Raw genomic sequence first — 54,848 nt, 5'->3', positions numbered from 1 at the left:
ATAACATTAGCCCTGGTTCGCCAACCAATGCTCGCGTAACGGCGGTGTATTCGTTTTAAGCGCTAAAGTTACTGTCATGTCTTGCACAAAAAAGCCCCGATAGTCGGGGCTTTTTTGTTAGCAAGCAGGCTTAGGCTTTTTTCAGCTTCTTCGCCAGTTTCTTCAGCTTCTTCTCTTGCTTAGCAATTTTTGCTTGTGTGGCTTTAACTGCTTTTTTCAGGGTTTTTTTCACGTTCGCCATGAGGTATTTCTCCAAGTGATGAGCGCTTTAGCGCATTGAATCAACGTTGACGATCATTCGTCTGGTGTTGATCTAAGTAGCCGCGAATAAAACGACGTATCTCACGAGCGGCACTCGTGTCGTGTTGCTCGCACAGGGCAATAAATTGCGCCCGCTCATCCTCATTAATACGGATGATAAGTTGAGCGTTCTTCTTCTTCGACGGCTTATCGGTCATCGCGTTAGTTCCCGCTCAGGTGTCGTTGTGTATTCACGCACAACCACTATAGTGGCTATCATTATGATAGTCAATGTATATACATTTTTTTGGTGTGCTTTTGCCTACTTAGGCGGCGCCTTTAAGTTGTGGCAGCGTTAACGTCATAGACAAGCCGTGGGGCTGAATGTTTTCGGCCGTTAGCGTGCCACCATGCATTTTGGTGGCTTGTTGAGCGATCGCTAAACCTAGGCCATAGCCATTACGCGCATGCTCTTTGAGCGTGCTGGTCTCGCTACGATAAAACGGCTCAAACATATGCGCCAAATCGGCGTTTGCCATGCCAGGCCCAGCATCGACTATCTGCAAGCGAATATGGTCATGCTGCTGGAGCAGCGTGACATGGACCCTGCTGCCTTCGGCGGTGAACTTGATGGCATTACGCACGATATTCTCGATGGCGCGGCCTAGCACAGTCTCATCGATAGTTGTCATGACCGGCGCGGAAGGCGAGAAGTCGATGGATTTTGTCGACTCGGCGAGCTCATAGCTGGCGTCATCAACAATACTTGCCACTAGCTCGCTGATATCTATGCTGCGCAGATTTAGTGTCGCCTGCGTGCTTTCGAGTCGCGAAAGTGTGAGCAATTCGCCAATCAGCGCATCAAGCCGCTCCGATTCGGTCTCAATGCGCGCGAGACTGTCTTGAATAGCGCTAGGTGTTTGATGCGCTATGCCAATGGCTATTTGCAGGCGTGCGAGAGGAGAGCGTAGCTCGTGTGAGACATCGTGTAGCAGGCGTTTTTGCGCCTCAATATGTTGCTGTAATTGCTGAGCCATTTGGTCAAAAGCAACGCCTAGATCGGCTAGCTCATCGCGGCGACCATTCATGGCAAATGCCACTCTAGTGTCGAGATCACCACGCGCGACTTGATTTAAGGCATGGCGCAAATGCCGTATTGGCTTGGCCAAATACCAAGCAATAGCAGCGCTAAAGGCAAGGCTGGCAAGTAGACCGGTGAGCCAGAGCCAGTAGGGTTGGCGTCCAGGTCCAGGTCGAGGCGGTGGCTCAAGGCCGGCCTGCATACGTAGCTCACGGCGCAATTTACGAAGTTGTCTATGTTGCGCAGGGTTTGTCGCACCATCAATAAACAGTTCTGGGTTTGCCGCTAAAATGGCTTGCGTAGCTTCTGCTCGCGCTCGATCACGTTCGTTATTAACCATTACGCCAACGATTAGGCTGGCACTTATTAAAGCTAGCCAAAACCCGAAAAGTAACTTCCAAAATAGTCGTCCCATTAACTCACTCGCAGTTGGTAGCCTTGGCCACGCACGGTCAAAATTAATGTTTGCTGCTCACCGAGCGCCACGAGCTTTTGTCGAATGCTACTGATGTGCACATCAATGCTGCGATCAAAACGCATGAGCTTGCGCCCAAGTGCTAGCTCAGAGAGCTGAGCCTTGCTGACAATACTTCCTGCTTGAGCCATCAGAGCCTCTAGAAGGCTGAACTCTGTACTGGTGAGCTCGAGCTCTTCGCTATGCCACTGCACGCGGCGTTGGCTTGGCCAGAGCATAATGCCGCTATAGCTGAGGGGTGCGTCGGGTCTAGAGGCGAGCTTGCTTGGATCGGCGCTCATGGCTTCTGTGCGCCGCAAAATAGCTCGAATGCGTGCAAGAATCTCGCGTGGCGAGCAGGGCTTGGGCACATAGTCATCGGCACCAAGCTCTAAGCCAATAATGCGATCGATGTCATCGCCTTTAGCGGTGAGCATGAGCACGGGAATGTGGCTGCTCTGACGTATCTGTCGCAAGGTTTCGATGCCGTTTTGGCCCGGCATCATGACGTCGAGAATGACCATTTGGAAGCGCTCACTCAGCGCCAGTGCGGCACCAGTTTGGCCATCATGCGCGGCTTCACTAGCAATGCCTTCCGCACTTAGGTAAGTGGCGAGAAGCTCGGTGAGCTCGCGATCATCATCGACCAGTAAAATAGGTTGCATAGCTACACTCAGCTAGTGATCGTGTTGACATGATACGGCTTGCACACTTTGTACGTGCCATCTTTACCTAGCTTTACAGTGCGCTTAACGCAAGTTAACGCATGCTATGGGCACACTGCAGTCACGGATCAACGGCTGATCTGCCAACCAAGAGGATTTAACCATGTTGAAGAAAACATTAACCGCCCTAGTTGCTGCGTCGGCATTATCAATGGCCATACCGGCTACAGCACAAGCTGGATGGTTTAGTTCTGGCTCTGAAAAGGCAGAGCAAGGCTGTAAGCATGAGAAAGGCGACAAAAAAGGCCCGCGTGATGAAATGCGTGGTATGCGTGAGTTGAAGCTTACAGATAAGCAAAAGGAGCAAGTGCGCGAGATTCACCGTGAACAGCGCGATACTTTTCACAAAAAAATGGACGCAATCCTGACACCAGATCAGCGCGCCATTGCAGCTAAGCATGAAGCCGAGCGTCAAGAAAAGCGAGATGATCGTCGCGAGCATCGTGATGACAAAAAGTAATAAGTAGAGCAATACAAAGCCGGATAACCTTTAAAGTTATCCGGCTTTTTTATATATGGTCTGTCTAGTGAGGGCGCCTTCAAAAGGCTTGGTGGCGGCGCTACTTTTGGCCAAAGCAGCGATGTAGTAAAGCCATGACAACATGACCACCAAGATATAGCTGAAGCGGTACAGCTCCTAGCTCATGAATGCTGCCTATTTGATGCGCAATCTCGATGTTATCGCCGCTTAACCAAATAGCTATTCCTGTTGTCGCCATAAAAGCAACAGTAAGCAACCCTAAGCCTTGCACTGCTTTGGCGAGTGCATGTGTTTGATCAGCACTAGGCATATGCCTTTGGCGAAGCACTGTTATGAACTCTAAGAGGCTCTGGGTGAGTGCTTGTCTTCGAAAACTCTGTGTCCATGGGAAAAAAGCACCAATACCATTTAAGCGGTAGCGCTGAAGTAGTCCAGCGAGCATGAATACGAGTAATCCTGCTATCAATAATCCAGACCATGTGTGCGTAGTTAGCAGAGTCTTTGCTAGGTCAGTCGCCTCGGTAAGTCGCCACGGTTTAGCCATCCATTCTGATGACAGTAACTGGTGGATAATTGCGATTGCGACTAAGCCATGAGTGGTTTTAGCCAGTAAGTTACTTGATGCTTGATTAGACATGAGGGTGTTCACTAGCAAGACTTCGATTCACTAGTATCGCTTTGTGATGATGAATCAAAGCTAACCGAAAGGTTAAATATTAGACATGTCGCAACCTAGCTCGGTTGGTAGGGCATCGTTAAAAGCTAGTTACAATCTTGGGATAAAAACGTGGGAAATACGGCTCATTCACTGTGTATGCACCATCTTTACCTGGCTTTACAGTGCGCTTAACTCAAGTTAACGCATGTTATGGACACACTGTAGTCGCGGATCAACACTTAGATGATCTGAGCATTTCACAGCGAGGATTTAACGATGATGAAGAAAACATTGACTGCATTGATTACTGCTTCAGCTTTATCGATGGCTATGCCAGCGACAGCACAAGCCGCGTGGTGGAATTCCAGTGGCAATAAAGCCGAGCATAAGCATGAGCATCAAAAGAAGGGTGCGTACGGAGAGAGGCGAGCTCTTCGCGAGCTGAGATTAACTAACTTACAGAAAAAACAAATTCATGAAATTCGTCATGAGCATCAGGTTAGCTTTCGCCTAAAATTGAATACGATATTGACGTTTGAGCAGCGTAAAGCTTTTGCCAGGCTAGTGGCCAAGCAACGAGCGCGGTGAGCGGCAAGCAGAGAGAAGCAAATAAGCTAAGTTCGAGACACATTAGTCTGGTTTTGTCAGAAATTTGTGCCGAATGATAGAGTTGCAATTCTAACATTGAGAAATAAAAAAGCCGCTAAGTAGTTAATACTTAACGGCTTTTGTATATATGGTGCGCCCAGAGAGATTCGAACTCCCGACCCCCAAGTTCGTAGCCTGGTGCTCTATCCAGCTGAGCTATGGGCGCATTGCAGAGGCCGCGCATTATGCGTATCGGCCTATTCATCGTCAAGTGTGTTTTGGTTGAAAAAACAACGTTCGCACAAAGACGGTGAAAATGGCGGAGAGTAAGGGATTCGAACCCTTGAGGGGCTTATGACCCCTACTCCCTTAGCAGGGGAGCACCTTCGGCCTCTCGGTCAACTCTCCGTCAAGGTGGGCGATGATACATAGGCACGGCCTGATTGGAAAGCCTAAAAGTACACTAAATGGGTGAAAACTGGCCAAAGCGTTAGCATCTGGCATTACGTCAACTTGAGGCATCCTCAGGCGTCCGTATAATGACTACTTTTATTGCTATGAGATTTATATGTTTGATTTATCGCAAAAATGGTTGGGGAACTCGCTAGAGGCTTGGGCTTACGCCTTAGCGTTGGCTGTCAGCATCAATGTGGTGATGGGCTTAGTTAAGTGGATCATTGTGACTCGTGGTGCAAAACTCGCCGCGCGCACCACCAGCAATTTCGATGATGCCTTGGTGTCGATAGCCTCGCGCACTAAACAAATTCTGATTTTTGGTGTCACGCTAATGATTGGTACTCGCTATTTAGAGCTATCCGATCAGATTGATAAGACGCTAATGGCAATTGCCACAGTGGCTGGCTTCATGCAATTTGGCCTCTGGCTAAGTGGCGCAATGAGCTTTTGGGTTGAGGCTTACCGCAAGAAAAATAGCGAAGGCGCAGCAGCTACAAGCCTAAGCGCAATTTACTTTATGGGCAGGATGGTTTTATGGGCCATTGTGCTCATGCTCATGCTCGGTAATTTGGGCGTAGATGTGACGGCGCTAGTTGCCGGCCTAGGTGTTGGCGGCATAGCGATTGCTTTGGCGGCTCAAAACATCTTGGGTGATTTATTTGCCAGCTTATCTATTGTTATCGATAAGCCGTTCGTGATTGGCGACACTATTTTAGTCGATACCTACTTCGGTACGGTTGAGCACGTTGGTTTGAAAACTACGCGCCTGCGCAGTGTGACGGGTGAGCAAATTATTTGCTCCAATAGTGACTTGTTACAAACACGCATTCGCAACTTTAGGCGTATGGAAGAACGTCGAATGCTGTTTGCCTTTGGCGTGACCTATCAAACACCGTCCGCTCAACTTGAGAAAATCCCATCGATGGTGCAGGAGATGATCGATGCCGTGCCGAATGCACGCTTCAATCGTGCGCATTTCCGTGGCTTTGGCGCTTCATCGCTAGACTTTGAGGTGGTGTATTGGATGACTGAGCCTGACTATGCCTTGGGGCTTGATGTTCAACAAAGCATCAACTTGGCGATCTTCAAGCGTTTTGAAGAGGAAGGCATTGAGTTTGCGTACCCAACACAAACCTTGTTTGTGCAGCCGCAAAGCAAAGAGCCATTGCATGTGAAAATGGCTGCCGCGAGTGGTGGTGCGGCTTAAGCTGATGTCTTGAGCCAGCGCTGGCTTGATGATTTCGCGTGCATAAAAAAACGGGCCAGATGGCCCGTTTTTTTATGGATCACATTAGTTAGAAGGTAATGGCCATATCAATGAGGTTGCTTGAGCCACTGGTGCCGCCTACTGTGCCTAAAGAGAGTAAAGGGGTACTGAGACCGAGGTTCACACGATATAGCGTATGTGGGCCTGCAGCGCTTCGTGCCAAGAGCAATACGTTTTCATTGTTGCGGCCACTGATATCAAACCCGACTGGCCCTGCAAGCGTTATACCTAAAGGCTGTGAATTGACGAGCTGGCCGACTACGGGTGTAGTGTCTGGTGCAGTGGGGTCGCTAACCGTTTGAGTAGCAATGGCGCTATTGGCGCTATCGACAACAAAAAGTTGCGTTGACGTGGCATTGCGGTAGTTATTTGAGTAAGCCGCAGCCACCACGGTAGGGTCCGGTGAGCCTGAAATAGCAGTGTTAGGTGTGCTTATGCCTGTTTCAATTTCAACAACCGCATTGCTGTCATTGTCGCCAATTAACCGAAGACGATTAACGCCATTTCCGCTAGTGGGGTTGAAGTCGGTGGTATAGCCAACGTTGGCGGTTAATGATGTGGCTGACGTATTGAGTTTAGTGGCAGTCGGCGAGGTGCTACCGTTCACGGGTACTGTTAACGCGTAATGATTACCTAAACTACCTAAACCATTGAGTGTTCGACTGGATTGGCGGAAGTCGATGCCGATTAAGGTTTCCATACCCCCTAGTGTCACTGTTCCCGGAGTGAATATTACGGCTGGGTCATTAGCGCGTAGCACACTGAGCTTATTGGCATTATCTAATACTACAACGGTAGGGTTAGCTGCCGTAATCAGTGAGAGGCTTGCATAGGTTTCACCTGTTGGCAGCTTAGGTAGACTGGTACGGCGGCTGGCTACATTCGATGCCCCTGTCGCGTCTAAAGAATAAACTGCAGGGCTGCCAGCGACCGATAAGACGGCGGTAAGTGCATTGCTGGAAGGGTCAATATCGAAGCCATTAACTGCTGTTACATCACCAATATCTAGGGTTTTGCTTGGTGTGGCGAGCGTACCGGCATTTGCTGAAGAGAAGCTATATAGGGCGTCGGTTGATGTATCGATGCCAAATAGTGTCGTTGTGCGACCGGCGCCAGCAGAAAAGTTATCGGTGTAAGCGACGCCAGCAATAGTGGCGCTAGAAATGCTAACCGGACCGTCTGTGAAAGTCTGGCCAGTCAGTACATCGACACGATAGTTGCTGTCGTCACTGCCGATGATACGTAAACGATCAACGGTTGGGTTGAAGTCTATGGTGTAGCTGACGTTTGCATTGAGCGAGCTAAAGGCGTCTGTTGTGTCAGCAGAGTCTGCGGTGAGTGTGCTGACACGTGTTATTACGCCTGTGGTTGGCGTAATAGTTACAATGCGACCTTCGGAGCCTAGGCGCGTTAGAGCATAGAGCGTGCCTTCAGCGTTGCGATAGTCGATGGCGAGAACTTGTTCATCGATATCCAAAGCATTGACGCTGTAGCCATCATTATCATCAGCTGGGTCATCTACAATAGTGTTGGTTAAGATACCAACAACTGAGCGGGCAAACTCCGTGTCCTCTAAATCGACGCCAATAATTCGGTTATTACTGGTAAGCAAGTACGCTGTCGCCGAGCTCACCTCAATGCGCGGGCCATCAGATGAGCCGCCACCGCAGGCGCCAAGTAGTCCACCAGTGGTGATGAGAGCAACCGCATAGGCAATGGGTTTGATAGAGAATCGAATCGACATAAGGCGTCCTAAACTTAGCGCAGTAATTGCGCGTGATGATGTAAGTGGTCAGCAATAAAGCTGCTAATAAAGTAGTACCCATGATCATAACCGCTCTGCCTACGCAGTGTTAGCGCTTGGCCGGCGCCGCGACAGGCTGACTCAAAGCGATCGGGACTTAGTTGATTGGGTAGGAATTGATCCTCCAAACCTTGATCAACGAGTAGGGCAGAGGTGCGTTGACCATCCTCGACTAAGGCCGTGGCATCGAATGCGCGCCAGCTACTGCGGTCATCACCCAGATAGCGGCTAAAGGCTTTCTCACCCCATGGGCATTCGCTGGGCGCTGCTATTGGCGCAAAGGCGGAGACCGACTGGAACCGCTCAGGGTGTTTCAAGCCGATGGTGAGCGCGCCGTGGCCGCCCATAGAATGACCCATGATGCCGACACGATCGGCGCTCGCGGAGAAGTTAGCTAGGATAAAGTCACGCAACTCCAGTACATAACTACCCATACGGTAATGCGTAGCCCATGGCTGAGTGGTGGCGTCGAGATAGAAGCCTGCGCCGACACCAAAATCCCAATGTTCACGATCACCGGGCAGCTCAATATCACGCGGACTGGTATCGCAAGTCACCAGCATCAAGCCCAGCTCTGCGGCAACGCGCTGAGCGCCAGCTTTGACCATGAAAGTCTCTTCTGTGCAGGTCAGGCCGGCGAGAAAAAATACCACCGGCACCGGACCATTGGCTGCTTGTGGTGGCTGATACACGGAAAAGCGCATCGGCAGGCCGATGCTGCTGGAGTCATGAGTGTAAAAGCCCTGTATGCCGCCGAAACAAGCGTGTTTGCTGCGAGTAATCATGCTCATTTGCTAAGCGCCGAGGGTTTAGCGGCCGATGGCCAGCGCATAAAAAGTGCCACGCCCAAGCCCCAGGCACCGTTAAGTAATAAGCCACCGATGACAGTTTTCATCTCCACTGGCAGGTCTTTGAGCGGAAACACAATTAGCATCGCGACTGCGGTTGGGCCAATGGCGCCGATCAGCATCGCTTTGAGCCAATAGATTGCGCCATGGTTTTGGCGAATCCAGTAGGCCACGGGTACGCCCCATAAGCCGCCCCAAAATGCCAGCGAGATGACCGCAGGCACACCTAAAGGCTGGCTTGGTGTGAGATTAAACGCTGGTACTGGCACCATGCCGAGGCTATAAAACAGGCTGAATAAGCCCTGATGAAACAGCAGCGTGGCGAAATAACCCGCGACAAAGGCTCTGAATGCAAACATGACTTTCCCCTTTATTGATCGTATGGCCGCTTACGTAATCTGTTCTAGAAAATCACCACCGAACGAATCGATTCGCCACGCTTCATCAGCTCAAAACCTTCGTTGATGTCTTCGAGTTTGAGCTTGTGGGTGATTAGCGAGTCGATGTTGATTTTGCCTTCCATATACCAGTCGACGATTTTCGGCACATCGGTGCGCCCACGCGCGCCACCGAAAGCCGAGCCTTCCCATTTGCGCCCAGTCACTAGCTGGAATGGCCGCGTGCTGATTTCCGCACCAGCTTCCGCCACGCCGATGATGATGCTGCGGCCCCAGCCTTTGTGCGTGCATTCGAGGGCATCACGCATGACCTTGGTATTGCCGATGCATTCGAAGCTGTAGTCAGCGCCGCCATCGGTCAGTTGCACAATGGTATCGACGACGTTTTCAACTTCTTTCGGGTTAATGAAGTGCGTCATGCCGAACTCGCGGGCCATCTTTTCGCGCTCAGGATTTAAGTCGACACCAATGATTTTGCCGGCCCCGACCATCTTCGCGCCTTGAATGACATTGAGGCCGATACCGCCTAAGCCGAACACCACGACATTGGCGCCAGCTTCCACTTTAGCGGTAAACAATACAGCGCCTATGCCGGTAGTGACACCACAGCCGATGTAGCAAACTTTGTCGAACGGCGCGTCTTCGCGGATTTTTGCCAGAGCAATTTCCGGCACCACGATGTAGTTAGAGAACGTCGACGTGCCCATGTAGTGGAATAAATCTTGGCCATTAAGCGAGAAGCGTGAGGTGGCGTCCGGCATTAAGCCGCGGCCTTGTGTGCTGCGAATGGCTTGGCAGAGATTGGTTTTTTGCGACAGGCAGAATTTGCATTCTCGGCATTCGGGTGTGTACAGAGGAATCACGTGATCGCCTTTGCGCAATGACTTCACGCCAGGGCCAACATCAACCACGATACCTGCGCCTTCGTGACCCAAGATGGAGGGGAAAATACCTTCAGGATCAGCGCCACTGAGCGTGTAGTAGTCGGTATGGCAGATACCTGTGGCTTTGATTTCGACTAGCACTTCACCAGCTTTCGGCCCAGCCAAATCCACGGTTTCGATAGTCAGCGGTTGGCCTGCTTTCCAGGCGACAGCAGCGCGAGTTTTCATAAGGCTGTGCTCATTGCAAAAGATGGCCTAGACCATAGCAAGTGTCGGTCTGAGCGTCACTCATGCAGACTACGATTGAGGCGAAAAAGTGATACAAAAAAAGCGAGAGCCCCTCTATGGCGACTCTCGCTAAATTATCTCACGCTGGGCATCGTCAATATGCTCAACGGTTCATAGCGGCTTATGGCAGGGCGGGTACGCCAGTAGGCAGTCCCAAATCTGGCAAGCCGGTGGGTAAGCCGGCACCATTGCCAGAAAGTAACGCTTGGATATTGCTTGCCAAAGTTTGTAAATCGGCTGCGCTTGGCAGTTTTGGTGGCAGGCTTAGGCTAGGTGGTGTGCCAGCAATCGGGTAGTCGAGTGCGATTAGGCTATTACCATTAACACGCTCAGTGCCGAGCAAGTACTCGCCAACTGGCACGTCGTAATAGAACGTGGCTGGTGCTGACTTTAGTGCCGTTGCGGCACTCGGAATGCCTGCCGGCAAGCTTGGAGCGCTTGGTAGTTGATCTAAGCCAGGTACGCGGTCAAGTCCGGGGATTTGCGAGGTTAGACTTGATAGCTGGGCCGTTTGCAATTGCGAGCCCACATTATCGATAGCGCGGCCCAACGTTTCTGTGCCGAGATTATGCCAACGAACGGCCATGATGTTGATTTTGCCAGTTTTCACGGTATTAACTGCATAGCCTGCGGTCATGCCCAGACGTGAGTCTAGTTGCAGTAAGTTAGTGAAGTCTTGGCCGTTTAGTGAACCATTAGTTTGGAATGGGAGTGGCAATGGCAGCGGATTGCTGTTGTTGCCAATGACAGGTTCAACACGACGGATATTCAGCGGGCCAATCGGCAGCACATTAAGCACAGGTGCTAATAGTTGACTCGCAGCGGAGTCAACCGCACCACCACGGGTCACTTGCACGCCGTAGGAGTTAACTTTTGGCGCCTGCGTCGACAAGTCAGCTAAGCCCACATCTAGCGGTAATGGCAATGGTAGTTTGCTGGTCAGGCCTGATAAACCTGGAATGCTAGCCAAGGGGCTTGCTGCAGTGGCTTCTCGTGGTTTTTGGTCATTGAGGGTGCCGAGGGCATCATAAGCGACTTGGAAAATATCCATCGCCGTGGCGCGTGTAGGGAACTGTCCGGCATTGAGTGGATAGGCAAAAGTGTAGCTAGCGTTGGTGGCCAACACTTTGTCTTGCACATTTTCAGTGGTAGTTGTGATTTTTAGATCGCGGCAGCGACCAAAAAGCACCGCATTACAGACGCCGGTCAGTTTCACTTCGATCGATAGCGGCGCTTGAATGACGATAGTGTCATTGACTGTATGTTGGTCTAGCGCAGTCGCAATCACAGCATCTACATTGGTGGTATTTGTGATAGTAAATGACTGGCCTTTCGATACACCACTAGTCACGAAGGGGACGATGACGGTGCCTTCAGTCGCTGTGTTGTTGGTGGTTTTTACATAGTTAGTCAGGCTGCGCACATTGTGCGGCAAAATCCATGGACCAAGGTCGGGTACAGCATAAGTCGCAACTAAATAAGCCACTGTGGTGCCAAGGCCATAGGCATTAAATAGGTCGTTGAGCGATGGTTGACTGCCGCTAGCAAGAGGGATGGGCAGGTTGCTTGCACCGGGTAAGCTATCGAGTCCAGGCAGTGCATCTAAGCCAGGAATTCCATTAGGTAGGCCGTTTGGCAAGCTCGGTGCTGCGCCAGCGCTGGTCAGCGAGCCGACTAAGAAGCTGATTAAGTCTTGTGCCATCGCGGCCATTTCTGGTGTTTGCTCGCCTGATGGACTCAGGTTGCCAAAGTTGCCAAGAAACTTGGACAGCTCTAGTGACAAGGGTGCGGGTAAGTCGCGGCCCATGGTGAGCGCAGTTAGGGCGGCAGCAGCTTGTGTTGGGTCTAGTAGTGATGGGCCTGCGAGCGGGTTATTGTCACCAAGGTTAGCGAATGCATCGGCACCGGGCAGGCTGGGATTATTCGGTGTTGGTGCAGCGTTCGCGAATGCGCCGAACGGTGATTGAGCGAAAACATTTTGCAATGAGCCTAGAGCGCTATCGAGCGGGTTCGTGAGCTGTGACGGTAGAGGAATAGGTAGCGATGACAAACTAAACGCAGCCCATGAGGCACTTGCTGTCAGAGCGAGGGCAACCACTAAATTTTTCTTTTTCATGATAAAGGTCTCAGCGATGGTCTGAGCGGCATCCTTGTCGACTGGGTTAAGTGCCCTTCTAGGCGTACTGAAACTTAACTCATGTAAAGTTTTAAAGGCTACTTTTGTCGGTTAATTGTTGCCCTAATGTAACGATTTTCGTCGGTAGATGAATGGCTGCCGAATTTATCTAGCTGTGCCGTGGCGCTTTTAGCTAGAGCTCATAAGTAGTGAGTTATTGGCCTGTGCTGCTAGAACTAAATGCTGCGCGACTTCGGTTACACGCTTTAGTCGGCGCAAATCTTCGCTATATGACAGCCAAAATTGTCGTGTGATGCTGAGCTCTTCATTCAAGACCGGTACCAAGCGCGGATCAGTGTCAGCAATAAAGCAGGGCAAAATAGCCAAGGCTCGGCCTTGCAAAACAGCATGGTATTGCGCCAACGCGCTGGTGCTGCGCAGTGTGCTCTGGGCCCCGGGCACGAGTTCATCGAGATATAAAAGTTGGGCGCTGAAGGCGAGCTCATTAACGTAGTTAATGAAACGATGTTGGGTTAAGTCTTCGATGCAAGTGATAGTCGGGTGCTGCGCGAGGTATTCGGGTGTGGCGTAGAGCTTGAGCCGGTAGTCGCATAACTTGCTAGAGATGTAAGGCCCGCGCGCTGGGCGCTCTAGCGTGATGGCTATATCGGCCTCGCGGCGCGAAAGATTGACGAAGTGCGGCACCGGTAAAATATCGATAGAAATATTGGGGTAGCGGTCTTGGAATTCGACCATGTGCGGAGCAACAAAGTAAGTGCCAAAGGCCTCGGTGCAACCAATACGAACATGGCCTGAGAGTGCGCTGCCAGTTCCAGAGACTTCGGCCATAGCTGCCGCCATAGCCGCTTCCATGGTGTCGGCATGGCGCACTAAATGCTGACCATCGACGGTGAGCGTGAAGCCATTACTGCGTGATTTATCGAATAGTAGTGCGCCGAGACTTTCTTCTAATGAGCGAATGCGCCGCGCTACCGTGGTGTAGTCCACGCTTAGTCGGCGAGAAGCAGCGCTGGCGGTACCGGCTCGGGCGACTTCGAGGAAAAATCTTAGGTCATCCCAGTTTAAATTTTTGTTGGCAGATTTTTGCATATCGATTAGGACTTATTCTGAGTTCATATTGCATTTTAACCTGTATATGCTGTTGCAACAGTAATTCCAGAATTATTTAAGGCAGATCGCTATGACCAGCACTATTCCTACCGTCAAATTGCTCATCAATGGTGAGTTTATCGAGTCGAAAACCACCGAGTGGCGCGATGTAGTTAACCCTGCTACTCAGGAAGTGCTGGCTCGCGTACCTCTTGCCACCGCTGATGAGCTAGCAGCTGCTGTGGCTGCTGGCAAAGCAGCATTCAAAACCTGGCGCAAAACCCCAATTGGTGCCCGTGCACGCATCTTCTTAAAGTATCAGCAGCTGATACGCGAAAATATGAGCGAAGTTGCTGCGTTACTGACGGCTGAGCAGGGCAAAACTCTGCCAGATGCCGAAGGCGATATTTTCCGTGGTTTAGAAGTGGTCGAGCACGCTGCCAATATTGGCTCGCTGCAAATGGGTGAGATCGCCAATAACGTCGCCAATGGCGTCGATACTTATACATTGCAGCAGCCTATTGGCGTTTGCGCTGGTATCACACCATTTAACTTCCCCGCCATGATTCCACTGTGGATGTTTCCGATGGCAATCGCTTGTGGCAACACTTTCGTGCTCAAGCCATCTGAGCAAGACCCCATGAGCACCATGCGTTTGGTAGAGCTGGCGGTCGAAGCGGGCATTCCTGCTGGTGTGTTGAACGTGGTGCACGGCGCTGTCGATATTGTTAATGGCCTATGCGATCACCCTGATATCAAAGCAATTTCCTTCGTTGGTTCAACACGCGTTGGCACCCATGTTTATCATCGCGCAACGGCTACCGGTAAACGCGCTCAGTGCATGATGGGTGCGAAAAACCACGTGGTGGTGCTACCTGATGCACCGAAAGAGCAAACTTTGAATGCGCTCGCCGGCGCAGGTTTCGGTGCCGCCGGTCAGCGTTGCATGGCGTCATCGGTGGTGGTGCTAGTGGGCGAAGCGAAGCACTGGGTGGATGAAATTGCTGAGCGTGCGAAAACCTTGAGTGTAAATGCCGGACATATTGCCGGTACTGAGATTGGCCCGGTGATTTCCTGTGCCGCTAAAGCACGCATTGAAAGCCTGATTGAGGCTGGCATCGCCGAAGGTGCGCGCTTAGTGCTCGATGGCCGTAATCCAGTAGTGAAAGGCTATGAGCAAGGCAACTTTGTCGCGCCCACACTGTTTGCTGGCGTGAAGCCGGGCATGCGCATTTATGACGAAGAGATTTTTGGCCCAGTGCTGTGTGTGGTTGAAGTCGACACGCTGGATGAGGCGATTGCGCTAGTGAATGCCAATCCCAACGGTAATGGCACGGGTATTTTTACTCGCTCTGGCGGTGCCGCACGGCATTTCCAAGAGGAGATTGATGTCGGCCAAGTTGGAATCAATGTGCCGATTCCTGTGCCGGTTCCGTTGTTCTCGTTCACAGGTTCACGTGGTTCGAAGCTCGGTGATTTAGGTCCTTATGGCAAACAGGTTGTGATGTTCTATACGCAAACCAAAACCATCACTTCGCGTTGGTTTGACGAAGATGCGGTGAGCACTGTCAACACCACCATTAGCATGCGTTAAGGGTGCTGGCGTGAACTTTGAACTGAGCGATGAACAGCTGGCTTTTGCGCAGCTAGCGCGTGATTTTGCTCGGCAAGACCTTGCGCCCTTCGCGGCGCAATGGGATGCCGAGTCTATTTTTCCTGTCGATGCGTTTCGCAAGGGTGGGCAGCTGGGTTTTTGCGGCCTGTATTCACCGGAAGCACAGGGTGGCTTAGGGCTGTCGCGCCTAGACTCGGCCTTAGTGTTTGAGGAGTTGGCGGCAGCAGACCCATCTACGGCGGCATTTTTCACCATTCATAATATGGCGACATGGATGCTCTGCACCTGGGGTAAGCCAGCGCTGCAAGCTGAGTGGGGCGAGCGCCTGACTTCGGGTGAGCAGCTCGCGTCATACTGCCTAACCGAGCCAGATGCGGGTTCTGATGCCGCCAATTTAAAAACCTCGGCACGCCGTGATGGCGATGACTACGTGCTAAACGGCAGCAAGATGTTTATTTCTGGCGCGGGTAGTACCGATATGTTGGTGGTTATGGTGCGTACGGGCGCAGCCGGCGCTAAAGGCATTTCGGCGATTGCTGTGCCGGCAAATTTACCTGGCATTCGCTATGGCAAAAAAGAAGAAAAAATGGGCTGGAATAGTCAGCCCACGCGCGCCATTTTCTTTGATGACGTGCGAGTACCTGTCGCTAATCGCTTAGGCGAAGAGGGCGAAGGCTTCCGCATCGCTATGAAAGGTTTGGATGGCGGGCGCATCAATATTGCCACCTGTTCGGTGGGGGCAGCGCAAGGCGCCCTTAACGCTGCGCAAGCCTATCTTGGTGAGCGTAAGCAGTTCGGCAAAGCACTGGCCGAGTTTCAGGCCTTGCAATTTCGCCTCGCCGACATGGCCACGGAATTAGTCGCGGCTCGGCAGATGATTCGCTTAGCGGCAAGCAAACTCGACGCTGGCCATAGAGACGCTAGCACCTATTGCGCAATGGCCAAACGCTTCGCCACTGACGCCGGTTTTAACGTGTGTAATGAGGCGCTACAGCTACATGGCGGCTACGGTTATCTGCGTGATTACCCGCTTGAACGTCTGCTTCGCGATGCTCGTGTGCATCAGATACTGGAAGGTACGAACGAGATCATGCGCGTGATTATTGCGCGCCGAATGCTCGAGGCCGACGCGCCTGAGTCGATACGCTAACGCGCCTGAGTTTGATCGTTGCGGCACCTAAATTTGCTCAATAAAGAGAGAATAAAAAATGACCATCAGCATCGCATTTATCGGCCTCGGCAATATGGGCGGCCCCATGGCAGTCAACCTGCACAAGGCCGGCTTTAAGGTTACTGCCACAGATTTATCCGCCGATGCCCGCGCTCGCGTGGCCGCAGAAGGCGTGAGCGTAAGCGATAGCGCCGCAGGTGCCGTGAGCGATGCCGATGTAGTGATTTCAATGCTGCCGGCTAGTCGTCACGTTGAAGGTTTGTACTTGGGCGAGGGCGGTTTATTAGCCACGCTGGCGGCTTCGGTGCGTGTTATCGACTGCAGCACCATCGCCCCCGAAACTGCGCGCAAAGTCGCGAAAGCTGCTGCCGAAAAAGGCATTAGCCTCATCGACGCGCCTGTTTCTGGCGGTACTGCCGGCGCTACTAATGCCACATTAACTTTTATGGTTGGCGGTGAAGATGCAGCCGTCGCAGCTGCCAAGCCCTTACTCGAGGCCATGGGCAAAAACATTTTTCATGCTGGCGGCAATGGTGCTGGTCAGGTCGCGAAAGTCTGCAATAACATGCTGCTTGCCATCCATATGATCGGCAGTGCTGAGGCGCTGAACTTAGGTGTGAGTTTAGGTCTCGATGCCAGTGTGCTCTCCGACATCATGAAGCAAAGCTCGGGCGACAACTGGTCATTGCAAAAGTACAACCCCATGCCTGGCGTGATGGAAGGTGTGCCCGCGAGTCGCGATTACAGTGGTGGTTTTGGCACTGATTTGATGCTGAAAGACTTAGGCCTCGCCGAAGAGGCAGCTCTTGGTGCGCAGACGCCCATTCCTCTGGGCGGATTAGCGCGTCAGCTCTATGCCCTGCACAGCGCTGGCGGCAATGGTGGTTTGGATTTCTCCAGCATTTTGCGCATGTTACAGAAAGCCTAACTAGTTGCTAAGCGCCATGCAGTGCAGTTCTTGTTCGTAACTGCACTGCATGGCATGCTTTCGCCTTCTTAATAGCTTAGTGATAGGCAGGAAGACAGCATGAGCGAGAGTTCGCTAAAGAGTTCTGACGAAAAATACTGTAGCGAATGTGCTGCCATCATTAACGCAAAAGCAGAAATATGCCCTAAATGTGGCGTACGCCAAATGCATCCCTCGGTCACGGTTAACCTCGGTGCTTTAGCGCCCAATGGTAAGAGTCGAATCGCAGCGGCTTTGCTGGCGTTTTTCTTAGGCGGCTTCGGCGTCCATAAGTTTTATCTTGGCCAAGTTGGTCTCGGCATTTTATATTTGATCTTCTTTTGGACAGTTATTCCATCAATCATTGCTTTTATTGAGTTTGTTTTACTATTAATAATGAGCGATGAAGAGTTTAATCGGCGACATGGCCAATTTTGAATTAATTCAATGGTATTAATAATGCAATCTGATGTAAGTATTATGGGGAATGACTCCATCAAAAAAGTTTTAATAACTGACGATACTCAGTTTGGCGGATTTTGGCGTCGATTTGCAGCGGTTATTATTGATTTCTTCGCCATGCTAATGCCGATCCTATTAGTGTCGACATTGCTTAGGGCGAGCATTTTTTTTGTTACGGACATCGACTTAGATGTACTTAACTTTATCGAGTCGATAGTAACTATATGCATGTGGTGGCTTTATTACTCACTTTTCCATTCATCAAGCTGGCAGGCCACACTGGGGAAGCGCGCTCTGCGCCTAAAAGTTGTCGATCTAGATGGCCATCGAATTAGTTTTGCCAGAGCCTCAGGTCGCTTTTTTGCGCAATATCTGTCTGCACTTACTTTTTGCATCGGCTATATGATGGCGGGCTGGACCAAACGTAAGCGCAGCCTGCATGACATGATTGCTAAAACATATGTGATTAAAGCAGAGGCTTAGCTTTTATGCCAAGAGAGTGTGAGTGCCAATAATTACGATGCGTCTATACGTCAGCTTTGTTGCTAGCAGCTAACAAATGAAAGGCGTTGAGCGCGAAATAGTCGGATTTCATCTCGATGATGAGCAGCATTGGGTTGCTCAGCTCAAGTGCGGTCATAATCAGCATGTTCGCCATGATCCTCCTTGGCAGAGTCGTCCTTGGGTTATTACCGTGAATGGTCGAGAGCAGGCACTTGGGCGTGTCTTGGCTTGTGTGAAGTGTGTTAGTGAGGAGTCGGCGGATACTCGTCCGTCGTGCTAAATGGGTTTGAGCGCTAGGGTTAAAGAGCAATAAGGCAACACAGCCTCAGCCGTTGCTTTGGTTTAAATGTTCATTATAGAAAAACTCGGCAGCTGCCTTTAGCACATTGATTTCTGAGCGCAGTAAGGCTATTTGCTGATTAAGTAACTCAATTTCACGCAACAAACTGGCATCAGGCGTGCATTTATGCGGTGCGCTATCATCTTTCATAGTATTAACCTTGGCGCTCTGATCAACTGTATTTATTACAGTGGCGTTACACGCCGACATCCATTTCACAACGAAGCGCAGTGTATCGGGTTGGCTAAACTTGACTTAAGTGTTTTTTTGTAAGCTATACGACTAATTGTTTCTGCTTAATTGTTAATTCATGTATCTAATCGATACTTAATGTAAGTAAGCGCTGAGTATTGGTAATTTATTTCAGTTCGTCGCGTGAAAATCAACCGCTTATTGCTGGTCGCTAGGATTTCACTTTGTAATATCTTGTAGTAGTACGGTTTTTACCTTACATGATGTCGACTGTATAGATGTAAACCTCCTCGTAAAGTGGCGCCATTCCAAACAGAGGGGGTTGTTATGCACTTACTTAAACCAATTGCTCGATTTTCGATGGTAGCTGGATTTGCCGCAGCACTTGCCGCTTGCGGCTCTGATAGCGGTCAATTTAATGAGGACGGCACTCCTCAAACTAAACCACCAGTGGCCAATTCGGTGGTTTGCGCCGACGTATTGCTTAGCGATGCCACAGGCGCGAAAAGTGTTTTGCTAGCCGAACCATTTGCAACGACAGTACCGCAGCTGATCAAAGCAATTTTAGATCCAAGCAAACAGTCGCAGGCAGATTTGCTGGCACCTATCAAAGTGCTGAAAGAAAAAGGCACTAGCCAACAATGCGAACTGGCATTATTTGTCAGCCATCTGACGGCAGCTGATGACTTAGGTAAGTTATCGCCGCTAGTGCTGACGCTAAATACTGTGCTTGTCGGCTTGAATCAAGGTCTGACTCCTGAGCAAGTAGCGAGTGGCCTGGAATCGATATTGGCATTAAGTGAGCCTAGCAATCCTGGCACACAAGGTCTGATTTCCGCAGTGACCAATCTAACAGGCGGTTTATTAGGTGGCACAATTTTAAGCCCAGTCAATGACCTGTTGAACTTCCTGCTAAACCCTAAATTAGGCGTCTTGGCGCCATTGACTGGTGTAGTTGATCAACTGACAGACAAAGAGTCTGGTGCTTTAGGTGCGTTAACCAGCTTGGTTGATCAGCTGGTAAACACTAAAGATGAGGCGTTAAACCCATTGATCGCATTGCTGAACGGCATTCTTGGCGGCAGCGAAAATGGCCAAACACCTGAAGAGATTGCTCAAGGCTTATTAGCACTTGCCAATGGCCAGTTGTTTACGAAAGTAATCGTAGCCATGGTGCCATTCTTTGGTGAAGAGTTAGCGAAAGTAGCACCAGTTGCAGCACCGCAAATGACACCTGCTGGCTCGCAAGCGCCAGCTGGTTCGACTCCGGCTGGCAGTGGCACTTCAACTGATTCGACTGGAGGCACTAGTACAGCAGCTGCACCAAGCATCCCCGTAATTGGTGATGTGATTGGTCAAATCCCAGTGTTAGGTCCTTTGCTGAATCAAATTCTAGGCGGCCTGCTTAGCGGATTATTTGGTGGCTTTACTAAAGCTTAAAGATGACCGAGTGATTTAGCAGTATTTAGGCCGCAGGGATGCGGCCTTTTTTTGCGCTATTGCATGTGCCGCCTGAAGCGGCTATTACATTCTTTCGTCATTTTGTAGATCTAAGGAGTGTCACGTGTTTAGCCATATCATGATCGGTGCCAACGATATTCAAGCTTCAAAAGTATTCTACGATGCCGTGCTCGGTGCCATGGGCCATAAGCCCGGCGTCATGGATCCTAAGGGCCGCTGTTTCTACTTCACTGATGCCGGCATCTTTGCCCTCACACCTCCCATTAATGGTGAACCTGCAAGCTGCGGCAATGGCAGCACGATTGGCTTTGCTGCTAAAGATCCAGCTACAGCCGATGCCTGGCACGCGGCTGGCCTCGCGAACGGCGGTACAACGCTTGAAGATCCTCCCGGCTATCGCGAAGGTCCATTAGGTAAATTGTATTTGGCCTATTTGCGCGACCCCAGTGGCAATAAAGTCTGCGCATTGCATCGCGCGGCTAGCGAGTAATCAGCATGGATATGCCTAGCCTAAAGACACGTGTCAGCGCTGAAGAGTGGCAGTTGCGCTGCGATTTAGCAGCTTGCTATCGCTTAGTGGCGCATTACGGCTGGAGCGATTTGGTGTTCACGCACATCACGGCACGTGTGCCGGGGCCTGAGCATCACTTCCTCATTAATCCTTATGGACTGATGTTTGACGAGATTACGGCGTCGTCATTGGTTAAGGTCGATGCTGAGTGCAATAAAGTCATCGATTCGCCATTTCCGGTGAATCCTGCTGGCTTTATTATTCATTCGGCTGTGCATGAGGCCCGCGAAGATGCCGGCTGCGTGCTGCATACGCACACGCGTGCGGGTGTCGCTGTGAGCGCCCAGCAGGGTGGAGTATTGCCGATTTCACAGCAATCGACATTTGTCTTGGCTGGCTTGGCGTATCACGAATATGAAGGTGTGGCATTTCGCCCCGATGAGAAGCCGCGCTTGCAGGCAGACCTTGGTTCGGCAAACTTTCTAATGCTACGTAACCATGGCTTACTAACCGTTGGGCCAACTATTGCTGATGCCTTTTTGAGCATGTATGTGTTTGAAAGTACTTGCCAGATTCAGCTATCAGCTCAGGCCGGTGGGCCGCTGATAGAGGTTAATCCGCAGATTGTGGCAGGTGTTGCTGAGTCTATGCGCGTGCAAACCAGCGGCCTAGGCGGTGCGTTTGTATGGCCTGCGCTACTGCGCAAACTTGACCGACTAGGCGCTGACTATTCTCGTTAGAGAGTGATGCTCGCTAGCTATTTGGTTTTGCAGCTAAAGAGCATAGTGACCTTGCACTTATATTCGCCATTGGCGTTTGCCGCGCAGTTTTTCTTGGCCATGGTGCCGCTGTCTTTTTCGAGGCGGCCTTTGTGGCCAGCACAACTCTGCGCTGCTTCGTTATAGGCGTTTGTTTCTGCAAGGTTCAGTGCTTGATCGTAGCCGAAGTACATTGATGTGGTGCCATGCGCCTCTAGGCTTAGGATGTTGTAGCTGACACCCGCAGTCTTTGTTTCCTTGGCCTGTTGCTTAGGCGCTTGCTTGCTCTGCGCTTTGGCGACACTGCGATCAACAGCCTTGGTATAAATGCTACTGTGGTTTATATCCTGCACTTCGTTATCGCGTCGGCGTTGTTGCCAGCTCCACTCTGACTTAGTAAGGGGGCGCGGCGTATAGCTGCTAGGTTGGCTTATCACGCCACCACGCTTCTGGCGATTGATCCTATTTTGCTGTTCGATGTAGTTCGTATTATTGCCATATTTAGCAAGGTCATTATTTATTCTAGATATGGTTTCACGATAGTGAGCATTGGAGCGCGCGGCACTTTCAGCGTTTTTCTTTGCTATATAAGCATTGCGTCGCTGGACGCCATTATTATGTTTCGCAATGCTTTCTTCCAAACGTTCCTTGGCTCGTTTAACGGCTCTATCTATATATTTGATGGCTTGCTTGAAGGGTTTTTCAATTTTTGGGTTTAGTTCTTCGTGCAGTTTTTCGATGCTCGGTGGCGTGCCATTGAAAGAGCTCAGCGATATCCTGCGTTCATAACTGATGACAGGCCCAGAGCTCAACGGGATGAGTGACTTACACTGCTGGCTTCCCCATGGTCTCTTGGTCGTGAGGTAAACTCGCAGAACTTGGCTACCGTCACCAACTAAAAAGTATTGCTGATAGGTGCGGCGCGCGACATGGTCAAAGCGAAAATACATAAAGCCATCTTGCGACTTGCCTGAGTAGTGAATACCGTAGCGGCGGTCAATTTCTTGAATAAGTGCGCTGTTGTCATCAGTGAAATTTACACTGTTATTAATCCAATTCTCGTTCAACGAGATACAAGTACTATTACTCATCTTGTCGATATCGATGGATTTGGAGTAACTCCAGTCATTGAACACTTCTGGAGTCTTATCGGCCATGCTTTTTGTGAGGTCGGCTTCAAATTTATCTAGCATTGATGCTGCGTATGCTTGACTGAGGGCAGCATCGGGTTCAGGTGCCGACATCCTTTGTACCATCGACAGGCAGCCAGTGAGGTAGAGGCTACTGATGAGCGAAAGAAAAACCTTTAGGTAGATGCGAAGTGATTTTTTGTTTTTATATTTCATACGTTTGAGTTTTCCTCAGTGCTTGTAGTTAAGTTTGTTGCTCTTAGGCGTTGCGTCGATACTGGCTCGGCGTCGTGCCTGTCCAGCGCTTAAAGGCGCGGGTGAAATTTGCTACATCTGAGTAGCCTAGCAGCTCAGCGATACGTTCGATGCTCTGCACATCTTGGCGCAGTAGCAAGACCGCACGCTGACGGCGCAAATCCTCCAAAATATCGCTAAAGCTAGTGCCGTCTTGTGCGAGCTGGCGCTTTAACGTGCGCTCCGACATGCACAAAATAGTCGCCACCGCCTCAACACTGCGAAAACCATCGTGTTCATCATGAATTAAATCGCGCACTTGCCGGACAAAACGATTGGTGTGACCAATCGCGACCAGCTCGCGCTCGCATTGCTCAATGGCTAATTGGCTGGAGCTGGTATCGGCCATGACTAGCGGCAAATCTAAATAGGCCTTGGCAAAGCGAATGACATTTTCGGGCTGCGCAAAATGTATTTTTGCCGGCAAGATGTGGCTGAATTCGGCAAAGCGCTTGTTTTCAGGGATGTCTATATCGGCGACGCCGTAAAGCGTCTCGCCGGTGAGCACTTGCGCCATTTGTCCTAGACCTACCATTAGCGCCGCTACAGCGGTATCGCGCAAAGGTTGCAGGTTTAGATCGCAGCTGAGGTATAGGCAGGCCTCGCCACCGTGGATTTCCAAGCGTAGGGCGAAACCCATCAAGCGTAGACTTATAAAGCGCTCAGCGAGCTCAATGGCTTGCGCCACGGTATCGGCAGTCATCGCGGCAAAACCAATAAAGCCGTGGCTAGAGAGCTTCATTTGCATGCCGATATAAAACGGTAGGCCGGGCTCTTCAGTGAGCTCAAGGGCACGCGTGTAGATGGTGTTCACGGTGTCGAGCGGCAGGCGCAGTGTGGGCGCGGTGAGCTGCTCACGATCTAGGCCAGAGGGCGCCAACAGCTCCTTTTCATCGACATGCCAGCGCTTGACTACGTCGAGTAGGAGCAAAACATAGGCAGCAGGTAGGCCGGGATGGGACTCAGAAAATGATGACATTGCGTAATGGCACATAATGACAAGAAGATGTCCCAAAATAACCTGCCACTATCGCAGGGACAAGGGCACAGTTAGCTCGTCAACAACGACTTACTGAGGTTTCACCATGACTGCTGCCCAAACCGCTATTTCCACCAAAGCTTCGGCAAATCGCCAACCAGCTGGTGCGCGCGTTGGCATTCCACCACGTCGTGTAATGATGAATTTTGATAATTCTGACGCCGGCTACTGGTATGCCGATAGCCCATTCCTGACCTATTTCTGGTCGGCATTCTCTGTGCTGCTTCCTGAAGGCGAGCAGTTTTTCGTGGAAGCCGTGCGCCATTATCGTGACCAAATTACTGACGATGACCTGAAAGCAGCGATCTCTGGCTTTATTGGCCAAGAGGCTCTGCACACACAGGGACACCAAGTGCTTAATGATTTTATTAACGCTAAACAGTTGCCTGCCGCTGAGCTTGAAAGCCAACTTAAAATACTGCTCGATAATGTCGGCAAGATTCATCCACGCTTGAACTTGGCCGCAACGATTTGCTTGGAGCATTTCACCGCTTTAATGGGCGAGCAGCTCTTGGCTGAGGCTGATCATCATGGTTCAGTGGCGGAAGATATTCGTCCATTATGGATGTGGCATGCGCTTGAAGAAACTGAGCATAAAGCCGTGGCTTGGGATGTTTATCAGCAAACTGGCGGTGGCTATATTGTGCGTACGGCCACTATGGCGCTGACCACCGCGATCTTAGGTGCAGTGATGGCGTATTCGACGGCCCGTCTCATGCATGCCGATGGCAAGCTGCTCAATGTGCGCGATAACGTAGCAGGTATGCGCGCGCTGTTTGGTCGCCGCGGTCGTATGACTCGCTTATTGCCGAAGTATTTGGACTTTTTCCGTCCTAGCTTCCACCCGAACGATCACGATACTAATGCGCTCGTGACTGAGTGGCGCGAGAAGCTATTCGGTGCCAATGGCGCAATGAATGGCTTGCTGAAAGGTGCAAATATTCACTAAGTTTAGTGGTGAGTTTGTGATGGCCTCGGCGTCAAAGCGCCGGGGCCATTTTTTTATGAGCCCTAAAACTCCGTGCTAATTGCGCGCCAAAGTAGCTGCAACGCCAATGCGCTAAGCAACCAGTTTAAGCCACGATGAAAGCTGGCATCGGCGCGGCCTGAGAGCCAGCGTTGGCCTAGCCAAGTGCCAATAAATCCACTGGCTATCATGGCGGCGAGTAAGCCTAGCCAAGGTAGAAACTGAAAGCCCAAAAAACCAAAGGCGGCGATTTTCACACCATGCTGCAAGCTCATACTCGCTGAGAATGTCGCCATATGTGGTTGCCGCGGCATTTGTTGAGTTTTCAGCAGGGCGGTAACCAAAGGTCCCGTAGCGCCAATGAACATGCTCAGAAAGCTCAGTGTTAGCCCGCCAAGCCAAAGGCCTGCGCGCTGAGTGCTGGCCGATAGCGTTGGCCATTTGCCCCAAACGGCATACAAAATAAATCCGCTCAGACTGGCATATAGCCAAGACTCCGGCAGCTCGCGCACTACGCTGCCAGCGAGAGCGCTGCCGAGTACAGCACCAACTGTAAAAGGCAGCACGGTTTGCCATTGAATAAAGCGCCAGAGCAATGCTGTTCGGCCAATATTTGAGCCCAGCTGCACCACGCCATGGAGCGGGATGAGTGCGGCAGAAGGCACGAGCACTGCCATCACGCCAAGCAATAATAAGCCGCCACCAATGCCTAAGCCTGCGGTGATTAGTGAGGTTAGTAATGAGGTCGCGATCAGTCCATAAGCGGTAAATAAGCTAATGCTATCGGGCAGCCAGCTCATGTTAGGCGGGTGTGAACGCTAGGCTGGAGTCGGCTTGAGCTAGTAGGGCGTGGAGCTGTTCCAAGCGCTCTTTTAAGGCTTGCACACTGTAATGTTGAACTGGGTTTTTGCCCCAGATCGGGCCGGGCCAAGCGGCATCTGTGCTGTGGCGCGCAACAATATGCCAGTGCAGTTGCGAGACGACATTGCCGAGATTGGCCACATTCATTTTGTCAGCATTGAATGCGCGTTTAAGTGCCTGACTTAGCCAAGATGACTCACGTAAAAGCTGTGCCTGATCTTCGCTACTGAGCTGATAAACTTCGGTGAGATTATTGCGGCGTGGCACCAAAATTAACCATGGATAATGCGCGTCATTCATTAGCAGGCAGCGACTCAGCGGAAAGTCACCGAGCACGATCGTGTCACTGGCTAATCGTAGGTCAAGGTCAAATATTGGCAGTGCAGTCATGGCTGGTCCTAAGTCGGTGGCAGTGGCTGGAGTGTAGGCTGCTTAGCTCCCCTGAGCTACATGCGCGAGCTGTGGCTGTGCTAGTCTTGAGAGATAATCAGCGCTTAGCTTAAGACTATCGCGTGTACTATTTTTAGCGAGCTTTCATGTCCGTTTCCCAGGCCCACACCGTTAGCCTTCAATACGTCGAGCGCTTGCTCTCGGGCGCAGCGCGTCAGGGCTTGAGCATGTCGGCTTTGTTTGCGCACAGTGGCCTCGATCCGGCACGCGTGGAAGAGCCAGATGCGCGCATTAGCAGCACCGAGCTTATCCGCCTGATGCAAGAAGTGATGCGGCGTACCGGTGACGAATTTATTGGTCTCGCTGCCGATGCACGCTCTAAGCCAGGCACTTTTTCGATGATGGCGCATGCAGTGATTAACTGCGCTAACTTGGAGCAGGCCATACGCCGCTCAAGTGCTTTTTATGGCTTGTTTGAAACGCCTACCGCTGCCGACTTAACCGTCACTTCCAATGAAGGTCAGCTAACACTGACCATGCGTCAGCATGATGCTATCGGCGATACGATTTTCGAGCTCATGGTCTTCGTCTCGGTACGCTTTTGGAGTTGGCTGGTCGGGCAGCGCTTGAGTCCATTAGTCATCGAATTTAGTTTTGATGCGCCGCCAAGTGCCACTGATTTCGCCGCCATGTTTCGCTGCCCAGTAATCTATGGTGCCGACCGCAATATGATTCGCTTTCCTGCGAGCTGGTTGAGTTTGCCCTTGGCACAAACACCGCTATCGTTGTCACGCTTTTTGAAAGATTCACTGGCGCTGATTATTGCTGGCCGTTCACGGCCAATGGGCCTAGCTGAGCAAGTCAGAAATCGCCTGAGTAATGACTATGGTCATCAGTTCCCCGATTTAACGGCACTCAGCCAACAGCTATCATTAACACCACAAACACTGCGTCGCCATCTGAAAGAGGAAGGCACGAGCTATCAACAAATTAAAGATCAATTGCGCGAAGAGGCGGCTCGGTTTTATTTAGCCAAACCTGCATTGAGTATTGATGAGGTCGCGCTGATGATGGGCTTTTCCGAAGCTAGCGCCTTTCATCGAGCCTTTAAAAAATGGACTGGGCAGACGCCAGCGAGCTGCCGCCGACACTTATTAGGATTAGCCGAATGACCGACACCACCGCTCGCTTACTGATTAACTGCCCCGATGCACCCGGCATCGTGAGTGCGGTATCGAGCTTTCTATTTTCTCATGGCGCCAATATCACCGACCTTGATCAGCACGCCACGGCGCCAATTGGCGGCACATACTTTATGCGCCTAGAGCTGCAAACAGTAGCAATGGATATTAGCCGTGAAGCTTTAGAGGCGGCGTTTGAGCAGGAAGTGGCCATTCGTTTTCAGATGAATTGGCAGCTGACTTACGCAGCTGATCGCAAGCGCGTGGCGATCTTGGTGTCTAAGCATGATCACGCCATGATGGAGCTATTGTGGCGTTGGTCGCGCGGTAGTTTGCCTTGTGACATTGTCGCGGTGATCAGCAATCACAGTGATTTACGCGAGGCGGTGGAGGGCTTTGGGGTGCCATTCCACTTAGTGCCGGTGACGGCGGAAACTAAGGCTTTGGCCGAGGCGACGCTGGAGGAAAAGTTGGTCGGTGTCGATCTCATCGTGCTGGCGCGTTATATGCAAATTCTCAGCGCCGATTTTACTGCGCGCTGGCCACATCGCATTATCAATATTCATCACTCATTTCTGCCAGCATTTGTCGGCGCAAATCCCTATCAGCAGGCCTATGACAAGGGCGTGAAACTGATCGGTGCCACCGCGCATTACGTCACTGCCGACTTAGATCAAGGCCCTATCATTGAGCAAGATGTAGAGCGTGTGTCACATCGTGATGAAGTCGGTTCTCTGCGTGAAATGGGACAAGACGTTGAGCGTCAAGTACTGGCGCGTGCTGTGCGTTGGCATTTGGAAGACCGTGTGCTGGTGCATGGTACTAAAACCATCGTGTTTTCCTAAAGCATGCTGATATAACGTAGAGAAACATCATGTCATCGTTGTCGAAGCGCCTAGGGTTATTGTTGGCCTTATATCTCGCACAAGGCGTGCCGTTTGGCGTGTATTCGCAAGCATTACCAGCCATTTTACGCAGCTATGACGCACCTTTATCACTTATTAGCCTGAGTGGTTTATTGGCAATTCCATGGGCGTTAAAAGTGTTTTGGTCGCCCTTGGTGGATCGCTATTATTGGCCCAGCATAGGGCATCGCCGCAGTTGGATTTTGCCGATGAACGCAGGTTTGGCTATGGTTATGGCCAGTCTGTGTTGGTTTAACCCAGAAAACTTACGCGAAGCATCTGGCGTGTATTGGCTGTTTGGCCTGCTGTTTCTGGTGAACTTATTTGCTGCCACGCAAGACATCGCCACTGACGGTTTGGCGGTACGTATTTTATCCAGCGAAGAGCGTGGCTTGGGCAATGGCATCCAAGTTTCGGCCTATCGTGTTGGCATTATTATTGGCGGCGGTTTGCTGTTGTTAGTGCTCGATACTTTAGGTTGGGCACAAGCATTTATTGGCCTCACCATCATGTCTTTGTTGCTGTTATTGCCTGCCATTTTTTATCGTGAGCCGGCCATTTCTGCTGAAGCCTTGCCGGTTGCTGGTGAGTCGTACACAAGCGCGTGGGTCAGTTTCTTTAAGCGCCCTGAGTTGGCGGGTTGGATTTGGGTTTTAGTGACTTATAAGGTGGCTGACTCGCTATCATCAGCAATGGTGAAGCCGATGATGGTCGATATGGGCATGACGCTGTCGCAGATCGGTTTGCAGGTCAGTATGATCAGCGCCGTGACCACGATAGCTGGCGCTATGCTCGGTGGTTATTGGCTGCAAACAATCGGTCGCCGCCAAGGCTTGGTGTGGTTTGGTGTTTTTCAATGCGTCGCTATTGCTTGTTACGCTATTCCTGCGATGGGTTATGGCGTTGCCGGCTTGAGCGCTACTAGTACTGCTGTCGCGGTCAATGCGCTTGAACATTTCGCCGGCGGCATGGCGATGGCAGCGTTGCTATCGGCAGTAATGGATCGAGCGCGCCAAGCTCATGCCGGCGTTGATTTCACGCTACAGGTAAGTTTGCTTGCGCTATTTGGTGGCTCGTTTTATTTGCCCGCAGGCTTACTTGCCGAGACCGTTGGTTATGCTGATCATTTCTTGATTGCCGCTGCGGTTGGCGTATTTATGTTGTATCCGGCGTGGCGTTTTACGCGTGAGCCAGATGAGTTTGTTGAGGCTAAATAGCTGGCAGATGAACATGAGGTTGTCTTGATGCATGAGAATGAAAAACCAGTGAGCGATGCACTAAGCACACTGGATGCGCGCGGCCTACGCTGCCCTGAGCCGGTGATGATGCTGCACAAACGCGTGCGTGAAATGCAGTCGGGCGAGCACTTGTTAGTGCTCGCTACCGACCCATCGACTACGCGAGATATTCCGAAGTTCTGCCAATTTCTTGGTCATGAGCTGTTGCAGGCAGACGAGCCTGAGCCCGGCCAATACCGCTACGAGCTACGCAAAGGCTAAGCTCTTAAAAAGCCTATGCCGCGCGTTAAGCGATTTGCCATCGTGCCTTGATGATTTTTAGCGTGCTGCCGAGCTGCCATGTGAGCAAAATACTCGCCACAGTTAGGCCCAGCACCAAGCCGAACCAATAGCCGTGTGGGCCCCACGAGTGGCCGCCAAAAAAGTCTGTGCTGCCGGCCAAATACCCCACTGGAATTGCGATAACCCAATAGGCAAAGAGCGTCAGTCGCATCGGGCTTTGCGTATCTTGTAGGCCGCGTAAGCAGCCAGCCGCGGCCACTTGTAGCGCATCAAAAATTTGATAGGCAACAGCAAATAACATGAGCTGCGTGGCTAATTCGCGCACCGCCATATCGTCGGTATAAACAGCGGTAATGGCGTTGCGGCCAAAGAGTAAAATCAATGCCATGCAGGCAGCAATACAGGTTGTGGCGATAAGACCAATGCGTCGAACATGCAATATCGCGGCAAAGTCGCGCGCGCCATAAAACTGGCCTACACGAATAGTCAGCGCAATTGCCACACTCAGCGGCACCATAAATAATAATGAGGTCACCGATAGCGCGACTTGGTGGCCGGCCACAGCGAGTGCACCTTGCGGGCTGACTAGCACCGCAACTAATGCAAATGAGCTGACCTCAAAGAAAATCGCCAAACCAATCGGCAGGCCTAGCGCCGCAATGATTTTAATTTCCGACCATCTTGGCGGCTCCCAAGCCTGCATCAAGCGTGAATGCTTGAAGCGGCGGCTAAGCAGCAAATAGCTGAGCATGATGCCTGACATCAGCCACAGTACGATTGATGTCGCCCAACCACAGCCGGGGCCGCCCATGGCCGGGATGTGCACGGGCATCCACGATAGCCAGCTCACCGCCTCGCTGCCGTGAATAAACAGCATATTGAAGGCGACATTGAGCGTGAGTCCACTCACGCTAATGACCATTACCGGAGTCGGTTGGCCTTGTGCTTCGCAGTAGCAGCGTAAGGCAAAAAATAAGCCCACTGCGGGCATGCCCCACGATACGCCAAGCAAGTATTGCTGAGTTAGCTCGCGCAGTTCTTGCGGTACGCCTAGCCATTCAAATATTGGGTAGGCATGGCGCATTGCAAAGAAGCCGATGACGCCGACGCCCAGCGCCAACCAAAGCGCCTGATGCGTAATGCCGGCAATGCGTTGGCGCTGATTGCCGCCGTGAGCTTCGGCAACCAACGGCGTGGTGGCGAGCAAGATGCCTGTGGTTAATAGAAACAAAGGCAGCCAAATGCCGGAGCCGACAGCGACGGCGGCGAGATCCATGGGCGAAACTTGGCTGGCCATTAGCGTGTCGATAAAACCGTAGGCGGCTTGAGCGAGCTGACTGACTAAAATCGGTGCAGTGAGTAGGCTGAGTGCTTTTAATTCCGCGCGCGTGGTTAGCGGTGCGCTAGGCACCTGAGCATCGGGCGCGCTCATTGCGAAAGGCCGCGGGCGAGATGCTTGGGTTTTAAGTGGCCAAGTTCAATTAAAGTTTGGTGAATGATGGCATTACCATCGCGGCCAAAATAGCGTTGGCGTAGCAAGCCGTAGATAAATACCAGTGCGGCATCCCACGTGTAGCGTCCGCCAAGCACGAGCATAAGTGCATCTTCAACTGGCATTAGGCCGGCATGGGCGACTTCACCATCTTGGTTTAGAGCGATGAAGTGAGCAGGTAAATAGGCATCGAAGACATGAATGCATTCGTCTTGCAGGCCCTCGCCGATACGCCGGCAAATATGCAGCTGAGTGACTGGCGATGGGATGTGGCGAAACAGTAAACCTGCTTCTTCCCATGCCTCACGCGCCAAGCCAACAGCTAAAGATTCACCAGAAGCCAAGCCGCCACCAACCAAGTTGTCGAGCTTGCCGGGGTCAACAAACTTGTGATGGCTGCGCTCGGCAACCCAAATTTGCATACCGTCTGGGCTGGTCAGCCAGCCATTTAAATGCACCGACTGTGTGGCCATGCCTAAGCTGCGAAATGCCGCGCGCTCGGTGGTGAGAAAGCTGTGGCCTTGATGCATCAGTGTCATTGGCTCATCGCGCCAGTTCTGCAGCAAGCCTTGCTCATGCAGCGCATGCGCCCAGCCTTGCACGACGATGCTACGGCCGACGCCATCGCTAGCGGCGCGCAAATGTAGCGATTCGGTTTTGCGCATGGCATGTGCGCCGGCTATCGCCACAAGAGCATCGGCGATGGCAGGCTTTACCCATCCCACGGCAACATCGTCAATATGCAGGCGCAATTCATCGAGCGGTGTAAAGCGCGGCATTTTCTGGAGAAAATTGAGGATGTCGGCGATGAGCGGATGCGACATGTAAGCAAGTCTCGAAAAATTTTGTCTAGTGTAGCGAATGCATCGGCGCTGTGCCGATAGGCAATGGCATACTCGAGCAGTTTTCTGTCAATGAGTATGGCCATGCAAGCAAAAGTCACAGTATTAGCAGATGACATGATGCCCGGAGTTGAGGCGTGTTTGTCGCAATGGCGTGATGCTCAAGGCCGCGCACCTGAGTTTGCTATCGCTCGCATGGCAGGGCGCAGCATGCAGGCATCTGCCTTGAGAGATGTCCAGCTCTTGCTTGTGCGCTCGATTACTCGTGTCGATGCCGAGCTGTTGGCTGAGGCCAATGCATTGCGCTTTGTCGGCAGCGCGACCATTGGCCAAGACCATTTAGACCTTGATGCGCTTAAGGCGGCAGGCGTGGCATGGTCTACAGCGCCTGGCTGCAATGCGCAGGCGGTGGCTGAATGGGTTTTAGCAACGGTGCTAAGGCAGGCAGCGCGTGAGCCAGAGATGACCTTGGCTGAGCTGCGCGGCAAGCGCGTTGGCGTGGTTGGCATGGGGCAAGTGGGTCGTCGTGTTGCGGCATTGTTGTCGGCACTTGGGCTTCAGGTCGTGGGCTGCGATCCACTATTAAGCCAGAGTGATAAAGCTGACTTAGCCGTGTCGGACTGGCAAAACTTAGCTTCATTACTACCAACAGTCGATATCGTATGCCTGCACACACCGCTCACGCGCGCTGGCTCAGCGCCGACTCACCATCTGTTTAATGCTGAGCGATTGGCATTATTAAAACCGGGGGCTTGGCTGATTAACGCAGGCCGTGGCGATGTCATTGAAGCCGATGCATTGGCGGCGTATCTGCAAAAAGGCATCGCCTTACTCGATGTACTGCCTAATGAGCCTGTGCCGGCTCTAGAGGTTATTGAAGCTTGCCAGCAAGTTAGCCCGCATATCGCCGGCCATAGCTTAGAGGGGAAGTGGCGTGGCACTTGGCAGATTACCGCCAAAGCTGCGGCCTTACTCGGCTATGAGCAGGTTGGTGAGCTGGCGGATATTATCCCTGCGCAAGCGCCGCCAGTGCTGCAATGGTCTGCCGCTAGCGCCGAGCATCTGGTTGCGCCTTATGCCGCCATAATGGCGCAGGTGGTTGATTGCGAAGGCGATGACCAGCGTTTACGCGCTGCTGTTGCGGCTTACCCCGGCCAAGCTAGCGCTTTTGATGACTTGCGCAAACACTATGCCACGCGCCGCGAAATCGCCGCTCATCGCATCTTTGGCGTGGCAAAAGCCTCATCCGCGCAGCAACTACTTACTGATCTTGGTTTCTGCTGTTAGCATGCGCAAAAAATGGCGTCAGTAGACGCGTGACTGCCCACTCCCTAAGCACCTATCGTCGGTGCCATGGATGCGCTGTTGGAGACCAAACAGCATGTTAAATACCTTTGTAATTGCCTACTTAGTGGTGTCCATCGCCATCGGCTTATTGGCCACTTTGCGGGTAAAAAACTCGCGCGATTTTATTTCAGCAGGCCGTAGCTTGCCACTCAGCGTGGTCACCGCCACCATGTTTGCTACTTGGTTTGGTTCTGAATCGATTCTCGGCGCGCCATCTACCTTTCTCGATGAAGGGTTGGGTGGCATTGTTGCCGACCCCTTTGGTGCCGCATTTTGTTTGATTTTTGCCGGTATGTTTTTTGCGCGTGCGCTGTATCGCCGCAACCTACTAACCATTGGTGACTTTTTTCGCGATCGATATGGTCGCGAGGCTGAGGTCATTACGTCGGTTGCCATTATGTTGTCTTACTTGGGCTGGGTATCAGCGCAGATGATTGCACTTGGCGTGATTTTTAGCAGCTTAAGTGGCGGTAGCATTAGTCATGACGAAGGTATTTTGATTGGCTCGGCTATTGTGATTTTTTACACCATGTTTGGTGGCATGTGGTCGGTGGCAGTGACGAGCTTTGTACAAATGATCATCATTATTATCGCGCTGTTAGTTATTACGTATGTGGTGGCTGGCAATGCCGGAGGCGTGATGGTTGTCGTCGATCATGCGCAAGCTGCCGGTAAGTTCGAGGATTTTTGGCCGGAAATGTCAGCGGCCTCCATGCTCGCGTGGATTGGTGCTTTCGTGACGTTAGCGCTGGGCTCTATTCCGCAGCAAGACGTGTTTCAGCGCATGAATACGGCAAAAAATGAAAATATCGCGGTTGCCGGCTCAATTTTGGGTGGTGTTGGTTATTTACTATTTTGCATGGTGCCGTTGTTTTTGACCTATGCCGCCGTTGTGATTGACCCAGCCATGGTCGAACGCGTGATGGGCGAGGATCCGCAACAGGTATTGCCGACGTTTATCCAGAATGACTTACCGCTGCTTATGCAGGTGTTGTTTTTTGGCGCATTGCTGTCGGCGATTATGTCTACAGCCTCAGGAACTTTACTTGCACCATCGACGGTATTTACTGAAAACTTACTGAAACCTTTGTTGCCAGCACAAACCGATAAGCAGTTTTTGTTCATGTTGCGCGCAGTGGTTTTAGGCTTTGGCACTTTTATTGGCTGGTATGCCATGCAGTCAGACGCGACTATTTTTGAAATGGTTGAGAACGCATACAAAGTCACTTTGGTGGCTGTGTTTGTTCCGCTCACGGCGGGTATTTATTGGTCTAAAGCCAATCGTGCCGGCGCGCTTACTTCAATGGCGTTTGGTGTTGTGGTGTGGTTGAGCTTTGAATTATGGGCGGCTGAAGGCATTTGGCCACCGCAGTTGGCGGGCTTGTTGGCGAGCATTATTGGCATGTGGTTTGGCGCGACATTTTTGTCGCGCCTGCTGCCATCGCCGGCTAATACGCGCTAAGCATTAGCAGATGAGGCGAGATGACCTCATCTGCTTTAAAGGCTCAAGCCTCGGACATTTCCGGTAAAGCAAATGCCGATTGCCAGCGATTGACGATGCCGCAAAATAACTCGGCAGTGACTTGCGCATCGTAGAGTGCGGAGTGCGCTTCATTCTGATCAAAGTCGATGCCGGCAGCGACGCAGGCGCGTGCGAGCACGGTCTGGCCATAAGCTAAGCCTGCCAATGAGACCGTGTCGAACACCGAAAACGGATGGAACGGATTCTGATTTTTTAGGTTGTGGCGCTCGCTAGCCGCGTTGATGTGGGCGAGATCAAATCCGGCATTGTGACCAACTAAAATGCAGCGTTTGCAGCCGGCATCTTTTTGCGCAGCTTTCACCGCCGCGAAAATATCGCGCAGGCCATCGGCCTCAGTCACCGCTAAGCGCAGCGGGTGATGCGGGTTAATGCCATTGAACTTGAGCGCAGCAGGGTCTAGCTCGAGGCCAGGCTCAGGTTTTAAATGCGCATGATGGCGCGCAACGGGTTGCCAGTTGCCATGCTCATCGGGCAACACGATGACGGCCGCGACTTCCAATAAGGCGTGCGTGCCGGCATCGAAGCCAGCGGTTTCAACATCGACCACGATAGGCAAGAAACCACGGAATCTATCCTTGGCGGCGATCATGCCTGTACCTGCCAATCCAGTTGCTCATTCGCTCGCACAGGCACTACTTGCTGGCCACCAAAGGGGTAGCTCGCAGGCACTGACCATGGCTTACGCACTAGCGTGATGGTGTCGCTATGGCGTGGCAGGTCGTAGAAATCGGCACCAAAATGACTGGCGAAACCTTCGAGCATCTCTAAGGCATTAGCTGCCTCAAAAACCTCAGCATAAAGCTCGATGGCGGCGTGAGCGGTGTAGGCACCGGCGCAGCCGCAGGCCGATTCTTTCGCTCCGATGGCGTGTGGCGCGCTATCAGTGCCTAAAAAGAATTTCGGATTGCCACTGGTTGCAGCCTGAATAAGCGCAGCTTGGTGGCGGCTGTGTTTGAGTATCGGTAAGCAGTAATAGTGCGGGCGAATGCCGCCGGCGAGCATGTGATTGCGGTTAAATAATAAGTGATGTGCAGTGATGGTGGCGCCGATATGCTCTGGCGCATTGCGGACAAATTCGACGGCGTCGGCGGTGGTGATGTGCTCGAGTACAATGCGCAGCGTTGGATGTTTGGCCACTAGCGGCGTGAGCACGGTATCGATAAATACTTTTTCGCGGGCAAAAATATCGATCTCGCTATGAGTGACTTCGCCGTGAATTAGCAGGGGCATGCCGCAGTCGGCCATCTCATTGAGCACCGCATCGACTTTGCTTAAATCGGTAACGCCCGACTGCGAGTTAGTGGTCGCACCGGCAGGGTAGAGCTTCACAGCATGAACAAAGCCACTAGCCTTGGCGCGGCGAATATCATCAACCGTAGTGCCTTCGGTGAGGTAGAGCACCATTAGTGGCTCAAAGCGGCTGCCAGTTGGGCGGGCAGCTAAAATGCGCTCGCGATAAGCGCCGGCTTGTTCGGGCGTCACTGCCGGCGGCAGCAAATTCGGCATGACAATGGCTCGGCCAAAATAACGTGACATGGCGGGCACGGTGTCAACGAGAGCATCGCCATCGCGTAAATGCACATGCCAGTCGTCGGGACGGGTGATAGTGAGTGTATTTTGGGGCATGAGAAGGCTCGTCAACGGCAGCAAAGACGCATAGGCTAACGGATGCTGAGGCATCGGCAAAGACGGAGCATGAGATGAGTGCAGAAAAACCCCCCGCCTGGGAGGCCGAATACGACACCGTACGCGACTTGCTTGGCCAGTCTTTCATGCGTTTGCGCTTTCCTGCGTCGTTTGAAAAAGAATTTCGGCAAAACATGAATACCCGCGCTTTGGAGACTGTGCGCGAAAACTATTGGCTGATGTTTTTACTGGCGCTCAGTGCTGTGCTGATTATTTACTTTCAATACACCGTGGGTGGCGTGTGGATTGGTGCTGTTGAGGACTTGCGCTTAGCTGTCCTGATGGGCTTGTGCATTATTTCGGTATTAGTGGTTTTTACCGCACTCGCCAAAATGCCATCGATGGATCGACATTTTTTTAGCTATACGGTGGTGTGTTGTCTGCTCATGCTGCTTTTCATGACCATATTTCCTGCTTATTTTCGTGATGAAGTACTTCGTCAACGCAGTACCTATCTCGTTATCTACCTGCTCATGATCGTCTATGGCGTGGCCAACTTACGTCTACATCAATCTGCATTTATAGGCTTTACCGGCATGGGCGCTGTTGTATTAGCGGTCAATGTATTGGGCATGCAGCGCTTCGACTGGGGCATGTTCATGCAGTTTTTCTTCCTCACCAACTTAGTCGGTGTCGGTAATAACTACGTGGTAGAAGTGCGAGAGCGCCGGTTATTTTTACAGTCGCGACTACTCGACCTAGAAAAGCGCCAACTCAATAAATTATCTGAGCGACTGGTGCAATTAGCACGCGAAGATGGCCTCACTGGTTTGGCAAATCGCCGCCACTTTAACGATCGCTTTCTGATGGAGTGGGAGCGTGCGCGCCGCGATGGCAAACCCTTGGCATTAGTATTTTCTGACGTAGATCATTTCAAAGCTTTTAACGATAAACACGGCCACTTAGAGGGTGATCGTGCCTTGATAGCAGTTGCCGATGTGCTGAAATCGGTAGCGACTCGCCCTGGCGATTTAGCCGCGCGCTACGGCGGTGAGGAGTTTGTTCTGCTGCTGCCAAACACCACCTGCGATGGTGCGATGGAAGTGGCGCGCGAGTTGATTGCCGGCATCGATGCCAAGGCAATTGCGCATCGCGGCTCCAAGGTTGCCAAGCATGTGACGATTAGCGCTGGCGTTGCCTCGATGGTGCCGGATGTGCATATCGCTCCCGCTAAACTTATCGACCTTGCAGATGAGGCGCTTTACGCCGCCAAGCATGAGGGAAGGCATCGGGTGGTGGTCAGCACGGCCTGCTAACGCGTACAATGCGCGTCTGATTTTTCCATTCGCATGCCTGTGAGTTTTGAACCCATGACCGACATCAAAAAAGTCGTACTCGCCTATTCTGGCGGCCTAGATACCTCCGTTATTGTGCGTTGGTTGCAAGACACCTATGGCTGTGAAATCGTCACTTTCACCGCTGATCTTGGCCAAGGCGAAGAAGTTGAGCCAGCGCGCGCAAAAGCCCACGCCATGGGCATTAAAGACATTTACATCGAAGATTTGCGTGAAGAGTTTGTCCGCGATTTCGTCTTCCCAATGTTCCGTGCCAACACCGTCTATGAAGGCGAATATTTGCTCGGCACATCGATTGCGCGCCCATTAATTGCTAAGCGCCTAGTTGAAATTGCTAACCGCGAAGGCGCCGATGCCATTTCGCACGGCGCAACCGGCAAAGGTAATGACCAAGTCCGTTTCGAGCTCGGCGCCTATGCCTTGAAGCCCGGCATCAAAGTCATTGCCCCGTGGCGTGAATGGGATTTGACCTCGCGTGAAACGCTGATGGCCTACGCCAAAACCCGTGATATCCCCATCGATTTTGCTTCTGCTGGTAAAAAATCACCGTATTCCATGGATGCCAACCTGCTGCACATTTCCTATGAAGGCGGCGTGCTCGAAGATCCATGGACTGAGTGCGAAGAGTCAATGTGGCGTTGGTCAGTCTCGCCAGAAAATGCACCTAACACGGCTACATACATTGATCTCACCTACGAAGGCGGCGACGTTGTTGCCATCGATGGCGAGCGCATGAGCCCAGCGACTGTGCTGACTTATTTGAACAAAATTGGTGGTGCCAACGGCATTGGTCGTTTGGATTTGGTGGAAAACCGCTATGTCGGCATGAAGTCGCGCGGCTGCTACGAAACTCCAGGCGGCACGATTTTGCTGAAGGGCCACCGTGCCATTGAATCGATTACGCTAGATCGCGAAGTCGCTCACATGAAAGATGAGTTGATGCCGCGCTACGCCACGCTGATTTACAACGGTTACTGGTGGAGCCCTGAGCGTCAGTTACTGCAGGGCTTGATCGATAATTCGCAAGCCTGTGTTAATGGTGATGTGCGCTTGAAGCTCTACAAAGGTAACGTGATTGTTGTCGGTCGCCAGTCGGCGCAATCCTTGTTCGATACGCGCATCTCGACCTTTGAAGATGATGGCGGCGCTTACGATCAGAAAGATGCTGAAGGCTTCATTAAGCTGAACGCGCTGCGCTTGCGCATCGCCGCCAACAACGGTCGCACACTGCTCAAATAATAGGGCGGCCGACAACTGGCAACACGAAAATCGTTAAAGCGGGGTACACTGATTTCACAGGTCAGCCCCCGCGATTTCGTTGGCGGTCAGGCATAGGCAGGAGCTCATGATGGCAAGTCGATTAAGAACAATTAGTAAACAAATAAGTGCGTTTCGCGCTCGTGCAGAAGTGGCTACAGGCAATGCGCTAGATTGGGCATTTTTGCGCGGCAGTCTCGTGCAATCGGGCCTAACACCCTACGAAACACTGCTTTCCGGCGACCCGATGTCGCTGCGCTATTATCCGCCACCCTACGAAGACAGAATCCCATTGTCCAATGGCGAAACGATGCCGGTCCAGCGCAAACGCCATGCCGTGCCGCTCGTGTTGGTGCCACCGCTCGGCGTTACCACGGAAAGTTTCGACCTCATGCCGCATCGTAGTCTGGCGCGATTTTTCGCAGCGCGTGGCTACCATGTTTATATGATTGACTGGGGCATTCCAGAACGCCGCCACGCCACCTTGCGCTTAAAAGATTATTCCATCGATATGTTTTCCGAGGCCATCGCGGAAGTGCGTAAGCATTCCGGTGTTGAAGAGGTCTCGTTGATGGGCTGGTGCATGGGCGGCTTGCTGTCGCTGATGTATGCCGGCGGTTCCGGCGATACAAAAATTCGCAACCTCATCACTATTGCTAGCCCGATTGATTTTCGCAGTAGTGGTATTCCGGCAATGCTTGGCCGCATCATCCAAAAGCCTGCTGAATTGGTTCGTCGCTACACGCCACTGCGCGTGCAGGACTTGAATCCGATAAGCATGCAAATGCCGGGCTGGGTCACTACTTTGGGCTTCAAACTCACCGATCCAATAGGCAGCGTCACCACCTATTGGAACTTAGCCAAGCGCTTGGCCGATCGTGAGTTTGTCGAAAGCCATAGCACCACAGCCGACTATCTTGATCACATGCTGGTGTATCCCGTTGGCGTGCTGCAAGACATGTTTGTGCATGCCCTCATCGACAATCAATTTGCCGATGGCATCATGTCTTTGGGCGATATTGACGCCGATCTCAGCACCATCAAGGCAGACTATTTAGCTTATGCCGGCAGCACCGATCACATTGTGCCGATCGATGTCGCGAGCAAATCCGCTGAGCTAGTTGGTAGTGAGTCTAGCGAATTTCGTGTCGCGCCTGGTGGCCATATGGGCGTGATTTTGGGCTCGAAAGCGGCGCATGAGGTTTGGGAGCCTTGCGCGCAATGGCTCGATAGCCGCAGCGATATTGCCGGCGTTGAGAATAAGCAAGAGAAGCCTAGCGCTGCTGCGCGTACGGTAAGACGCATGCAATCACGCCATCGCGCTGAAGACCCAACGCTATGATTTTATGGCCAATGATTTTGCGGCTTTTGCTTTCGGGAAATGTGAAATGACAGTAGCGAACAGTACTTCGTATCCGGTAGATCAACTGTTGTACTGGGCAGAGCAAGCGCCCGATGTTACTTGGCTGATTCAGCATGAAGCCGGCGCTATTCGCACCATGACGTGGCGTGAGGCCGCCGATGAAGTTGGCCGCATGGCATCAGCGCTGAAGGCTCAGGACTGGCCTGCGGGCTCGCGAATCGCTATTGCTGGCATGAACTGCGCGCATTGGTTTTTAGCCGACCTCGCCATCCAAATGGCCGGCCTAGTGCCAGTTGGAATTTACGCTCGACAAGCATCGAAAACCACAGGATGGATTTTGAAGCATTGCGAGGCCAAGGCGATTTTTATTGGCCCCATGCCATCCGCTGTAGCCGCTGATCTGTTGCAGCAAGGTCTACCCAAAGATATCGTCACCATTGCCATGCCTTACGATGCATCGCCTGTGTCTGAGCACACTTGGGCAGGCTTTGCGCGCTCACATCTGCCGTTACGTCGCTATGAAAAGCCTAGCGCCGATACTCTGGCGACCCTGGTCTATACCTCAGGCACTACGGGTAATTCGAAAGGTGTGATGCTGAGTTATGGCAACTTAGCCTTTACCTCAGCAGTGTTTCGCGAAGTAATCCCTTCTAAACCGGGCGAGCGCTTATTTTCGTACTTACCGCTTGCGCATATTTTGGAGCGCGTGGCGGTCGAAATGGCCAGCCTCTATTGGGGTGCCGAGGTGTATTTCCTCGAGCGCGTAGAGAAAATGAGCGAGCAACTGATGGAGACTAAGCCGACACGCTTTGTCGCCGTGCCATTAGTGCTATCACGCCTGCAAGCAAGTTTTACCGCGCGTATTCCTGAGCGCCAATTGCGTGCTTTAGTGAAGCGGCGTTGGCTCGGGCCGTTGCTGCGTAAGCGCATGGTGACGCGCTTAGGTCTGCAACATAGCCGTGCATTATTTTGTGGTGCAGCGCCGGTGCCACAAGCCACATTACTATTTTTCCGCGATGTCTTAGGCCTCGATGTTTACGAGTGCTATGGCCAAAGCGAAGCGCTGTATTGCAGCATGAATCGCCCCGGTGCACAGCGCTTAGGCAGTGTCGGCAAGCCATTTTCGGATGCCAATTTGCGCCTATCGGAAGAGGGCGAAATTCAAGTGCGCCATCCTGGCGTAATGCTTGGCTACTTCAATGATGCTAAGCAAACCAAAGCCGCCTTTACTAGCGACGGCTGGTTGAAAACAGGTGATAAAGGCCGCTTCGATCATGATGGCTTTCTCTATATCACTGGCCGCGTAAAAGAGATTTTTAAAACGGCCAAGGGCAAATATGTCGCGCCGGGCCCAATAGAGGCTGCATTCATGGGCAGCAATAACGACATCGATCAATGTTGTTTAGTTGGTGCCCAGCTCACTCAGCCGGTGATGGTGGTGAATCTGAGCTTGACCGCATTAACTAAGCCGCGCGAGGAAGTTGAGGCAGGTTTATTAGCCGATATGGAGCGCGCAAATGCACCCTTAGAGGACCATGAAAAGATCGCTAAAATGTTGCTAGTCAGCGAGCGCTGGAGCAGTGAAAGCGGCTTATTAACCCCCACTTTAAAAGTCCGACGCAACGAGATCGAAGCCCGCTATGCCGCGGCAGTCACGCAAGTAGCGCGCCGCCGCGAAGTGCTGGTGGAGTGGCAGTAAGCCTTTCTAATCTGTGAGCATCAGCCTGACCCTTTAGGGCAGGCTGATCGTTAGGCTCACCGCGAGTGATGCATCTGTTGTTGCCTTTGGCTGCTCAAGCACTAATTGCTGCGCTGGCACTCCAGCTGCGATTAACGCTTGCTGCACGGCAACGGCTCGCGCTTTGGCAAGGTCGTAGGCGTGCTTGCTGGCAGCCTCTGGGCTTAAGCCGGGCATCATATCTTTTGTCGCATCACTATGGCCTGCAAGGCTCATCTGCAATTCAGGCTTATCTTTTAATGATGCCGCTAAGGTCGTGACTTGTGCCTTTGCCGACTCTGACAGGGCGGCGCTATTAGCAGCAAAGCTGACTTGGTTAAGGTCATCGCCGCCACCGGCTAAACCGCCGAGTAACTTAAACGGTGCTGCTGCTGCGCGCGTGATGAGATTGCCCAATGTCTGCCAAACGATGGGCCATACACGGAACTCTGGGTCGCTTAAGTTCCCGCTTAATGGCACATCTAAATGAATTTCACCTTTCACATCTTTTAGTAATGCGGTGCCAAGTCGCACTGGCAGTCCCGTGGCTTCTTTCGAGCCGCTGGCCTCGCCCCAGGTAAAGTCATTTATGCGCAGGGTGTTTTTAGCGCTGAGCGAGCCTTTATCGATGCTGTATTTCAAGTCTGCCCAGAGCAGGCCGTCTGCTAGTGCGTAGCCCGCATAACGACTGGCGTAAGCGCTGTAGGGCACTAGCGCTAGGCGTTCAGCGCGCAGAGTCATATCGAAGGCTTTGGTTGGCTGCACAATATTTACGGCACCTTTTATGGCAATGGGTGCGGCGTTGGGCAGGTAACCACGTAACTTGATCTGTGCATTTTGACGGCCTGTGAGATCGATTTTGCTGATGCTGCCAGAGAGCTGCGATAGCGCCGTCGCCACGCTTGGAGCCAAGCTATTGTCGGCAAATGCTACGGTGCCGCCGCGCACGGCGAGAGTGTTTATAAAGACATCAGATCTGGCGTTGCTTTCGCTATTCGCCGAGCTATTTGAAGAGCTTGTCTTAGTCAAATTCGCTACGTTGAGCGAGCCATCGCTTTGGCGACTCACGCGTAATTTTGGACTGTCGATCAAGAGGCGATTAATGCCCACTTGCAGCGGCGTACCTTGCGCTTTTAATCCAGTGACTTGCAGTGTGTTTAGCGACAGTAATGGCTGGCCGCGAGCCTCTAAAACACGCAGGTTTTTCACGGAGGTATCGCCAGACCATGCCCAGCTAGGCGCACTTGGTGTTTGCCATTGCAGCTGGCCATCGGTACTGAGCTCGCCCGATGGCAGGCGGATGGCCAGCACTTCGCTAATAAAGCCTTCGAAAGGCTTCAGGGCTAAGTCATCGAGGCTTAGTCTGCCGGAAAAATACGGTGTTGCTGGCGCTTGATTGGCTCGTGCCGATGGCATGCCCAACTCGCCGCGCAGGCTTAGCTTAGCGCTGGTATTGATCGCGGTATTGAGCGTGATGGCGACGCTATCTTGTGCGCTGTCGGCTTTTGGCGTTGCTGATAATGAGAGTGGCCCAAGTGTTAGCGCAGTGTTTGGGCGTGTGCTGAGGTCGCGATAAGTCACCATGACATCGCTGATTTCAGCTTGTTTTAAGCTGCCGGCCCAGTCGATAGGCGCACTAGGCTCAGCCTTAGTAACGGCTTTTCGTGGTGGTCCGGCGAGTGCTTTTATGACGCTAAACTCACCATTGGCATCGCGCTCGACTGAAACGTTTGCACCCACTAAGGTTAATTTATCGCTTGCCCATTCACCGCTAGGATAGGCAAATACCACGCCTTTAGCGCTTAACGTTTTTATGCTTGCGAGCTCATCTTTTTGTGATGCTTTTAGCAGTGCTAATGACAGATCTTCTAGAGTGGCTGAGCTGTTATTAATGGCGACAGAAACGTCGGGCTGTAATTTGGCATCGTAGTTAAGGTCTAATGAAATGCGCCCATTATTGACCGCCAATGGCAGCTTTTCCGGTAACCAGCCGAGTGTATCCGGCAGTGATAGCTTGTTGATTTGCAAACGGCCTTTTGACCTTAATGGTTGCAAGCCAACATCGCCGATCCAGTCGATGCTCGCACCGGCAGGTAGGTCGCCATGCAGCTCGGCTAAGCCATTGGCGCTTTCTGTGCCAATGTCATCGAGGTTTAAGCCCCAATTACTCAGCGCGAATTCGCGTGCAGGTTTTACGCGCTCATCGCGATAAGATAATTCGCCCTCGCTAATGGCCAAACTCTTGAGCTGCCAGCGCGGTGTTTCCACCGCTGGACCATCGCTGCTTGGCACGAGCTGCATAAGTGTTAGCGGGCCTTCAGCGGGTAGTCGTAAATGAATAGTTGGTTGCACCAGAGTCGCCGACTCCAGCACCCATACTGGGCTCAATAAGCTCAGCCATGAATAGTCCAAATGTAGCTCACGAAAACCAATTAATGGTTGTCCTTCTTTGTCGTCAACCGCAACGCCAAAAATATGAAGCTTGCCTTCGAAAGCATCGGTGTCGACTCGTTCAATGCGAATGGCGATGCCTAGGCGCTGGCTGATTTCTTTTGCTAGCGTGTTCTCCACCCAGTTTGGCGCTAAAAATTCGATGGCGGTGACAATGCCCAGCCAAACCACAATAAGCAGTGCCAAGCCGCCCAGAAGCCAGCGGCTGCGTTTGCTAGTTGTTTTGGTAGCACTAACCGGTGTTGCTGAGGGCTTAGTCAAGCACCTTCTCCTTGTATTCGCAGAGGTCTTCAATCAAACAGCTGCCGCAGCGAGGTTTGCGCGCAATGCAGGTGTAACGGCCGTGCAAAATCAGCCAATGATGAGCATCGACACGATACGCTTTTGGCACGACTTTCATCAGCTTTTCTTCGACCGCGACAACATCTTTTCCCGGCGCTAAACGTGTGCGATTCGAGACTCGAAAGATGTGTGTGTCGACGGCGATCGTCGGTTCGCCAAATGCTGTATTCAGCACGACATTAGCGGTTTTACGGCCAACACCGGGCAATGCTTCTAGAGCCTCGCGTTGGCGCGGAATCTCGCTATTGTGTTGCTCAACCAAGATTCGGCAGGTCTTGATGACATTTTCAGCTTTGCTATTAAACAGGCCTAAAGTGCGGATGCAGGCTTTTACGCCATCGACGCCCATCGCCAACATGGCGGCAGGCGTTGGGCCTTGGGCAAATAATTTCACCGTGGCCTTGTTGACACCAACATCGGTTGATTGCGCCGACAGTAAGACCGCGATAAGCAATTCAAACGGGTTGCGATAGTGCAGCTCAGTGCGCGGCTCGGGATTCTCAGCTTGTAGGCGCGAAAAAATAGCCTCGCGCTTGGCGGCATTCATTACAGCGCTCCTGTGGTGCGCACACGCTTACTGCCGGGCGCCTTCGCTTTTGCCAAAGCCGCTTCGGCAGTACTCACAGCCTCGCTCAACTCGGGCAGGCGTGCTTGCAGATGGCTGGCATCTTCGCCACGAGCATTCAGCGCGGCGAGTTGTTTTTCAGTTTTTTTCAGCTGGCTGCGAGCGAGTGCGGCGGCAATCATCAGCGCGCTAGTATCGGGAGCACCGGAGCCAGACGTTTGCGCCACGACGGCGGTTGGGCGGCGCGCAGCTTTAGCCTCAGCCAATTTAGCTTGGCGAGCTTTGAGGGTTTCGAAGCGTTCGCGTGCTTTATCGGCACGATCTTTCGCTGCCTGCTCATCGGCATCTAGCGGTTCATCGGAAGCTTTATGCCAGGTCATGGGAATGTCTGGGCCTTCGACCATATCAATGCAATCGACGGGGCAGGGAGCAACGCAGAGATCACAGCCGGTGCATTCATCGACCATTATGGTGTGCATTTGTTTAGCCGCGCCAACGATGGCATCGACAGGGCAGGCTTGGATGCATTTGGTGCAGCCGATGCATTCATCTTCGCGAATAAAGGCGACTAGACGATGCTCAGGCGTTACGCCATAGGCTGGATCTAGTGGCAGGCTGGGCTTGTCGAGTAAGCGTGCTAGGGCATCAATGGTGCTTTGGCCGCCGGGCACGCAATGATTAATTGCCTCGCCATCGGCGATGGCCTGCGCATAAGGTGCGCAACCAGGATGGCCGCATTGTCCGCACTGGGTTTGCGGCAGCAGGGCATCGATCAGTGGAATCAGTGTTGCGTTGGCCATAAGTGATACTCAAAAACGTGAGTGATTATTGCATCGAGCAGGCGGCTGGGGCAAAGTCGCAACACGTCCATATCTGGCAATTAGTTATGTCTGATCTGCTATTACTCTCGGCTTCCGAGTTGGCTGCACATATACGTAGCGGTAAAACCACTTCGGTGGCTGTAGTTGAGGCGCATATTGCCCGTTTGCGGCAAGTTAATCCCACGCTCAATGCCGTGGTGTGCGAGCGCGTTGCCGATGCCCGTGTTGAGGCTGCAAAAGCCGATGAAGCTGTGGCCAAAGCAAAAAAGGCGCACAAATTAGCGTCACTGCCACCGTTTCTTGGCGTGCCATGCACAATCAAAGAGAACTTTCACTTCGCCGGCATGCCAAATACCGCCGGCTTGGTCAGCCGCATTGGCCGCAAGGTCGCAGATGATGCGCCTATCGTAGCGAATTTACGCGCCGCTGGCGCCATCCCGCTCGGGGTAACTAACACTTCCGAGCTCTGCATGTGGATGGAAACTTTCAATAAGGTCTATGGCCGCACCAATAACCCCTACAACCCAGCACATACAGTCGGCGGTTCATCGGGCGGTGAGGGCGCAATCGTTGGCAGTGGCGCCTCACCTTTTGGTTTGGGCGGCGACGTTGGCGGCTCGATTCGGATGCCGGCATTTTTCAACGGCGTATTTGGCCATAAGTGCTCGCCGGGTTTGATCGATAATGAAGGCCAGTTTCCTGGGCCATCTGGCGGTATTGATCGGCATTTATCGAGCGGGCCCTTGTGCCGTCGCGCAGAAGATTTAGAGCCGCTGGTGCGGGTACTCGCTGGCGACCGTGCTGTGCATTTACAGCCCGTGAGTGATGTCGATATTAGTAAGTTGCGAGTGCTGCAGTTTGCTCGTGAATTGGCCATTTCGCCGGATGCCGACCAACTGGGCGCACGCGACCGTGCCATTGAGGCCTTGATGGCGCAGGGAGCTCGCGTCGAAGCGATTCATTTGCCCTTGATGGCGAAGGCGCTAGACCTGTGGTCGGCTATGCTCGCCACCGCTGGCAGCGATCTGACCTTTGCCGATCATCTCTTTGGTACGCGCTCACCACGCGCCGCACTAGCCGAGTTTGGTCGTTTCGCCATCGGTCGCTCCGACCACACCTTCCCGCTGATTGCCCTCGCGCTATTTGAGCGTTTGCCAGAATGGACACCGAAGCGCACGGCTAAATTGCGTGCTCAGGCTTTAGTGCTGAAGCGCCAGCTGGAAGATGCTTTAGGCGATGATGGCGTATTGATTACGCCGCCGTATCCGACGGTTGCGCCCAAGCATTATCATGCGATGCTGCCGCCGTTTAATTTCGTCAACTGCGCCGTGTTTAATGCCTTGTCGCTGCCCGGCACATCAGTTCCCACCGGCCTTAATAGCGCTGGTCTACCAACAGGCGTGCAAATCATTGCCAAAGAAGGCAATGATCATCTTGGTTTGGCGTGTGCCATGGCCTTGGAAAAATCTCTCGGTGGCTGGGTCTACCCTATTGTGAAAGTGAGTAAGTAAGGCATGAATATTCGCCGCGGCGTTGCAGAGGCCAATGGCCTTGAGTTGGCTTATGAAGACATGGGTGATGTTTTGCACCCACCCATTATTTTAGTGATGGGCTTGAGTGCGCAGCTCACACTATGGCCTTTAGGCTTTTGCGAAGGCTTGGTGGCCGAAGGCCATCGTGTTATCCGTTTTGACAATCGCGACATTGGCTTATCCAGCAAGCTCAGTGATTTGAAAGTGAAAGGTCCGGTTTGGAAACGCATGGTGCGCGCACAATTGGGCCTGTCGAGCCCTGTGCCCTATACCATAATGGATATGGCCGATGATGTATTAGGCCTACTCGACTTCCTGCAAATTCGCCGTGCGCATATTGTTGGTGCCTCCATGGGTGGCATGATTACGCAAATTTTTGCGGCGAAATATCCAGACCGTGTGCGCTCGGTGGGGATAATTTTCTCCAGCACCAACCAAGCTTTATTGCCACCACCCAAGCCATCTGCGCTAAAGCTGCTCACCAGTGGGCCGGGCAAAGGCGCGACATCTGAGCAATACATTGCTCATTCGGCAAAGTTTATGCGTGCGATTCATAGTCCCAACTATCCGTTTAGCGATGCCGAACTGCTGGAGATGGCGCGAGCGTCGCACGCGCGTAGTTTCTATCCGGCTGGTGTCTTGCGCCAATACAATGCCATCTTAGGCACGGGTAGCTTGCGGTCCTATGCCAAACGCATCACCAAGCCCACCGTGGTTATTCACGGCGATGCTGACCCGCTGGTGCGCCCAGCGTGCGGTCGTGCGGTGGCGCGGGCTGTTCCGCGCTCGCAATGGCTGTTGGTGAAGGGCATGGGTCACGATTTGCCGCCCGGCGTATGGCCAGTAATCACACAGGCGCTAATCACTAATATGATGCGAAGCTAGGGCAAGTTGCGGGTGCCGAGTTTCGCTAGCTAAATAGGTTATGCAGTGAACTTGGCGCCCGAAATAAGGCATGGCATGCTTTGCGGCGCAGGATGCGCGGTATTTGATGGCAAGGAGAGCTGTGTTCAAGGCTTTGATGTCCTTGGATTTTTCCCGCGCTCCTTTGTCATATGCAGCAAATAAAAGTTATTACACTGCAGTGCTGCGATATAAACTAGGTTAGGCAATAAGGCTATCAGAGGTAAATATGAATCAAAAATTAATAAAAAATGGATTTATTTTAGCTGCGATCATGAATTTCAGTGTGCTTATATTTTCACGTGGATTTACTAATGTTGCCATAAATGACGCTGACCCTGTTGTAATGTCTAATTTTGGGCTTCTTATGATCGTCATGTGGGGTATTGCCTATCTCTCAGCTGCAACCGTAATATCAAATATAAAATGGGTCGCTGGCGCTTTTGCTTTAGAGAAATTAATTTATGTTGTTGTCTGGATCAATTGGCTTCTGGGAAATAGTCTAGAAGCAGTTTATTCCACAGACATTTTTGCCGGGATTTTTTATAGTATCTATGGCCTAAATGATCTATTTTTTATGCTATTTTTCGCGTGGGTTTTTATGTCATCAAGTCATAAAATTAAATCCTAATATTTTACTAAATTCGAGTTACAGCAAACTGCTTAGCAAGGCGTTAGGCCGCAGAAATATATTATGAGAAAGACAAATAAAAAAATATTAGTGGTACTTGGCCATCCAGACACAAACAGTTTATCGGGGCTCTTCGCTGAAGAATATGTAAGCTCCGCAAGATCTGCTGGGAAAGAGGTTCGGTATATTAAGCTTGGTGAAATCGAGTTTAATCCTGTGCTTAAACATGGCTATAAGCAACGCCAAGAACATGAGCCAGGCTTGGCTCATTTCTGGGAAAGTATCGTTTGGGCAGACCATATCGCTTTCTTCTATCCCATCTGGTGGGGCGCAATGCCTGCTCTGCTCAAGGGGGCATTAGATAGAGTGCTACTGCCTGGAAAGGCTTTTAAGTATCGAGAAAGCTCACAATTTTGGGATCGTTTGCTTGAAGGCAGGAGTGCCCATCTATTCACTACCATGGACACTCCGCCGTGGTACTACCGGATGGCGTATCGAATGCCTGGGCATAATCAAATGAAGCGAACAATATTGGAGTTTTGTGGTATCAAGCCAGTAAAAATTCACTCATTTGGCCCTGTGCGATACGCCAAACCCGATAAAATCGAGAAGTGGGTATCGACGGTAAGGCGTTATGGCTCAGTGGCCTAACAATTCATTTAAGCCGATACCGTTTCGCGGCACGGCTTAACTAAGGCGCTGGACGAAAATACTCAAGGTAAGATATGGAATATATTGATTGGGGCGACTTCCAGAAAGTCGATATCCGCGTTGGAACCATTGTCGATGTCGAAGACTTTCCAGAGGCTCGTCGGCCTGCTTACAAACTAAAGGTGGATTTCGGGCAAGAGCTTGGTATTAAAAAGTCTAGTGCACAGATCACTGCTCTATATACGAAAGAAGAGCTTCTCGGTAAGCAGGTGCTGGCAGTAGTCAATTTCCCGCCAAAACAAATTGGCCCCATTATGTCTGAGTGTTTAGTCACTGGGTTGCACCGCCCTGATGGTTCTGTGGTGCTATCAACCGTCGATATGGAGCTGCCCAATGGTGCACGGTTGGCATAACAAGGCGCCATTGTTATGCCGCCTGAGTCCTTGCCCGGCCATTCATTGGTACTGGCGTAGCAATGGCGTTGAGCTTGTCGCGCCAGTAGGCCACCAAAGCACTATTTTCGTGCTCCCAAGGGTGGAAGTCGTGCTTGAAGTAGTCCAGATACTCAGGGATCAAGCCTGAAATAACACCATTAAAGCCAAACAGCTTATTTAGGCCAAAAGCCCACGTTTTTGGACTAAATAACGACTTATCGCGATACAAAAACTGCAACTGAAAAGCGCTAACGACTGCGGCCAAAATTACGGTCGCGAAAACCTGAAAGACAATGCGCTCGGCGTAGCTATTGCCTGGCACGCTTTTGTATAAATCAAAGGCCACGGCCTTGTGCTCGGTTTCTTCAATGGCATGCCACATCCACACCGGACGCATCTCTTCAGCTAGGCCATCCATGATGGTGGTGTCGCTGAGCAGACGGTTGGCGATGATGGCGGTGAAGTGCTCAAGTGCTACGGTGATGGCGAGTTGCTGGCGTTTGCTTAACATGCGGCGGCCCAAGTTGAGTAAGCCTAAGGTGAACTTCTCGGCACGAAGAGCCGGCAAGCCTTTGGCCTCGAGCATATTATTGAGTGACACATGCTCCAGCGAATGCATAGCTTCCTGACCAATAAAGCCGGAGATATCTTTTTGCGTGGCCTTGTCTGGCGCGTGTTCGCGCAACTGGCGCACAGAGTCGACAAAGAAACGCTCGCCGACTGGAAATAGAGTCGAAAGCGTGCCTAAGAAATGCGTTGAAAATGCATCGTCAAAGACCCAGTGACGTGGCACATTGTTGAACTGAAAATCCATGCGAGTAGGCGTGATTTGGATGACGTCCGGCGTGGTGATATGCGTCATGGTGTTTATCCTCTAGTATCGTGACGACTCATTGGTCACATGCAACCAAACTATCACTCTATGTGACATTGTCAACTGTAACAATAATAAATAGTGAATAGACCCTATGCAATTAATTACCCGCTGTGATGCGCTTGAAGGTGTCCTTGATAAGTGGCGAGAAGCCATAGGGAGTGACTTTCAGGCCTATAAAAATCATTGTTACCGTGTACTCAATGGTGCCTATGCTGTGCTTGAGGCAGGGAATTTAGCCAGTGATGAGCATCTTGAAACCATAGGTTTTGCGCTCGGCTTTCACGATCTCGGCATTTGGTCAGATGTGAATTTTGATTATCTTGAGCCTTCGGCGCGGCGAGCTGAGCTGGCAATGGCCGATATGGTGTGGCCAGACCTACGCAAACAGCAGGTGCTCTCGATCATTGCCCGACATCATCAGTTCACCCGCATTAATGATGACTCGCTAAGCGAGGCTGTACGTCAAGCCGATTGGTGCGACGTTAGCTTTGGCCTGATGCGAGGCACGATTGAAAAAGCGCGCTGGCGGCAAATCACTAAGCGCTTCCCCAATGCTGGATTTCACCAGCTCTTGATACGCAAGGGCGGGGTGCATGCGCTAAAGCATCCTTTGAACCCGTTGCCGATGATGCGCTGGCGCTGAGCAATATTATTTTCGCGTGAATACTAATAAGAAGAATTCGAAAATGACCGATAGCAAATCTACAAACCATGTCAGCGCCGCTACGTTGCCAAAACTGCCGCGCGATAAAACCAACGATTACAGCCACGCTATGGCGCAGGCGCGTCGCGATACCGTGACAGAAAACACAGGCGCCGCGCTCACACACACTGGCCAATTCTCTATCGATCCTGCACTTTTGCCGGGAAATATCGAAGGCTTCTCCGGCATTGTGCAAGTGCCAATGGGCTTCGCTGGCCCAATATTGCTCGATGGCGAACACGCGCAAGGCGAGTTCTATGTGCCAATGGCGACCACCGAAGGCACGCTGCTGGCGAGTTATAGCCGTGGCATGCGCCTAACCCGCGAGGCTGGCGGTGTGCGCACTACCGTCATCGATGATGCCATGCAGCGCGCGCCAATTTTTGTCTTCGATGATGCGCGTTATGCCCGTGATTTTGGCCTATGGGTCACCGCGCATTTTGCCGAGATTAAAGCCGCTGCCGAAGCCACCACGCGCTCGGGCAAGCTGCGTGATATTCAGCAATTTGCCCAAGGTAAAATGCGTTGGCTGCGCTTTAACTTCACCACTGGCGATGCCGCTGGGCAAAACATGGTGAGTAAGGCCACGCACGCGGCCTGCCAATGGATGCTGGCGCAGCAACTTTCTGGCCTTGCGCATTTTTCCTTGGCGGCGAATTTCGATACCGACAAAAAGCATTCGGTGGTGAATAGTCTGCACACGCGCGGTAAACGTGTGGTGGCAGAAATCACGCTGCCGGCGAAGCTGTTAAAAGAGGTTATGCACACCAGTGGCGAGGCGCTGTTTAAGCAGCGCCAGCTATCAAATATGGGTGCGATGATGGCGGGCTCAGTCAATAACGGTGCGCACTTTGCCAACGGTATCACCGCGGTATTCATGGCTTGCGGGCAGGATGTTGCCAATGTGGCGGAGTCATCGGCGGGTTTCGTTCACGCCGAATTAAAGCCCAATGGCGACTATTATTTTTCCGTGACCATTCCGGCTTTGATTGTCGCCACTTATGGCGGCGGCACCGGTCTGCCAACGCAGCGCGAATGCTTGGAAGTGATGGGCTGTTATGGCGCTGGCAAAGTCAATAAGTTGGCCGAGATCATCGCCGCAACGGTGCTGTGCGGCGAGCTATCGCTGTCTTCAGCTATCGTCTCAGACCAGTGGGTGTCTAGCCATGATGCGCTGGGGCGCAACCGGCCATAAGGCGGCAATTCATTGGCCCGCGCAGGCGACTAGTAATGCAAAAGAGGGGCTGCTGACTAAATGCCAGCAGCCCCTCTTTTCATCTGCGAGGCTTATTTAACCTGCATGCCAGCGCTTGCGCCATCGTCAGGCGAGAGCAGATAAATATCCGCGCCACCTGGGCCTGCCGCGAGCAACATGCCTTCGCTCATGCCGAATTTCATTTTGCGTGGGGCAAGATTGGCCACCAAAACGGCATGACGCCCAACCAACACGCTAGGCTCGGGATAGGCAGCTTTAATGCCGGCAAACACTTGCCGCGTCTCGCCACCGACATCGACTTGGATACGCAGCAACTTATCGGCACCATCTACGTGCTCAGCGCTAATGATTTTCGCCACGCGTAGATCAATTTTGGCAAAGTCATCGATGCTGATATGACCAGCATCGGCAGCACTACTTGTGGCCTTGGCCACTGATTTTTTATCTGCGGCAGCCGTGGCCGCCGAGTTCGCGGCGGATTGGCCTGCCGTCGCAGAGGCGGCATCGGCTGCTGATAATGAGTCTTGCGAAGCGCTGACCAAGGCAGCAACGTTGATGGGATCAACGCGCGTCATCAAGGGGCTAAATTCGCCAATGCGATGACCCAGGAGTAGTTCGCGACGGCGCTCCCAACCGAAGTCAGCAACATTTAAGAAGGCCGCGCTTTGGGCAGACATTGCCGGCAAAATCGGCGCTAAGTAAGTAATTAGCTGGCGGAATAGGTTGATGCCTACCGAGCACACCGCGTGCACCTCAGCTTCTTTGCCTTCAATTTTCGCCAATGCCCACGGCTTTTTCTCATCGATGTATTGGTTGGCACGATCGGCTAGCGCCATGATCTCGCGCACAGCACGGCCAAATTCGCGAGCTTCGAAGTGCGCGGCAATGCTATCGCCAGCGGCAATCGCTTCCGCTAAAAGTTCAGGCTCGGCGCACTCGGCACTGAGTTGATTGTCGAAGCGCTTGGCGATAAAGCCCGCGCAACGGCTGGCGATATTGACCACTTTGCCGACCAAGTCTGAGTTCACGCGTTGCGTGAAGTCTTCGAGATTTAAGTCGATGTCTTCGACGCGGCCAGAAAGCTTGGCAGCGAAGTAGTAGCGCAAATATTCAGGATTTAAGTGCTGCAAATAGGTTTGCGCTTGAATAAAGGTGCCGCGTGACTTCGACATTTTTTGACCATTAACGGTCAAAAAGCCATGTGCGAAAACGCCTGTAGGCTTGCGGAAACCGGCGCCTTCGAGCATTGCTGGCCAAAACAACGCGTGGAAATACACGATGTCTTTGCCAATGAAATGGTAGAGCTCGGTGTCGCTACCTTCACGCCAATAATCATCGAAATTTAGCTCTGGCGTGCGCGCGCATAAGTTCTTGAAGCTGGCCATATAGCCAATCGGCGCATCGAGCCAAACATAGAAATACTTGCCCGGCGCATCGGGGATTTCAAAGCCGAAGTAAGGTGCATCGCGCGAAATATCCCAGTCGGCAAGGCCGGACTCGAACCATTCGGCGAGCTTGTTGGCGACTTCATTTTG

The 54,848-nt window shown here is 52.0% G+C and carries 53 protein-coding genes and 2 tRNA genes; 29 read left to right on the top strand and 26 right to left on the bottom strand.

Annotation, left to right across the window (positions count from 1 at the left end):
• Positions 1-281: 281 nt before the first annotated feature.
• The 3 genes from AC3DKE_RS03540 to AC3DKE_RS03530 all read right to left on the bottom strand — a co-directional run bounded on the left by AC3DKE_RS03540 (position 282) and on the right by AC3DKE_RS03530 (position 2,440).
• On the bottom strand, positions 282-458 hold the full coding sequence (locus tag AC3DKE_RS03540) for a hypothetical protein (protein WP_340676190.1): 177 nt from the start codon (positions 456-458) through the stop codon (positions 282-284).
• A gap of 108 nt (positions 459-566) precedes the next feature.
• Positions 567-1,736: a sensor histidine kinase gene (locus AC3DKE_RS03535; protein ID WP_487990076.1), complete on the bottom strand. Its 1,170-nt coding sequence runs from the start codon at positions 1,734-1,736 to the stop codon at positions 567-569.
• Entirely contained in the window at positions 1,736-2,440 is a 705-nt protein-coding gene (locus tag AC3DKE_RS03530; RefSeq protein ID WP_487990075.1) for a response regulator transcription factor, read from the bottom strand. The genes AC3DKE_RS03535 and AC3DKE_RS03530 overlap by 1 nt, the downstream gene beginning before the upstream one ends.
• Before the next feature lie 163 nt (positions 2,441-2,603).
• Here AC3DKE_RS03530 and AC3DKE_RS03525 point away from each other — a divergent pair, with 163 nt between their 5' ends.
• Positions 2,604-2,960 carry a hypothetical protein gene (locus tag AC3DKE_RS03525; RefSeq protein ID WP_340676193.1) on the top strand — a complete coding sequence of 119 codons (357 nt, stop codon included), beginning with the start codon at positions 2,604-2,606 and terminating at the stop codon, positions 2,958-2,960.
• Between the two features lie 100 nt (positions 2,961-3,060).
• Here the strand turns inward: AC3DKE_RS03525 and AC3DKE_RS03520 are convergent, their stop codons facing one another.
• The 3 genes from AC3DKE_RS03520 to AC3DKE_RS03510 form a co-directional block, all read right to left on the bottom strand.
• Positions 3,061-3,618 carry a cytochrome b/b6 domain-containing protein gene (locus AC3DKE_RS03520; RefSeq protein ID WP_340676194.1) on the bottom strand — a complete coding sequence of 186 codons (558 nt, stop codon included), beginning with the start codon at positions 3,616-3,618 and terminating at the stop codon, positions 3,061-3,063.
• A 758-nt stretch (positions 3,619-4,376) separates the two neighbouring features.
• Positions 4,377-4,453: transfer RNA gene (locus AC3DKE_RS03515), tRNA-Arg, on the bottom strand.
• Between the two features lie 91 nt (positions 4,454-4,544).
• Positions 4,545-4,635, bottom strand: a tRNA-Ser gene (locus AC3DKE_RS03510).
• Positions 4,636-4,795: 160 nt separating this feature from the next.
• Here AC3DKE_RS03510 and AC3DKE_RS03505 point away from each other — a divergent pair.
• Entirely contained in the window at positions 4,796-5,890 is a 1,095-nt protein-coding gene (locus AC3DKE_RS03505; protein WP_340676207.1) for a mechanosensitive ion channel family protein, read from the top strand.
• Between the two features lie 88 nt (positions 5,891-5,978).
• On the opposite strand, the gene AC3DKE_RS03500 is transcribed toward AC3DKE_RS03505, so the two are convergent.
• The 6 genes from AC3DKE_RS03500 to AC3DKE_RS03475 form a co-directional block, all read right to left on the bottom strand.
• Complete coding sequence (locus AC3DKE_RS03500; protein ID WP_379067994.1) at positions 5,979-7,694, bottom strand: DUF4394 domain-containing protein; 1,716 nt, start codon at positions 7,692-7,694, stop codon at positions 5,979-5,981.
• A 14-nt stretch (positions 7,695-7,708) separates the two neighbouring features.
• Positions 7,709-8,545 (bottom strand): S-formylglutathione hydrolase, encoded by an 837-nt coding sequence (fghA, locus tag AC3DKE_RS03495; RefSeq protein ID WP_340676209.1) that lies wholly within the window; start codon positions 8,543-8,545, stop codon positions 7,709-7,711.
• On the bottom strand, positions 8,542-8,961 hold the full coding sequence (locus AC3DKE_RS03490) for a hypothetical protein (protein WP_340676210.1): 420 nt from the start codon (positions 8,959-8,961) through the stop codon (positions 8,542-8,544). The genes fghA and AC3DKE_RS03490 overlap by 4 nt, the downstream gene beginning before the upstream one ends.
• Positions 8,962-9,005: 44 nt before the next feature.
• Positions 9,006-10,112: an S-(hydroxymethyl)glutathione dehydrogenase/class III alcohol dehydrogenase gene (locus AC3DKE_RS03485; protein WP_340676211.1), complete on the bottom strand. Its 1,107-nt coding sequence runs from the start codon at positions 10,110-10,112 to the stop codon at positions 9,006-9,008.
• Positions 10,113-10,293: 181 nt separating this feature from the next.
• Complete coding sequence (locus tag AC3DKE_RS03480; RefSeq protein ID WP_340676212.1) at positions 10,294-12,288, bottom strand: hypothetical protein; 1,995 nt, start codon at positions 12,286-12,288, stop codon at positions 10,294-10,296.
• A gap of 189 nt (positions 12,289-12,477) precedes the next feature.
• Positions 12,478-13,398 carry a LysR family transcriptional regulator gene (locus AC3DKE_RS03475; protein ID WP_487990074.1) on the bottom strand — a complete coding sequence of 307 codons (921 nt, stop codon included), beginning with the start codon at positions 13,396-13,398 and terminating at the stop codon, positions 12,478-12,480.
• Positions 13,399-13,489: 91 nt separating this feature from the next.
• Here AC3DKE_RS03475 and AC3DKE_RS03470 point away from each other — a divergent pair, with 91 nt between their 5' ends.
• The 6 genes from AC3DKE_RS03470 (at position 13,490) to AC3DKE_RS03445 (ending at position 18,376) form a co-directional block, all read left to right on the top strand.
• Complete coding sequence (locus AC3DKE_RS03470; RefSeq protein WP_340676214.1) at positions 13,490-14,992, top strand: CoA-acylating methylmalonate-semialdehyde dehydrogenase; 1,503 nt, start codon at positions 13,490-13,492, stop codon at positions 14,990-14,992.
• A 10-nt stretch (positions 14,993-15,002) separates the two neighbouring features.
• The gene (locus tag AC3DKE_RS03465) at positions 15,003-16,163 is read left to right on the top strand and encodes an acyl-CoA dehydrogenase family protein (protein ID WP_379068012.1); all 1,161 of its coding nucleotides are present in this window, start codon (positions 15,003-15,005) and stop codon (positions 16,161-16,163) included.
• 64 nt (positions 16,164-16,227) lie between these two features.
• Complete coding sequence (gene mmsB / locus AC3DKE_RS03460) at positions 16,228-17,112, top strand: 3-hydroxyisobutyrate dehydrogenase (protein ID WP_340676361.1); 885 nt, start codon at positions 16,228-16,230, stop codon at positions 17,110-17,112.
• Positions 17,113-17,211: 99 nt separating this feature from the next.
• The gene (locus AC3DKE_RS03455; protein ID WP_340676216.1) at positions 17,212-17,568 is read left to right on the top strand and encodes a TM2 domain-containing protein; all 357 of its coding nucleotides are present in this window, start codon (positions 17,212-17,214) and stop codon (positions 17,566-17,568) included.
• Between the two features lie 21 nt (positions 17,569-17,589).
• A complete protein-coding gene (locus AC3DKE_RS03450) occupies positions 17,590-18,075 on the top strand; it encodes an RDD family protein (protein WP_340676217.1) in 486 nt (161 codons plus the stop codon).
• Between the two features lie 76 nt (positions 18,076-18,151).
• Positions 18,152-18,376 carry a DUF3565 domain-containing protein gene (locus tag AC3DKE_RS03445; protein WP_340676218.1) on the top strand — a complete coding sequence of 75 codons (225 nt, stop codon included), beginning with the start codon at positions 18,152-18,154 and terminating at the stop codon, positions 18,374-18,376.
• A 45-nt stretch (positions 18,377-18,421) separates the two neighbouring features.
• On the opposite strand, the gene AC3DKE_RS03440 is transcribed toward AC3DKE_RS03445, so the two are convergent.
• Positions 18,422-18,586: a hypothetical protein gene (locus AC3DKE_RS03440; RefSeq protein ID WP_340676219.1), complete on the bottom strand. Its 165-nt coding sequence runs from the start codon at positions 18,584-18,586 to the stop codon at positions 18,422-18,424.
• A 369-nt stretch (positions 18,587-18,955) separates the two neighbouring features.
• On the opposite strand from AC3DKE_RS03440, the gene AC3DKE_RS03435 reads away from it, so the two are divergent.
• From AC3DKE_RS03435 to AC3DKE_RS03425, 3 genes are all read left to right on the top strand, one after another.
• Positions 18,956-20,068 carry a hypothetical protein gene (locus tag AC3DKE_RS03435; RefSeq protein WP_379068027.1) on the top strand — a complete coding sequence of 371 codons (1,113 nt, stop codon included), beginning with the start codon at positions 18,956-18,958 and terminating at the stop codon, positions 20,066-20,068.
• 124 nt (positions 20,069-20,192) lie between these two features.
• Positions 20,193-20,579: a VOC family protein gene (locus tag AC3DKE_RS03430; protein ID WP_340676221.1), complete on the top strand. Its 387-nt coding sequence runs from the start codon at positions 20,193-20,195 to the stop codon at positions 20,577-20,579.
• Positions 20,580-20,584: 5 nt separating this feature from the next.
• Positions 20,585-21,340 (top strand): class II aldolase/adducin family protein, encoded by a 756-nt coding sequence (locus AC3DKE_RS03425; protein WP_484216476.1) that lies wholly within the window; start codon positions 20,585-20,587, stop codon positions 21,338-21,340.
• A gap of 17 nt (positions 21,341-21,357) precedes the next feature.
• On the opposite strand, the gene AC3DKE_RS03420 is transcribed toward AC3DKE_RS03425, so the two are convergent.
• Positions 21,358-22,704: a hypothetical protein gene (locus AC3DKE_RS03420; RefSeq protein ID WP_487990073.1), complete on the bottom strand. Its 1,347-nt coding sequence runs from the start codon at positions 22,702-22,704 to the stop codon at positions 21,358-21,360.
• 43 nt (positions 22,705-22,747) lie between these two features.
• Positions 22,748-23,761 carry a helix-turn-helix domain-containing protein gene (locus AC3DKE_RS03415; RefSeq protein WP_340676223.1) on the bottom strand — a complete coding sequence of 338 codons (1,014 nt, stop codon included), beginning with the start codon at positions 23,759-23,761 and terminating at the stop codon, positions 22,748-22,750.
• Positions 23,762-23,867: 106 nt separating this feature from the next.
• On the opposite strand from AC3DKE_RS03415, the gene AC3DKE_RS03410 reads away from it, so the two are divergent.
• On the top strand, positions 23,868-24,770 hold the full coding sequence (locus AC3DKE_RS03410; RefSeq protein ID WP_340676224.1) for a metal-dependent hydrolase: 903 nt from the start codon (positions 23,868-23,870) through the stop codon (positions 24,768-24,770).
• A 62-nt stretch (positions 24,771-24,832) separates the two neighbouring features.
• On the opposite strand, the gene AC3DKE_RS03405 is transcribed toward AC3DKE_RS03410, so the two are convergent.
• Positions 24,833-25,588 carry a TSUP family transporter gene (locus tag AC3DKE_RS03405; protein WP_487990072.1) on the bottom strand — a complete coding sequence of 252 codons (756 nt, stop codon included), beginning with the start codon at positions 25,586-25,588 and terminating at the stop codon, positions 24,833-24,835.
• 1 nt (position 25,589) lies between these two features.
• Positions 25,590-26,024, bottom strand: a complete 435-nt coding sequence (locus tag AC3DKE_RS03400) for an HIT domain-containing protein (RefSeq protein ID WP_340676362.1) — start codon at positions 26,022-26,024, stop codon at positions 25,590-25,592.
• Between the two features lie 161 nt (positions 26,025-26,185).
• On the opposite strand from AC3DKE_RS03400, the gene AC3DKE_RS03395 reads away from it, so the two are divergent.
• From AC3DKE_RS03395 to tusA, 4 genes are read left to right on the top strand one after another with little or no spacing between them, the layout of a single operon-like run.
• Entirely contained in the window at positions 26,186-27,211 is a 1,026-nt protein-coding gene (locus AC3DKE_RS03395) for an AraC family transcriptional regulator (protein WP_340676226.1), read from the top strand.
• Complete coding sequence (purU, locus tag AC3DKE_RS03390) at positions 27,199-28,065, top strand: formyltetrahydrofolate deformylase (RefSeq protein ID WP_379072055.1); 867 nt, start codon at positions 27,199-27,201, stop codon at positions 28,063-28,065. Before AC3DKE_RS03395 ends, purU begins: the two co-directional genes overlap by 13 nt.
• A gap of 29 nt (positions 28,066-28,094) precedes the next feature.
• Complete coding sequence (locus AC3DKE_RS03385; protein ID WP_340676228.1) at positions 28,095-29,342, top strand: MFS transporter; 1,248 nt, start codon at positions 28,095-28,097, stop codon at positions 29,340-29,342.
• Between the two features lie 27 nt (positions 29,343-29,369).
• Positions 29,370-29,624 (top strand): sulfurtransferase TusA, encoded by a 255-nt coding sequence (gene tusA / locus AC3DKE_RS03380; protein WP_340676229.1) that lies wholly within the window; start codon positions 29,370-29,372, stop codon positions 29,622-29,624.
• Between the two features lie 25 nt (positions 29,625-29,649).
• Here tusA and AC3DKE_RS03375 read toward each other — a convergent pair whose 3' ends face one another.
• Positions 29,650-31,077, bottom strand: a complete 1,428-nt coding sequence (locus AC3DKE_RS03375) for an MATE family efflux transporter (RefSeq protein WP_340676230.1) — start codon at positions 31,075-31,077, stop codon at positions 29,650-29,652.
• Positions 31,074-31,961 carry an NUDIX hydrolase gene (locus AC3DKE_RS03370; protein WP_340676231.1) on the bottom strand — a complete coding sequence of 296 codons (888 nt, stop codon included), beginning with the start codon at positions 31,959-31,961 and terminating at the stop codon, positions 31,074-31,076. Before AC3DKE_RS03370 ends, AC3DKE_RS03375 begins: the two co-directional genes overlap by 4 nt.
• A gap of 102 nt (positions 31,962-32,063) precedes the next feature.
• Here AC3DKE_RS03370 and AC3DKE_RS03365 point away from each other — a divergent pair, with 102 nt between their 5' ends.
• Complete coding sequence (locus AC3DKE_RS03365) at positions 32,064-33,266, top strand: 4-phosphoerythronate dehydrogenase (protein ID WP_487990071.1); 1,203 nt, start codon at positions 32,064-32,066, stop codon at positions 33,264-33,266.
• A gap of 94 nt (positions 33,267-33,360) precedes the next feature.
• The gene (locus tag AC3DKE_RS03360; RefSeq protein ID WP_487990070.1) at positions 33,361-34,788 is read left to right on the top strand and encodes a high affinity choline transporter 1; all 1,428 of its coding nucleotides are present in this window, start codon (positions 33,361-33,363) and stop codon (positions 34,786-34,788) included.
• Positions 34,789-34,831: 43 nt separating this feature from the next.
• Here the strand turns inward: AC3DKE_RS03360 and rnt are convergent, their stop codons facing one another.
• Positions 34,832-35,458 carry a ribonuclease T gene (gene rnt / locus AC3DKE_RS03355; RefSeq protein WP_340676234.1) on the bottom strand — a complete coding sequence of 209 codons (627 nt, stop codon included), beginning with the start codon at positions 35,456-35,458 and terminating at the stop codon, positions 34,832-34,834.
• The gene (pyrC, locus tag AC3DKE_RS03350; protein ID WP_340676235.1) at positions 35,455-36,495 is read right to left on the bottom strand and encodes a dihydroorotase; all 1,041 of its coding nucleotides are present in this window, start codon (positions 36,493-36,495) and stop codon (positions 35,455-35,457) included. The genes rnt and pyrC overlap by 4 nt, the downstream gene beginning before the upstream one ends.
• A 74-nt stretch (positions 36,496-36,569) precedes the next feature.
• On the opposite strand from pyrC, the gene AC3DKE_RS03345 reads away from it, so the two are divergent.
• From AC3DKE_RS03345 to AC3DKE_RS03330, 4 genes are all read left to right on the top strand, one after another.
• Positions 36,570-37,811, top strand: a complete 1,242-nt coding sequence (locus AC3DKE_RS03345; RefSeq protein WP_340676236.1) for a GGDEF domain-containing protein — start codon at positions 36,570-36,572, stop codon at positions 37,809-37,811.
• Positions 37,812-37,865: 54 nt separating this feature from the next.
• Positions 37,866-39,089 carry an argininosuccinate synthase gene (locus AC3DKE_RS03340; protein WP_340676237.1) on the top strand — a complete coding sequence of 408 codons (1,224 nt, stop codon included), beginning with the start codon at positions 37,866-37,868 and terminating at the stop codon, positions 39,087-39,089.
• Between the two features lie 109 nt (positions 39,090-39,198).
• A complete protein-coding gene (locus tag AC3DKE_RS03335; RefSeq protein WP_487990069.1) occupies positions 39,199-40,449 on the top strand; it encodes an alpha/beta fold hydrolase in 1,251 nt (416 codons plus the stop codon).
• Positions 40,450-40,495: 46 nt separating this feature from the next.
• Entirely contained in the window at positions 40,496-42,169 is a 1,674-nt protein-coding gene (locus AC3DKE_RS03330; protein WP_340676239.1) for an AMP-binding protein, read from the top strand.
• Between the two features lie 33 nt (positions 42,170-42,202).
• Here AC3DKE_RS03330 and AC3DKE_RS03325 read toward each other — a convergent pair whose 3' ends face one another.
• The 3 genes from AC3DKE_RS03325 to rsxB are packed head-to-tail and all read right to left on the bottom strand — an operon-like array spanning position 42,203 to position 46,345.
• Positions 42,203-44,899, bottom strand: coding sequence for a DUF748 domain-containing protein (locus AC3DKE_RS03325; RefSeq protein WP_487990068.1), 2,697 nt, complete (start codon positions 44,897-44,899; stop codon positions 42,203-42,205).
• Positions 44,892-45,527, bottom strand: a complete 636-nt coding sequence (nth, locus tag AC3DKE_RS03320; RefSeq protein WP_340676241.1) for an endonuclease III — start codon at positions 45,525-45,527, stop codon at positions 44,892-44,894. The genes AC3DKE_RS03325 and nth overlap by 8 nt, the downstream gene beginning before the upstream one ends.
• Complete coding sequence (gene rsxB, locus AC3DKE_RS03315; protein ID WP_487990067.1) at positions 45,527-46,345, bottom strand: electron transport complex subunit RsxB; 819 nt, start codon at positions 46,343-46,345, stop codon at positions 45,527-45,529. Before rsxB ends, nth begins: the two co-directional genes overlap by 1 nt.
• 86 nt (positions 46,346-46,431) lie before the next feature.
• On the opposite strand from rsxB, the gene AC3DKE_RS03310 reads away from it, so the two are divergent.
• The 5 genes from AC3DKE_RS03310 (at position 46,432) to AC3DKE_RS03290 (ending at position 50,496) form a co-directional block, all read left to right on the top strand.
• On the top strand, positions 46,432-47,877 hold the full coding sequence (locus AC3DKE_RS03310; protein ID WP_340676243.1) for an amidase: 1,446 nt from the start codon (positions 46,432-46,434) through the stop codon (positions 47,875-47,877).
• A gap of 3 nt (positions 47,878-47,880) precedes the next feature.
• Complete coding sequence (locus AC3DKE_RS03305; protein WP_340676244.1) at positions 47,881-48,783, top strand: alpha/beta fold hydrolase; 903 nt, start codon at positions 47,881-47,883, stop codon at positions 48,781-48,783.
• A gap of 247 nt (positions 48,784-49,030) precedes the next feature.
• Positions 49,031-49,432: a hypothetical protein gene (locus AC3DKE_RS03300; RefSeq protein WP_487990066.1), complete on the top strand. Its 402-nt coding sequence runs from the start codon at positions 49,031-49,033 to the stop codon at positions 49,430-49,432.
• 63 nt (positions 49,433-49,495) lie between these two features.
• Positions 49,496-50,083 carry an NAD(P)H-dependent oxidoreductase gene (locus AC3DKE_RS03295; RefSeq protein ID WP_340676246.1) on the top strand — a complete coding sequence of 196 codons (588 nt, stop codon included), beginning with the start codon at positions 49,496-49,498 and terminating at the stop codon, positions 50,081-50,083.
• A gap of 74 nt (positions 50,084-50,157) precedes the next feature.
• Positions 50,158-50,496 carry a tRNA-binding protein gene (locus AC3DKE_RS03290; protein WP_340676247.1) on the top strand — a complete coding sequence of 113 codons (339 nt, stop codon included), beginning with the start codon at positions 50,158-50,160 and terminating at the stop codon, positions 50,494-50,496.
• Positions 50,497-50,509: 13 nt separating this feature from the next.
• Here the strand turns inward: AC3DKE_RS03290 and AC3DKE_RS03285 are convergent, their stop codons facing one another.
• Positions 50,510-51,379 (bottom strand): metal-dependent hydrolase, encoded by an 870-nt coding sequence (locus AC3DKE_RS03285; protein WP_487990065.1) that lies wholly within the window; start codon positions 51,377-51,379, stop codon positions 50,510-50,512.
• Positions 51,380-51,485: 106 nt separating this feature from the next.
• Here AC3DKE_RS03285 and AC3DKE_RS03280 point away from each other — a divergent pair, with 106 nt between their 5' ends.
• Positions 51,486-52,037 carry a hypothetical protein gene (locus tag AC3DKE_RS03280; RefSeq protein WP_340676249.1) on the top strand — a complete coding sequence of 184 codons (552 nt, stop codon included), beginning with the start codon at positions 51,486-51,488 and terminating at the stop codon, positions 52,035-52,037.
• A gap of 43 nt (positions 52,038-52,080) precedes the next feature.
• Positions 52,081-53,292 carry a hydroxymethylglutaryl-CoA reductase gene (locus AC3DKE_RS03275; RefSeq protein ID WP_487990064.1) on the top strand — a complete coding sequence of 404 codons (1,212 nt, stop codon included), beginning with the start codon at positions 52,081-52,083 and terminating at the stop codon, positions 53,290-53,292.
• A gap of 92 nt (positions 53,293-53,384) precedes the next feature.
• Here AC3DKE_RS03275 and metG read toward each other — a convergent pair.
• Positions 53,385-54,848, bottom strand: a 1,464-nt coding sequence (gene metG, locus AC3DKE_RS03270; RefSeq protein ID WP_487990063.1) for a methionine--tRNA ligase, incomplete at its 5' end; no start/stop codon positions are given.

The sequence above is a fragment of the Paraperlucidibaca sp. genome (genome assembly GCF_982810325.1).
The sequence above is the reverse complement of the archived record's forward strand: the minus strand, read 5'-3'. Positions and strand labels throughout refer to the sequence as shown.

What these genes read in the sequence shown, in the direction of transcription:
- AC3DKE_RS03330 (WP_340676239.1), top strand. Translation starts at nt 40,496, where the DNA reads ATGACAGTAGCGAACAGTACTTCGTATCCGGTAGATCAACTGTTGTAC.
- AC3DKE_RS03365 (WP_487990071.1), top strand. Translation starts at nt 32,064, where the DNA reads ATGCAAGCAAAAGTCACAGTATTAGCAGATGACATGATGCCCGGAGTT.
- AC3DKE_RS03290 (WP_340676247.1), top strand. Translation starts at nt 50,158, where the DNA reads ATGGAATATATTGATTGGGGCGACTTCCAGAAAGTCGATATCCGCGTT.
- AC3DKE_RS03415 (WP_340676223.1), bottom strand. Translation starts at nt 23,761, where the DNA reads ATGTCATCATTTTCTGAGTCCCATCCCGGCCTACCTGCTGCCTATGTT.
- fghA (WP_340676209.1), bottom strand. Translation starts at nt 8,545, where the DNA reads ATGAGCATGATTACTCGCAGCAAACACGCTTGTTTCGGCGGCATACAG.
- AC3DKE_RS03440 (WP_340676219.1), bottom strand. Translation starts at nt 18,586, where the DNA reads ATGAAAGATGATAGCGCACCGCATAAATGCACGCCTGATGCCAGTTTG.
- AC3DKE_RS03525 (WP_340676193.1), top strand. Translation starts at nt 2,604, where the DNA reads ATGTTGAAGAAAACATTAACCGCCCTAGTTGCTGCGTCGGCATTATCA.
- AC3DKE_RS03520 (WP_340676194.1), bottom strand. Translation starts at nt 3,618, where the DNA reads ATGTCTAATCAAGCATCAAGTAACTTACTGGCTAAAACCACTCATGGC.
- AC3DKE_RS03300 (WP_487990066.1), top strand. Translation starts at nt 49,031, where the DNA reads ATGAATCAAAAATTAATAAAAAATGGATTTATTTTAGCTGCGATCATG.
- AC3DKE_RS03470 (WP_340676214.1), top strand. Translation starts at nt 13,490, where the DNA reads ATGACCAGCACTATTCCTACCGTCAAATTGCTCATCAATGGTGAGTTT.
- AC3DKE_RS03370 (WP_340676231.1), bottom strand. Translation starts at nt 31,961, where the DNA reads ATGTCGCATCCGCTCATCGCCGACATCCTCAATTTTCTCCAGAAAATG.
- AC3DKE_RS03335 (WP_487990069.1), top strand. Translation starts at nt 39,199, where the DNA reads ATGGCAAGTCGATTAAGAACAATTAGTAAACAAATAAGTGCGTTTCGC.
- AC3DKE_RS03505 (WP_340676207.1), top strand. Translation starts at nt 4,796, where the DNA reads ATGTTTGATTTATCGCAAAAATGGTTGGGGAACTCGCTAGAGGCTTGG.
- AC3DKE_RS03500 (WP_379067994.1), bottom strand. Translation starts at nt 7,694, where the DNA reads ATGTCGATTCGATTCTCTATCAAACCCATTGCCTATGCGGTTGCTCTC.
- AC3DKE_RS03530 (WP_487990075.1), bottom strand. Translation starts at nt 2,440, where the DNA reads ATGCAACCTATTTTACTGGTCGATGATGATCGCGAGCTCACCGAGCTT.
- AC3DKE_RS03450 (WP_340676217.1), top strand. Translation starts at nt 17,590, where the DNA reads ATGCAATCTGATGTAAGTATTATGGGGAATGACTCCATCAAAAAAGTT.
- tusA (WP_340676229.1), top strand. Translation starts at nt 29,370, where the DNA reads ATGCATGAGAATGAAAAACCAGTGAGCGATGCACTAAGCACACTGGAT.
- nth (WP_340676241.1), bottom strand. Translation starts at nt 45,527, where the DNA reads ATGAATGCCGCCAAGCGCGAGGCTATTTTTTCGCGCCTACAAGCTGAG.
- AC3DKE_RS03405 (WP_487990072.1), bottom strand. Translation starts at nt 25,588, where the DNA reads ATGAGCTGGCTGCCCGATAGCATTAGCTTATTTACCGCTTATGGACTG.
- AC3DKE_RS03340 (WP_340676237.1), top strand. Translation starts at nt 37,866, where the DNA reads ATGACCGACATCAAAAAAGTCGTACTCGCCTATTCTGGCGGCCTAGAT.
- AC3DKE_RS03445 (WP_340676218.1), top strand. Translation starts at nt 18,152, where the DNA reads ATGAAAGGCGTTGAGCGCGAAATAGTCGGATTTCATCTCGATGATGAG.
- AC3DKE_RS03475 (WP_487990074.1), bottom strand. Translation starts at nt 13,398, where the DNA reads ATGCAAAAATCTGCCAACAAAAATTTAAACTGGGATGACCTAAGATTT.
- AC3DKE_RS03280 (WP_340676249.1), top strand. Translation starts at nt 51,486, where the DNA reads ATGCAATTAATTACCCGCTGTGATGCGCTTGAAGGTGTCCTTGATAAG.
- AC3DKE_RS03295 (WP_340676246.1), top strand. Translation starts at nt 49,496, where the DNA reads ATGAGAAAGACAAATAAAAAAATATTAGTGGTACTTGGCCATCCAGAC.
- AC3DKE_RS03485 (WP_340676211.1), bottom strand. Translation starts at nt 10,112, where the DNA reads ATGAAAACTCGCGCTGCTGTCGCCTGGAAAGCAGGCCAACCGCTGACT.
- rnt (WP_340676234.1), bottom strand. Translation starts at nt 35,458, where the DNA reads ATGATCGCCGCCAAGGATAGATTCCGTGGTTTCTTGCCTATCGTGGTC.
- rsxB (WP_487990067.1), bottom strand. Translation starts at nt 46,345, where the DNA reads ATGGCCAACGCAACACTGATTCCACTGATCGATGCCCTGCTGCCGCAA.
- AC3DKE_RS03490 (WP_340676210.1), bottom strand. Translation starts at nt 8,961, where the DNA reads ATGTTTGCATTCAGAGCCTTTGTCGCGGGTTATTTCGCCACGCTGCTG.
- AC3DKE_RS03455 (WP_340676216.1), top strand. Translation starts at nt 17,212, where the DNA reads ATGAGCGAGAGTTCGCTAAAGAGTTCTGACGAAAAATACTGTAGCGAA.
- AC3DKE_RS03285 (WP_487990065.1), bottom strand. Translation starts at nt 51,379, where the DNA reads ATGACGCATATCACCACGCCGGACGTCATCCAAATCACGCCTACTCGC.
- AC3DKE_RS03420 (WP_487990073.1), bottom strand. Translation starts at nt 22,704, where the DNA reads ATGAAATATAAAAACAAAAAATCACTTCGCATCTACCTAAAGGTTTTT.
- AC3DKE_RS03480 (WP_340676212.1), bottom strand. Translation starts at nt 12,288, where the DNA reads ATGAAAAAGAAAAATTTAGTGGTTGCCCTCGCTCTGACAGCAAGTGCC.
- AC3DKE_RS03425 (WP_484216476.1), top strand. Translation starts at nt 20,585, where the DNA reads ATGGATATGCCTAGCCTAAAGACACGTGTCAGCGCTGAAGAGTGGCAG.
- AC3DKE_RS03375 (WP_340676230.1), bottom strand. Translation starts at nt 31,077, where the DNA reads ATGAGCGCGCCCGATGCTCAGGTGCCTAGCGCACCGCTAACCACGCGC.
- AC3DKE_RS03395 (WP_340676226.1), top strand. Translation starts at nt 26,186, where the DNA reads ATGTCCGTTTCCCAGGCCCACACCGTTAGCCTTCAATACGTCGAGCGC.
- AC3DKE_RS03540 (WP_340676190.1), bottom strand. Translation starts at nt 458, where the DNA reads ATGACCGATAAGCCGTCGAAGAAGAAGAACGCTCAACTTATCATCCGT.
- AC3DKE_RS03535 (WP_487990076.1), bottom strand. Translation starts at nt 1,736, where the DNA reads ATGGGACGACTATTTTGGAAGTTACTTTTCGGGTTTTGGCTAGCTTTA.
- AC3DKE_RS03310 (WP_340676243.1), top strand. Translation starts at nt 46,432, where the DNA reads ATGTCTGATCTGCTATTACTCTCGGCTTCCGAGTTGGCTGCACATATA.
- AC3DKE_RS03305 (WP_340676244.1), top strand. Translation starts at nt 47,881, where the DNA reads ATGAATATTCGCCGCGGCGTTGCAGAGGCCAATGGCCTTGAGTTGGCT.
- AC3DKE_RS03360 (WP_487990070.1), top strand. Translation starts at nt 33,361, where the DNA reads ATGTTAAATACCTTTGTAATTGCCTACTTAGTGGTGTCCATCGCCATC.
- AC3DKE_RS03275 (WP_487990064.1), top strand. Translation starts at nt 52,081, where the DNA reads ATGACCGATAGCAAATCTACAAACCATGTCAGCGCCGCTACGTTGCCA.
- AC3DKE_RS03345 (WP_340676236.1), top strand. Translation starts at nt 36,570, where the DNA reads ATGAGTGCAGAAAAACCCCCCGCCTGGGAGGCCGAATACGACACCGTA.
- AC3DKE_RS03410 (WP_340676224.1), top strand. Translation starts at nt 23,868, where the DNA reads ATGACTGCTGCCCAAACCGCTATTTCCACCAAAGCTTCGGCAAATCGC.
- AC3DKE_RS03435 (WP_379068027.1), top strand. Translation starts at nt 18,956, where the DNA reads ATGCACTTACTTAAACCAATTGCTCGATTTTCGATGGTAGCTGGATTT.
- AC3DKE_RS03385 (WP_340676228.1), top strand. Translation starts at nt 28,095, where the DNA reads ATGTCATCGTTGTCGAAGCGCCTAGGGTTATTGTTGGCCTTATATCTC.
- pyrC (WP_340676235.1), bottom strand. Translation starts at nt 36,495, where the DNA reads ATGCCCCAAAATACACTCACTATCACCCGTCCCGACGACTGGCATGTG.